General features: G+C 70.5%; 52 protein-coding genes, 1 tRNA gene and 4 pseudogenes. 26 read left to right on the top strand and 31 right to left on the bottom strand.

Annotated elements, in window-relative coordinates; all coding sequences use genetic code 11:
• The first annotated feature begins 143 nt into the window (after nt 1-143).
• The 5 genes from ACZ6ZT_RS25300 to ACZ6ZT_RS25280 all read left to right on the top strand — a co-directional run bounded on the left by ACZ6ZT_RS25300 (nt 144) and on the right by ACZ6ZT_RS25280 (nt 7,306).
• On the top strand, nt 144-1,694 hold the full coding sequence (locus tag ACZ6ZT_RS25300; protein ID WP_469722188.1) for a trypsin-like serine protease: 1,551 nt from the start codon (nt 144-146) through the stop codon (nt 1,692-1,694).
• Nucleotides 1,695-1,942: 248 nt separating this feature from the next.
• A complete protein-coding gene (locus ACZ6ZT_RS25295; RefSeq protein WP_469722187.1) occupies nt 1,943-5,335 on the top strand; it encodes an ALF repeat-containing protein in 3,393 nt (1,130 codons plus the stop codon).
• Between the two features lie 179 nt (nt 5,336-5,514).
• Entirely contained in the window at nt 5,515-5,820 is a 306-nt protein-coding gene (locus ACZ6ZT_RS25290; protein ID WP_469722186.1) for a hypothetical protein, read from the top strand.
• Nucleotides 5,821-6,200: 380 nt separating this feature from the next.
• Nucleotides 6,201-6,674, top strand: a complete 474-nt coding sequence (locus ACZ6ZT_RS25285; RefSeq protein WP_469722184.1) for a helix-turn-helix domain-containing protein — start codon at nt 6,201-6,203, stop codon at nt 6,672-6,674.
• A 47-nt stretch (nt 6,675-6,721) separates the two neighbouring features.
• Nucleotides 6,722-7,306, top strand: a complete 585-nt coding sequence (locus ACZ6ZT_RS25280) for a hypothetical protein (protein WP_469722183.1) — start codon at nt 6,722-6,724, stop codon at nt 7,304-7,306.
• A 60-nt stretch (nt 7,307-7,366) separates the two neighbouring features.
• Here ACZ6ZT_RS25280 and ACZ6ZT_RS25275 read toward each other — a convergent pair whose 3' ends face one another.
• Nucleotides 7,367-7,987: a hypothetical protein gene (locus ACZ6ZT_RS25275; protein WP_469722182.1), complete on the bottom strand. Its 621-nt coding sequence runs from the start codon at nt 7,985-7,987 to the stop codon at nt 7,367-7,369.
• Between the two features lie 96 nt (nt 7,988-8,083).
• Entirely contained in the window at nt 8,084-8,221 is a 138-nt protein-coding gene (locus ACZ6ZT_RS25270; RefSeq protein WP_469722181.1) for a hypothetical protein, read from the bottom strand.
• 345 nt (nt 8,222-8,566) lie between these two features.
• On the opposite strand from ACZ6ZT_RS25270, the gene ACZ6ZT_RS25265 reads away from it, so the two are divergent.
• Complete coding sequence (locus tag ACZ6ZT_RS25265) at nt 8,567-9,673, top strand: hypothetical protein (protein ID WP_469722180.1); 1,107 nt, start codon at nt 8,567-8,569, stop codon at nt 9,671-9,673.
• Between the two features lie 16 nt (nt 9,674-9,689).
• On the opposite strand, the gene ACZ6ZT_RS25260 is transcribed toward ACZ6ZT_RS25265, so the two are convergent.
• The 6 genes from ACZ6ZT_RS25260 to ACZ6ZT_RS25235 form a co-directional block, all read right to left on the bottom strand.
• Nucleotides 9,690-10,826 carry a DUF6262 family protein gene (locus tag ACZ6ZT_RS25260; protein ID WP_469722179.1) on the bottom strand — a complete coding sequence of 379 codons (1,137 nt, stop codon included), beginning with the start codon at nt 10,824-10,826 and terminating at the stop codon, nt 9,690-9,692.
• On the bottom strand, nt 10,769-11,098 hold the full coding sequence (locus tag ACZ6ZT_RS25255) for a tyrosine-type recombinase/integrase (RefSeq protein WP_469722178.1): 330 nt from the start codon (nt 11,096-11,098) through the stop codon (nt 10,769-10,771). The genes ACZ6ZT_RS25260 and ACZ6ZT_RS25255 overlap by 58 nt, the downstream gene beginning before the upstream one ends.
• The gene (nadC, locus tag ACZ6ZT_RS25250) at nt 11,086-11,973 is read right to left on the bottom strand and encodes a carboxylating nicotinate-nucleotide diphosphorylase (protein WP_469722176.1); all 888 of its coding nucleotides are present in this window, start codon (nt 11,971-11,973) and stop codon (nt 11,086-11,088) included. Before nadC ends, ACZ6ZT_RS25255 begins: the two co-directional genes overlap by 13 nt.
• A 66-nt stretch (nt 11,974-12,039) precedes the next feature.
• Nucleotides 12,040-12,183 carry a hypothetical protein gene (locus ACZ6ZT_RS25245; RefSeq protein ID WP_469722175.1) on the bottom strand — a complete coding sequence of 48 codons (144 nt, stop codon included), beginning with the start codon at nt 12,181-12,183 and terminating at the stop codon, nt 12,040-12,042.
• A 60-nt stretch (nt 12,184-12,243) separates the two neighbouring features.
• Nucleotides 12,244-12,537: a DUF1330 domain-containing protein gene (locus ACZ6ZT_RS25240; protein WP_469722174.1), complete on the bottom strand. Its 294-nt coding sequence runs from the start codon at nt 12,535-12,537 to the stop codon at nt 12,244-12,246.
• 38 nt (nt 12,538-12,575) lie between these two features.
• Nucleotides 12,576-13,139: a carboxymuconolactone decarboxylase family protein gene (locus tag ACZ6ZT_RS25235; RefSeq protein WP_469722173.1), complete on the bottom strand. Its 564-nt coding sequence runs from the start codon at nt 13,137-13,139 to the stop codon at nt 12,576-12,578.
• Between ACZ6ZT_RS25235 and ACZ6ZT_RS25230 the strand changes: the two genes are divergently transcribed.
• From ACZ6ZT_RS25230 to ACZ6ZT_RS25220, 3 genes are all read left to right on the top strand, one after another.
• Nucleotides 13,050-13,517: a winged helix-turn-helix transcriptional regulator gene (locus tag ACZ6ZT_RS25230; RefSeq protein ID WP_469722172.1), complete on the top strand. Its 468-nt coding sequence runs from the start codon at nt 13,050-13,052 to the stop codon at nt 13,515-13,517. The genes ACZ6ZT_RS25235 and ACZ6ZT_RS25230 overlap by 90 nt on opposite strands.
• A 110-nt stretch (nt 13,518-13,627) precedes the next feature.
• Nucleotides 13,628-13,783, top strand: coding sequence for a hypothetical protein (locus ACZ6ZT_RS25225; protein ID WP_469722171.1), 156 nt, complete (start codon nt 13,628-13,630; stop codon nt 13,781-13,783).
• 105 nt (nt 13,784-13,888) lie between these two features.
• Complete coding sequence (locus tag ACZ6ZT_RS25220; RefSeq protein WP_469722170.1) at nt 13,889-14,872, top strand: transcriptional regulator; 984 nt, start codon at nt 13,889-13,891, stop codon at nt 14,870-14,872.
• 278 nt (nt 14,873-15,150) lie between these two features.
• Here ACZ6ZT_RS25220 and ACZ6ZT_RS25215 read toward each other — a convergent pair whose 3' ends face one another.
• On the bottom strand, nt 15,151-15,678 hold the full coding sequence (locus ACZ6ZT_RS25215; protein ID WP_469722168.1) for a hypothetical protein: 528 nt from the start codon (nt 15,676-15,678) through the stop codon (nt 15,151-15,153).
• A 141-nt stretch (nt 15,679-15,819) separates the two neighbouring features.
• On the bottom strand, nt 15,820-19,176 hold the full coding sequence (locus ACZ6ZT_RS25210) for an ALF repeat-containing protein (RefSeq protein WP_469722204.1): 3,357 nt from the start codon (nt 19,174-19,176) through the stop codon (nt 15,820-15,822).
• A gap of 596 nt (nt 19,177-19,772) precedes the next feature.
• On the opposite strand from ACZ6ZT_RS25210, the gene ACZ6ZT_RS25205 reads away from it, so the two are divergent.
• The 4 genes and pseudogenes from ACZ6ZT_RS25205 to ACZ6ZT_RS25190 form a co-directional block, all read left to right on the top strand.
• A complete protein-coding gene (locus ACZ6ZT_RS25205) occupies nt 19,773-20,294 on the top strand; it encodes a hypothetical protein (RefSeq protein WP_469722167.1) in 522 nt (173 codons plus the stop codon).
• Nucleotides 20,295-20,556: 262 nt separating this feature from the next.
• A complete protein-coding gene (locus ACZ6ZT_RS25200; protein WP_469722166.1) occupies nt 20,557-22,194 on the top strand; it encodes a trypsin-like serine protease in 1,638 nt (545 codons plus the stop codon).
• A 211-nt stretch (nt 22,195-22,405) separates the two neighbouring features.
• On the top strand, nt 22,406-24,415 hold the full coding sequence (locus ACZ6ZT_RS25195) for an RICIN domain-containing protein (RefSeq protein ID WP_469722165.1): 2,010 nt from the start codon (nt 22,406-22,408) through the stop codon (nt 24,413-24,415).
• A gap of 69 nt (nt 24,416-24,484) precedes the next feature.
• A pseudogene (locus tag ACZ6ZT_RS25190) lies at nt 24,485-24,760 on the top strand (response regulator transcription factor); the annotation flags it as partial.
• A 593-nt stretch (nt 24,761-25,353) separates the two neighbouring features.
• Here the strand turns inward: ACZ6ZT_RS25190 and ACZ6ZT_RS25185 are convergent.
• The 3 genes from ACZ6ZT_RS25185 to ACZ6ZT_RS25175 all read right to left on the bottom strand — a co-directional run bounded on the left by ACZ6ZT_RS25185 (nt 25,354) and on the right by ACZ6ZT_RS25175 (nt 27,575).
• Nucleotides 25,354-25,707: a hypothetical protein gene (locus tag ACZ6ZT_RS25185; RefSeq protein ID WP_469722164.1), complete on the bottom strand. Its 354-nt coding sequence runs from the start codon at nt 25,705-25,707 to the stop codon at nt 25,354-25,356.
• Nucleotides 25,708-25,773: 66 nt separating this feature from the next.
• Entirely contained in the window at nt 25,774-25,902 is a 129-nt protein-coding gene (locus ACZ6ZT_RS25180) for a hypothetical protein (RefSeq protein ID WP_469722163.1), read from the bottom strand.
• Nucleotides 25,903-26,702: 800 nt separating this feature from the next.
• Nucleotides 26,703-27,575, bottom strand: a complete 873-nt coding sequence (locus tag ACZ6ZT_RS25175; RefSeq protein WP_469722162.1) for a phosphotransferase family protein — start codon at nt 27,573-27,575, stop codon at nt 26,703-26,705.
• A gap of 463 nt (nt 27,576-28,038) precedes the next feature.
• On the opposite strand from ACZ6ZT_RS25175, the gene ACZ6ZT_RS25170 reads away from it, so the two are divergent.
• Nucleotides 28,039-28,115, top strand: a tRNA-Met gene (locus ACZ6ZT_RS25170).
• Nucleotides 28,116-28,401: 286 nt separating this feature from the next.
• Here the strand turns inward: ACZ6ZT_RS25170 and ACZ6ZT_RS25165 are convergent.
• The 3 genes from ACZ6ZT_RS25165 to ACZ6ZT_RS25155 all read right to left on the bottom strand — a co-directional run bounded on the left by ACZ6ZT_RS25165 (nt 28,402) and on the right by ACZ6ZT_RS25155 (nt 29,578).
• Entirely contained in the window at nt 28,402-28,833 is a 432-nt protein-coding gene (locus ACZ6ZT_RS25165; protein WP_469722161.1) for a hypothetical protein, read from the bottom strand.
• A gap of 190 nt (nt 28,834-29,023) precedes the next feature.
• Nucleotides 29,024-29,212 carry a hypothetical protein gene (locus ACZ6ZT_RS25160; RefSeq protein ID WP_469722160.1) on the bottom strand — a complete coding sequence of 63 codons (189 nt, stop codon included), beginning with the start codon at nt 29,210-29,212 and terminating at the stop codon, nt 29,024-29,026.
• 9 nt (nt 29,213-29,221) lie between these two features.
• Nucleotides 29,222-29,578: a hypothetical protein gene (locus ACZ6ZT_RS25155; RefSeq protein ID WP_469722159.1), complete on the bottom strand. Its 357-nt coding sequence runs from the start codon at nt 29,576-29,578 to the stop codon at nt 29,222-29,224.
• A 378-nt stretch (nt 29,579-29,956) separates the two neighbouring features.
• On the opposite strand from ACZ6ZT_RS25155, the gene ACZ6ZT_RS25150 reads away from it, so the two are divergent.
• A complete protein-coding gene (locus ACZ6ZT_RS25150; protein ID WP_469722157.1) occupies nt 29,957-30,385 on the top strand; it encodes a DUF5958 family protein in 429 nt (142 codons plus the stop codon).
• Between the two features lie 1,153 nt (nt 30,386-31,538).
• Complete coding sequence (locus ACZ6ZT_RS25145; protein ID WP_469722156.1) at nt 31,539-32,063, top strand: peptidylprolyl isomerase; 525 nt, start codon at nt 31,539-31,541, stop codon at nt 32,061-32,063.
• Nucleotides 32,064-32,693: 630 nt separating this feature from the next.
• On the opposite strand, the gene ACZ6ZT_RS25140 is transcribed toward ACZ6ZT_RS25145, so the two are convergent.
• Nucleotides 32,694-32,855 (bottom strand): hypothetical protein, encoded by a 162-nt coding sequence (locus tag ACZ6ZT_RS25140; protein WP_037792689.1) that lies wholly within the window; start codon nt 32,853-32,855, stop codon nt 32,694-32,696.
• Between the two features lie 422 nt (nt 32,856-33,277).
• Between ACZ6ZT_RS25140 and ACZ6ZT_RS25135 the strand changes: the two are divergent.
• Nucleotides 33,278-34,291: pseudogene (locus tag ACZ6ZT_RS25135) on the top strand (transposase); the annotation flags it as partial.
• A 294-nt stretch (nt 34,292-34,585) separates the two neighbouring features.
• Here ACZ6ZT_RS25135 and ACZ6ZT_RS25130 read toward each other — a convergent pair.
• From ACZ6ZT_RS25130 to ACZ6ZT_RS25110, 5 genes are all read right to left on the bottom strand, one after another.
• Complete coding sequence (locus ACZ6ZT_RS25130; RefSeq protein WP_469722154.1) at nt 34,586-36,076, bottom strand: hypothetical protein; 1,491 nt, start codon at nt 36,074-36,076, stop codon at nt 34,586-34,588.
• Nucleotides 36,073-36,687 carry a hypothetical protein gene (locus ACZ6ZT_RS25125; RefSeq protein WP_469722153.1) on the bottom strand — a complete coding sequence of 205 codons (615 nt, stop codon included), beginning with the start codon at nt 36,685-36,687 and terminating at the stop codon, nt 36,073-36,075. The genes ACZ6ZT_RS25130 and ACZ6ZT_RS25125 overlap by 4 nt, the downstream gene beginning before the upstream one ends.
• 1,063 nt (nt 36,688-37,750) lie before the next feature.
• Nucleotides 37,751-38,962, bottom strand: coding sequence for an MFS transporter (locus ACZ6ZT_RS25120; protein WP_469722152.1), 1,212 nt, complete (start codon nt 38,960-38,962; stop codon nt 37,751-37,753).
• The gene (locus ACZ6ZT_RS25115; protein WP_469722151.1) at nt 38,937-40,061 is read right to left on the bottom strand and encodes a zinc-dependent alcohol dehydrogenase; all 1,125 of its coding nucleotides are present in this window, start codon (nt 40,059-40,061) and stop codon (nt 38,937-38,939) included. The genes ACZ6ZT_RS25120 and ACZ6ZT_RS25115 overlap by 26 nt, the downstream gene beginning before the upstream one ends.
• 797 nt (nt 40,062-40,858) lie before the next feature.
• Nucleotides 40,859-41,290 carry a hypothetical protein gene (locus ACZ6ZT_RS25110; protein WP_469722150.1) on the bottom strand — a complete coding sequence of 144 codons (432 nt, stop codon included), beginning with the start codon at nt 41,288-41,290 and terminating at the stop codon, nt 40,859-40,861.
• On the opposite strand from ACZ6ZT_RS25110, the pseudogene ACZ6ZT_RS25105 reads away from it, so the two are divergent.
• Nucleotides 41,229-41,409, top strand: a pseudogene (locus ACZ6ZT_RS25105) (fasciclin domain-containing protein); the annotation flags it as partial. The gene ACZ6ZT_RS25110 and the pseudogene ACZ6ZT_RS25105 overlap by 62 nt on opposite strands.
• A 7-nt stretch (nt 41,410-41,416) precedes the next feature.
• On the opposite strand, the gene ACZ6ZT_RS25100 reads toward ACZ6ZT_RS25105, so the two are convergent.
• The 4 genes from ACZ6ZT_RS25100 to ACZ6ZT_RS25085 form a co-directional block, all read right to left on the bottom strand.
• Nucleotides 41,417-42,151: a polysaccharide deacetylase family protein gene (locus ACZ6ZT_RS25100; RefSeq protein ID WP_469722149.1), complete on the bottom strand. Its 735-nt coding sequence runs from the start codon at nt 42,149-42,151 to the stop codon at nt 41,417-41,419.
• Nucleotides 42,148-43,488 (bottom strand): glycosyltransferase, encoded by a 1,341-nt coding sequence (locus ACZ6ZT_RS25095; RefSeq protein WP_469722147.1) that lies wholly within the window; start codon nt 43,486-43,488, stop codon nt 42,148-42,150. The genes ACZ6ZT_RS25100 and ACZ6ZT_RS25095 overlap by 4 nt, the downstream gene beginning before the upstream one ends.
• Nucleotides 43,489-43,798: 310 nt before the next feature.
• The gene (locus ACZ6ZT_RS25090; protein WP_469722146.1) at nt 43,799-44,599 is read right to left on the bottom strand and encodes a COG4705 family protein; all 801 of its coding nucleotides are present in this window, start codon (nt 44,597-44,599) and stop codon (nt 43,799-43,801) included.
• 59 nt (nt 44,600-44,658) lie between these two features.
• Nucleotides 44,659-45,231: a hypothetical protein gene (locus tag ACZ6ZT_RS25085; protein ID WP_469722145.1), complete on the bottom strand. Its 573-nt coding sequence runs from the start codon at nt 45,229-45,231 to the stop codon at nt 44,659-44,661.
• A 154-nt stretch (nt 45,232-45,385) separates the two neighbouring features.
• Between ACZ6ZT_RS25085 and ACZ6ZT_RS25080 the strand changes: the two genes are divergently transcribed.
• The 7 genes from ACZ6ZT_RS25080 to ACZ6ZT_RS25050 all read left to right on the top strand — a co-directional run bounded on the left by ACZ6ZT_RS25080 (nt 45,386) and on the right by ACZ6ZT_RS25050 (nt 50,987).
• Nucleotides 45,386-46,063 (top strand): response regulator transcription factor, encoded by a 678-nt coding sequence (locus ACZ6ZT_RS25080; protein WP_469722143.1) that lies wholly within the window; start codon nt 45,386-45,388, stop codon nt 46,061-46,063.
• On the top strand, nt 46,056-47,531 hold the full coding sequence (locus tag ACZ6ZT_RS25075) for a sensor histidine kinase (RefSeq protein ID WP_469722142.1): 1,476 nt from the start codon (nt 46,056-46,058) through the stop codon (nt 47,529-47,531). Before ACZ6ZT_RS25080 ends, ACZ6ZT_RS25075 begins: the two co-directional genes overlap by 8 nt.
• A 127-nt stretch (nt 47,532-47,658) precedes the next feature.
• Nucleotides 47,659-48,330 carry a DedA family protein gene (locus ACZ6ZT_RS25070; protein WP_469722141.1) on the top strand — a complete coding sequence of 224 codons (672 nt, stop codon included), beginning with the start codon at nt 47,659-47,661 and terminating at the stop codon, nt 48,328-48,330.
• Nucleotides 48,327-48,932, top strand: coding sequence for a phosphatase PAP2 family protein (locus ACZ6ZT_RS25065; RefSeq protein ID WP_469722140.1), 606 nt, complete (start codon nt 48,327-48,329; stop codon nt 48,930-48,932). Before ACZ6ZT_RS25070 ends, ACZ6ZT_RS25065 begins: the two co-directional genes overlap by 4 nt.
• On the top strand, nt 48,929-49,585 hold the full coding sequence (locus tag ACZ6ZT_RS25060; protein WP_469722139.1) for a phosphatase PAP2 family protein: 657 nt from the start codon (nt 48,929-48,931) through the stop codon (nt 49,583-49,585). The genes ACZ6ZT_RS25065 and ACZ6ZT_RS25060 overlap by 4 nt, the downstream gene beginning before the upstream one ends.
• Nucleotides 49,586-49,674: 89 nt before the next feature.
• Complete coding sequence (locus tag ACZ6ZT_RS25055; protein ID WP_469722138.1) at nt 49,675-50,049, top strand: BlaI/MecI/CopY family transcriptional regulator; 375 nt, start codon at nt 49,675-49,677, stop codon at nt 50,047-50,049.
• Nucleotides 50,046-50,987, top strand: coding sequence for a M48 family metalloprotease (locus ACZ6ZT_RS25050; RefSeq protein ID WP_469722137.1), 942 nt, complete (start codon nt 50,046-50,048; stop codon nt 50,985-50,987). Before ACZ6ZT_RS25055 ends, ACZ6ZT_RS25050 begins: the two co-directional genes overlap by 4 nt.
• Nucleotides 50,988-51,225: 238 nt before the next feature.
• Here ACZ6ZT_RS25050 and ACZ6ZT_RS25045 read toward each other — a convergent pair whose 3' ends face one another.
• From ACZ6ZT_RS25045 to ACZ6ZT_RS25030, 4 genes and pseudogenes are all read right to left on the bottom strand, one after another.
• Complete coding sequence (locus ACZ6ZT_RS25045; RefSeq protein ID WP_469722136.1) at nt 51,226-51,735, bottom strand: hypothetical protein; 510 nt, start codon at nt 51,733-51,735, stop codon at nt 51,226-51,228.
• Between the two features lie 16 nt (nt 51,736-51,751).
• On the bottom strand, nt 51,752-52,255 hold the full coding sequence (locus ACZ6ZT_RS25040; protein ID WP_469722135.1) for a helix-turn-helix domain-containing protein: 504 nt from the start codon (nt 52,253-52,255) through the stop codon (nt 51,752-51,754).
• 55 nt (nt 52,256-52,310) lie between these two features.
• Nucleotides 52,311-52,597: pseudogene (locus ACZ6ZT_RS25035) on the bottom strand (IS5/IS1182 family transposase); the annotation flags it as partial.
• A 55-nt stretch (nt 52,598-52,652) separates the two neighbouring features.
• The gene (locus tag ACZ6ZT_RS25030; RefSeq protein ID WP_469722134.1) at nt 52,653-53,663 is read right to left on the bottom strand and encodes a MerR family transcriptional regulator; all 1,011 of its coding nucleotides are present in this window, start codon (nt 53,661-53,663) and stop codon (nt 52,653-52,655) included.
• A 239-nt stretch (nt 53,664-53,902) separates the two neighbouring features.
• On the opposite strand from ACZ6ZT_RS25030, the gene ACZ6ZT_RS25025 reads away from it, so the two are divergent.
• Nucleotides 53,903-55,468 carry a carboxylesterase/lipase family protein gene (locus tag ACZ6ZT_RS25025; RefSeq protein WP_469722133.1) on the top strand — a complete coding sequence of 522 codons (1,566 nt, stop codon included), beginning with the start codon at nt 53,903-53,905 and terminating at the stop codon, nt 55,466-55,468.
• A gap of 325 nt (nt 55,469-55,793) precedes the next feature.
• On the opposite strand, the gene ACZ6ZT_RS25020 is transcribed toward ACZ6ZT_RS25025, so the two are convergent.
• Nucleotides 55,794-56,168 carry a hypothetical protein gene (locus ACZ6ZT_RS25020; RefSeq protein WP_469722131.1) on the bottom strand — a complete coding sequence of 125 codons (375 nt, stop codon included), beginning with the start codon at nt 56,166-56,168 and terminating at the stop codon, nt 55,794-55,796.
• Nucleotides 56,169-56,181: the final 13 nt, after the last annotated feature.

The following is a 56,181-nucleotide window of genomic DNA, read 5'->3' as shown; positions in this document are numbered from 1 at the left end:
GAGGCGGACGTACCCGCCATCCGACTCCAATGCGGAATGCGGAGCCCCTCGGCCGAACCCGCGCGGCCATCAGCGCTACCTAGACCAGCAGGCGCTCCCCTCGGCGCACGCTGCATCCTCCTCGCATCATTCAAAGGATCTTCATGTCCGTCAGAAGCACACGAACCGCATGGATCTCGGCGGCCGCAGCCGCCGCCGCGGCTGCAGGAATCGTCGCCGCCCCCTCGGCGGGAGCTGCCATAGGCACTGAAACGCCCGGCAACCATGCCTTCACGGCGAAAATCAACCTCGGTGAGCAGCAGGCATGCTCCGGGGCGTTGGTGGATCCCCAGTGGATCATCACCGCCGCCAGCTGCTTCGCCGTTGACGGCAAGCCCGCTCAGATCGGCAAGCCCGCCATCGCGACCACCGTCACGGTCGGGCGCACGGACCTGACCACAGCCAGCGGCGCCGTCGTCGACGCGTCCTATGTCATCCCCCACCCGGACCGTGACATCGCCATGGTCAGGCTCGCCAAGCCCGTCACCGGCGTCGTCCCCGTCAAGGTCGCCACCACCGCCCCGGCGGCGTCGGACAAGCTGACCGCGGCGGGATTCGGCCGGACCAGGACCGAGTGGGTGCCGAACAAGCTGCACTCCGCCGCCTTCACCGTCGCCTCCGTCGGCGACAAGTCGGTCGACCTCGATGGGTCGTCCGACGCGGTGATCTGCCAGGGCGACGCCGGCGGCCCCGCCCTGCGCGACAACAATGGCACCCCCGAACTCGTCGCGATCAACTCGCGCTCCTGGCAGGGCGGCTGCCTGGGCACCGACCCGAGCGAGACCCGCAACGGCGCCGTCAGCGCACGCCTCGACAACGTCAACGACTGGGTCCAGCAAACCCGCCTGGCAGCCATCGTTCCCGATGTCACTTCGGTGATGGCATCCGGTGACTTCAACCGCGACGGCTTCACCGACATCGCCGCCACCCTCAAGGACGGCAACCTCCACGCCTTCTACGGCCGCAAGGACGGCTCCTTCCAGTACGGGCGCCCTCTGTGGGCCACCGACGGAACCTGGGGCGCTGCCATCAGCAAGATGATCGGCGGTGACTTCAACGGCGACGGCATCACCGACATCGCCGCCGTCTGGAAGAACGGTTCCCTGCGCCTGTACACCGGCACCGCCGACGGCCCCCTCAACAACAACCGGCCCATGTGGATCGATGAGACGACCAACTGGAACCAGATGCTCCAGCTCACCCGTTTCAAGTCCGACTCCTCCGGCCGCGACGGACTGCTCGCGGTGTGGGACAGCGGGCCCAGGGGTTCCCTGTACGCCTACACCACCGGCCCCGACGGCAAGCTCACCGGTCAGAAGCGCACCATGTGGCGCGACGCCACCTGGGGCACCGTGCAAAAGCTCGCCACCGGTGACTTCAACGGCGACGGCCGCGACGACGTGATCGCCATCGCCTACGACGGATCCCTCTTCGGTTACAGCGGCAACGCCAAGGGCGGCCTCGACGACCGCGTTTCCATGTGGCCCGACACCAGCTGGAACGGAATGCCCGTCGTCCTGGCCGGCGACTTCGACGGCGACGGCAAGACCGACATGGGCGGTCTCTGGAACAACCAGCAGCGCTTCAACTTCTACAAGGGCAACGGCCAGGGCGCCATCGCCCCCGGCAAGAACGCCTGGCCCACCAACCCGTAACCCGGGACACCGCCGCGGGCCCCTCCACACAATCCGGAGGGGCCCGCGCACCGTGTCGTCACCGGCGATGCAATCGGCTTGTCACACACCCTGACTGGCGCGCTGTGCCTGGCCAGTGCGGCTTGCCGGGTGGGCGGCTGCCGTCGAAATGCCGTTATCGCCCCAAAGATTCGTATGTGCCGAGCGCACTCTCCCGCCTCGGCCAAGGCACGCGCCCGCCCGTCGGGCGCCGACAGCGAAGGACCGTCTTGGACACCACGTACTGGAGCCGGCGTCGAGTTCTCGGTGCCGTCGCCGCCACCACGGTTGCCGTCACCGCATCGAGCCTCGTCCTCAACCCGATCGCCGCACTGGCCGCCACCGTTCCACCGCCGGACGGCGGTGACGGTGACCCCTTCCGGCTTCCCGACACCGACCGCGCCAAGGTCGTCAAGGCATGGCTGCTGGGCGGCAGGGCCGTCCGTGCCGCTGCCGCCGCCGCGCTGGCCGGCACCGACGCCGACGTCCAGAGCTTCCTGGCCACGAAGCTGGCCTCGGAGACGGCCGAGGACAACCGCGTCGCGATCGCCCGCTCCCTCGCCGGCGGCGGCAAGGGCACCCGTCGCGAGTCCACATCCGCGATCGATGGCGGTGACTCCGCCATAGCCGCCTATCTCGCCGGCGGCTTCAAGGGCGCCGTCATGGAAGACCTCCGCGTGGCCACCTCCACGGTCATGGCCGTGGGCGGCAAGGCCGTCAACCGTGTCGGCAACGCCGCCCTGAACGACGGTTCGCAGGCGGCACTGGAGACGTTCCTCCTGGACGGCCAGTACTCGGCCCGCCTGGAGGACATGCAGGTCGAGGTCTCCAAACTCTCCTTCCAGGCGGGCCCGGAGGTGCAGAAGTACGCCACCCGGGCGCTCTCGGGCAGCGGGAGGGACGTCGAGTGGTTCCTGGAGATCGGCCAGCACATCGCGCGGGCCCGTGACCAGGAGTCCATGAAGATCGAGGAACTGGTCGCGGTCGTCCAGCGCGAAGGCAAGAGGGCCGACGCGATGACCAAGCAGGCCGAGGAAGCCTCGGCCCGCGCCGTCGAGGCCGCCGCCAAGGCCAAGGAAGCGGCCGAAAAGGCCGCCGTGGAGGCCCGGGACGCGCAGCAGGACGTGATCAAGTCCGGCAAGGCGGCGCGCAAGGCCGCCGACGCGGCCACAGGGGCCGCCGACGCGGCCCGAGTCGCCACCGTCGCCTCCCACGCCGCCATCCAGGCGTCACGCCGGGCCGCGTACGCCGCCACCGCCGCCGGCCAGGCGGCCGCCAACGCCGGATCGGCGGCCGCCAGGGCGTACAACGCGGCCATTGCGGCCTCCAAGGACGCGTCCCAGACCCAGGCCGCCAAGGACGCCGCCGTGGCCGCCCGCAACGCCGCTTCCCAAGCGCGCAGCGCCGCTGCGGCCGCCGACAGCGCGGCCACCGCCTCCGCCCAGGCCGCTGGCGCCGGGAGCGCTGCCGCGTCCGCCGCCCGCAACGCCGCTGCGGCGGCCAACGCGTCGGCCGAAGCCGCCGGAGCCGCCGGCGCGGCGCAAGCCGAGGCGGCCGAGGCCAAGCGCCAGGCGCAGATCGCCAACGCCAACGCGACCATCGCCACCAACGCGGCGGGCACCGCCCAGGCACTGGCCAACTCGTCCGCGGCCGCGGCCCGTGCCGCACGCGACGCGGCCAGCAGCGCCGCGGGCCACGCGGACAACGCCGCCGCGGCGGCGGAGTGGGCGGCGCGGTACGCCGGCCAGGCCGTGGAGTACGCGAAGAAGTCCACCGAATTCGCCAACGAGGCCACCAAGGCCGCGAACACGGCCACCGACGCGGTCGCCAAGGCCGTCGCGGTGGAGAAGGCCGCCCGCGAAGCCGAATGGCAGCGCCTGGACCAGGACACCCAGCGGGCGATCCAGGAGGTGCGGCTGCTCGCCCAGATCGAGCAGGACGAGCGAGCCGCCTACGCTGAGAAGCGCACCCAGGCAGAACAGGCCGCCCAGGCCACCAAGGACCTCATCGCCCAAGCCGAGGCCGCCCTCAAGGCCGGTGACACCACCCTCGCGACCGGGCTGGGCCGCAAGGCCGCCGTCGCCGTGATGAGCGGCTCCCACGGCACCTGGTCTCACGAGGCCGCGCGGTTCGCCCTGGCCGGCGCCGATTCCGACATTCATATCTGGATCGACACCGACCGACTGGTCGCCCAGCGCCAGGACGACCGCGAAACCAGCCTCTACCTCGCACGCACCCTGCCCCCGGACGTCGGGTCCGCGGCCGTCAAGGCCCTGGAGAGCGATGACCCCGACGCGGCCGGCAAATTTCTCGACGGCGGCCTGATCCAAGCGACCGTGACGGAAGCCCGCGTGGCGGTGTCCCGGGCCTTGGCCGCCAATCCGGGCAGGGCCGTCACCAAGGCCGCCAACGACGCGCTGGACGCCGGCACCACGGATGCCCTGTACCAGTTCCTCACCGTCACCGGCGAGGCGGCCCAGCGCGAGGACGACGCCGTGGCCACCGCCGCCCTGCTCGCCTCGGACAAGGCCGGCCCCTACACCAGGGCCCACGCCCAGGCGGCGCTGGAGGGCCCGACGTGGATGCGCCGGAACTTCATCGGCTCGGTGCAGTACAAGACGGCGCAACTCGACGCCGACTCCGCGAGCCACATCGCCGCCATGCAGGGAGCCATCGCGGCGGCGTCGAAGATCGCGCAGAAGGCGCAGGAGGACGCCGCCCGCGCCCAGCAGGCGGCGGCGCTCGCCCGCAACGCGGCTGCGGAGGCCGTGGACTGGGCGAACAAGGCTCAGGGCTGGGCCGCCCAGGCCGCGACGTCCGCGCAGCAGGCGAGGGCGAACGCCGACGCGGCCGATAAGTCGGCCAAGGACGCGCAGGCCGCGGCCGACCGGGCGAGCCAGGCGGCGGCCACGGCCCGTACCGCCGCGCGTTCGGCGAACTACTCGGCCAACCGCGCCTTCGAATCGGCGCGCAGCGCGGCCGCATCGGCCAACGCCGCCCAGGCATCGGCGGCCTCCGCCCACGCTTCGGCCACCCAGGCCGGCCAGGACGCGCAGACGGCGGCCCAGGCGGCGAGCCAGGCCCACCAGATCGCCGCCGACAAGCGGGCGCAGGAAGTGGCCGCGGCGGCCCGGCAGGCAGCGGCATACGCCCAGGCGGCGAAGGATGCCGGCAAGTCACTAGCCGACGCGGCCGACAACGACACCATCCGGGGCGGGGACACCCCCTGGTACAAGGACGTCAAGTGGTATGCCAACGCGATGAGCTGGCAGAGCACCGGCCTGGGATACGCCAGCGCATTGGCGGGCCTGGGCGGTCTGCTCTTCCCGCCCGCCGCGCCCATCCTGGAGCCCCTGGCCCTTGGCCTGGGCATCGCCTCCATGGCGTCGGCCGGGATCAGCTCGATCTTCACGGGCATCGGCTACGGCTGGAACAGCAGCGAGTTCTGGAAGTCCGCCGGCGGCACCGCCCTGGGAGCCCTCACCTTCGGCCAGTCCCAGTGGATCGGCTCCCTGTCCAAGGCCGGCGAAAAGGTGGTGGCTCCCATCGCCACGAAGATCACACAGTTCGGCCATGACCTCATCTCGCCGGTCACCTCCACCCTGTCCTCGCTCTTCGACTGACGGGCCGGACGGTGACGGCAGTCTGAGCACGCGGTCGGGCCGGGGGCATACGCTGGCAGCCTCTGGCCCGACCCGGAAGGGAAACCGACATCCTCGCCCGTCTCCCCCTCGGCTGGCTGGTGGCCACGGCCGTCTTCGCCGCCTGCATCCTTTGTGTCGGTGTCCACCGCTGCCTCGGGATGCGCAGACCGACCGCCGTCGCGGCCGGTCTTTCCGTCGTCTTCCTGCTGGTGATGACAGGGATGGGCGCCGTGGGCGCCGTGCCCTGGAACGCCCGGCAGATGATGGTCATGTACTCCTTCACCTGGGTCGGCTTCACCATCGGAGCGATCCCGTCGGGCAGGTTCCTCCGCGAGCACCTCCGCTCCGGCGGACAGCAGCTGGCACCGCAGGACGGCGGCCGCGTGCTGCCGGTTCGTCATGTGGTCTTCATGTGCTCGGCCGTCTCCGCGATGCTTCTCCTGGCTTACGGACTCGTCACCTGATCGACCGACCGGGGTACAAGCCAGCCAGACAGTCGGCCGGTGGACACCATCCGGTGGACAGATCCGCCTGTGACATCGGGGTGACCTGCACCCGGTGGAGGGGTTCGGAGCGGGCACCGTTGTGCTCTTGGCGGGCGCGGTCTGCCGGCGGTGGGCGGGGACGGCGGCTTCGGCCGGGGTCGGCCGTCCGGGTGCTGTGTCGGGGGGTGTGGCGGTGGAGCGGGAGCGGGCGGCCAACAGCCTGAGGGCTTCCGCCTCGGCGCTGTGGTGGTCGCTCGTGCGGTCCATGGGGCCACCCCTTCGCGCGTCATGCCGGCGCCTACACCTTCGGCGTCGGGAAGGCCTGCGGGCAGGGGCAAGTCCGGGGGCAAACTGGGGTCATGACCACTGGGGAGTTGATCCGGGAGCTGCGGACGGCGCACGGTTGGTCCCAGGCACGCCTGGCGGACGAGATCAACACCGTCAACGGGACGTCGTTGACGCGGGAGTACGTGGCGCGGTGGGAGCGCGGCAAAGTGGCGCCGAGGGGCTTCTATCTCGCGGCGCTGTCGCGGGTGCTGGATGTGCCCTTAGCCGTTCTGGAGGACCCGATGCTGCGACGTACCTTCCTGACCGACGCGGCCGGTACCGCCATAGCGCCCGTGGTCGCCTCCGACTTGTTGGCGCGGGGGTTCGCCGCCCGCCTGGCCGGCAGCCCCGACGTCGAGGAGTGGGAGGCAAAGCTCGACCGCGTACGGGAGCGACTACATGTCCATGGGCAGCGCCGACATCCAGCGCCGCGTCGCGGGGGGAACTGGTGGTCATCCAGCAACAGCTCGACCAGCCACGCCTGTGGGCGGCCGCCAGCCGGCTGATACCCCTGTAAGCCAAGACGTTCCCCGGCTCCGACGGGGCGGCCGCCGTGCGCTGCTACCGCATGGCCGCCGCCGACGAATCCGGCGACACCGACAGCCGCGTGGGGGTACGCGGACGGGCCGCCATCGCCCTCGGGTACGAAGGCGCCTCCCTCGGAGTCGCGGACGTCCTCGCGGACCAGGCCCTCACCCTCAGCGGCGAGTCGCGGCCCTCACTCGGCCTGCTCAACGCCGTCTACGGCAAAGCCCACGCCGCCGCCCTCCGCGGCGACCACCACACCGCCCGCACCCTCGACACCCAGGGACAGCGGCTCTTCGACAAGGTGGAGTCGTACGAGCAGACCTCCGACTACGCCGTCCCCTGGTGGCGGCTCAACGTCTTCCGCTCCCTGCTCCTGGCCCGCCTCGGCGACGAACGCTCCGCGACCGACGCCCAGGACCAGGCGCTGGCCGCGCTCCCCACCAGCCTGCCGCGCTTCGCCACCCACCTCGAACTCCACCGCGGCCTCATGCTCGCCCGGTCCGGCGACAAGACGGGCGGCATCGCCCACGCCACCACCGCGATGAACGCCCTGCCCCCGGAAAAGCACAGCCTCACCCTGCGCATGCTCGTAGGCGAGATCACGGTCTGAGCGGGACCCCGCCGCCCACTTTCGCGGCGGCGGAACCCCACCCGGGCCGGGCCGTCGCCACTACGGATCAGACGGCCACCCCCGCACGACTGCGCACCAGGTCCTCGCAGCGGATCTGGCCGCCGGGGTGCCACTCCAACACCGGTGCGGCAGCCGTCCCGTGCTCCGCGCACCGCACCAGGCCCCCGCAGTCATGCCGCACGCACCCGCACTCCACACCAGGGCAGTGTGGGGCACGCCGTGGCGGATGACGCCGTCACCGGCATGGTGGGCGCCGCCCCGTAGTCCGGCCGGCCAGGACAGGGCGACGTACGCCCACCCGCGCCCGGGCTGGTCCCGCTCCACCAGGCGCACGTCGCCCACCACGGCGAGCGGCTCCGGCCCGGGCACGGGCATGAGCAGCTTCTTCACGGTCAGCCCCGACGCCGCCGCGCTCCGCTCCGCCAGCACGGTGGCGTCGTCTTCCGCGATCCAGCCGGACAGACGGTCCGTTCCCTCGGGTTCGTCGGCCAGGACCAGGTGCGGGTCGGCCACACGGAGCGTCGGCAGGCGCCCACCCGACCCGTACACCGACAGGCCCGCCATCGGCACCACGGCGGGCATGGTCAGCTTGCCGTGCGCCAGCAGCCAGGCCACCACCGCCTGCCGGTCGAACAGCGGCCTGGTGTCCGTACCGCCCACCGGTCGGGGAAGCCGGGCAGGCGACGGCGCCAGACCACCAGCGCGGCCCGTGCCACACCTGCTATCCGCGCGGCCGTCCCCAGGAACACCCTGTCCTCACCCGGCCGCCGGCCGCACCCGCTCCAACAAGGCGACGTCGAACGCCGAGTAGAGCGGGACGTCGACCACGCCCCCGGCGGACCGCCCGTAGTCGACGGTGGCCGTCCCGACCGGGGACACCCACCCCAGCCGCACGACGTGATCCCAGTCGATTTTACCGACTGCTCGATCGACCGGGACGTCCGCTACCTGCGCTGATGCGTCACGTATGTGTCAGCGATGGGAGAGTTGAGCGACACCAGTTCCGATCGCGTAGTTGCGGGGCCCGTGCGCCGAGGGTCTCGAAGGCCGCCGGCGGACCCAACGCCAGCGCCCGGAACTGCACCTCGTCGGCGCCGGTGGTGAGCGTGGCGTGTGCACGATCGACGTGGGTGAGAGCAGTGGGGCGTTGGCAGTCCTGGCCCCGCGATGGACGCGAAAACGCGTTGGCTGACTGCCGCCGAGGTGCGAAGATACGGCTGTTTCCCATGCGGAGGGCCGTTGTTCGTTTTCGTTTGTGCAAGGTGCGATGCCGAGCTGACCGTCCCGTTGTCCCAGGTCTCCCTTCCGGCCCACGCCCGTCAGAGCTACGGGAACGGGGTCCAGCTTCCGGTGCTCATGGAGTCGGGGACGTTCGCCGTGGACCCGGACCCCTGGGGACGACCGTGGCGGATGTGGGACGAGATCGATCCGGGCGAGGCGGAGGCACGCGGCATCTACGCGCCGGTCTACGCCCTGTCCGACAGCGCGCCCGACGCGGCCGTCATCGCGCCCGGTGATATCCGCGGAACCCGGCTGATCCCCGAGAAGCGCGGCGGTGCCTGCTGTGGCCTCGACGGGGCCGACGGCCCCAACTTGGCCTGCGTGGCATGCGGCCTGCCTGTGGCGACCAGGATCGACGACTGCTCGCTCTGGCAGGCAGTGCGGCTCAGCTCAGACGCCGTGTACCGCGTCCCCCTAGACGGCGTGGACGCTGCGCCGCGCTCCTGGGAGGAACTGACCGAGAACGGGGAGAGCACGCCCCCGTTCGAGCCAATTGCCACGTGGGGCGGACGGCTCGGGTCGAGCCACTACTGGTCATGGAGTCCGCAATGGGAGGCGGCAGCTGGCCAGGCGCTCGCCCACCTACTGGTCGCCTCCGAAGGGCAACCGGTGAAGGTCCCAGGCGGCCTGACCGGGGACGTTTTCCAACGCACGCTCGACGCCCTGCTGCCCGCGGGCCCGCCGAAGCGGCGCGCCGTCCTGGCTGGACCGGGACGGCCCGCTCCCGACGCAGGCGTCGACATCCTCCTGGTGCCAATCCATCCGCAGACGGGTCAGACCTGGACCCCGCCCGGCCCGGTTCCATCGGCATACCCGGTGCCGCTGCCACTGGGGGTGTGGCTGTGGTTGGTATCCCCGCAGCCGAACTTGCCGGTTCCTGCGTCGGGCGGCATACCCCATGACGTCCTCCGCGACGACCCGCTTCCGCCGCGACCCAATTACCTGTTCCGGGCCGACAGGGGAACGTTCCAGCACGCCCTGGTCCGGCTACCAGCCGTTCGCAGCCCGTGGCTGCGCGAGATCCTTGCGAACCTCACGCAGTACACGTCCACCGGCCCTTTCTAGCGCCATCGTCCGCCGGTCAGTGGGGCCTCTGGTCGGGCAGGAGAGCTTCGAGGAGCTCGGCTTCGAGGTCGGCGATTCGCTTGTCGGCGAACCGTAGGTTGGAGCGGGCGCCCTCGAGGCGTTCCTGCAGGGTGCGGTGCTCACGGGTGAGATGGTGGACGCGGTGCTTGAGGGTGGTGTTCTCGGTGACGAGTACCTGCACGGACTCGCCGGGGACCACCTGGTCGAAGTCCCGTAGCTGTCCCATGGATTCGCCGATCTGCTGCCGCTGGGTGAGCACCTCCTTCTGGACGCCGGTGAGTTCAGCCTCGGCGTTGAGGGCGCGTTCGCGCCAGGTGGCTTCGATGTGGTCGTGCTGTTGCTGGGTCTGGCGGTCGTGGCGGCTTCGGCTGTCGGTGGCCGCCTGCTGGACGAGCGCGCGGGCGTCGGTGTTCTCGTAGAGGAACGTGGCAGAGACGTCTGCCCGCTGGGCGACGGCCCGGACGGTCAGGCGGCTGCGTTCGCGTCGGAGCTGGCCGATCGCGGTCTTGACCTGTTCGAGCTTCTGCTCGGTCTGTCGACGGCGTGCGGCGATGACCGCGGCAGTGGATTCCGGTCTCATGCGGCCTCGTCCTCTGTTTCGTGCCGGGCGAGTTCCTGGGCTCGGAAGGCGGTACTCCAGACCCGGCCCGAAGTAGTCCTGCGGCCGGCGCAGGTCGAGCGTGAGGGCCTCGTCCAGCAGGCCGAGGGCCTCCAGGGCCTTCTCCAGGCCGGTGATTGCGCGGGCGGTCGGCTCGAACACCTCGTGCAGGAAATCGGCGGTCGCGCCGTCGGGTGCGCGCTCGGCCAGCGTGCGCCACTGCTCGCGCTTGCGGTGCCAGTAGACGAGATCGGCGCCGGACAGGACGAACTTGTCGCAGTTGTGGCAGTCCATTTTCCAGGGGCAGGTGTCGCCGTTGACGACGGGCTGGAACGTGCAGAACCCGCCCTCGGCTGGCGTGGACCGGCGGGTGAGGTCAATGGCCAGCGCTTCGGCCTCCTCCCGGCTCATCGGCTCGCCGCTGGAGAGCAGGACGCCAGGCTCGACCGAGCCTGGCCCGGAGACCCAGACCGCGTTCAGCGCGTCGTTGAGCCGCGGGTCGGTGTTGGCCAGGTGGGTGTAGTGCTCGGCCATACGCTCGGAGACTGCCCCAGGTAGCGCTTGATGTGGGAGAGGTTCGCCCCGTTGCGCAGGAGGTTGGTGGCCAGGGTGTGCCTGACCTGGTGCGGGACGCAGTGCGCAATGTCGAGCGTGTCGACCCGCAAACGCTGCTGCTGAAAGTGAACGAAGCCACCCGGTAATGCGGCATGCTCCTCGTCGGTGAACGAACCTTCGTCGAGAACAGCGGTCGGGCTGCCGCCCCGGCCCTGCCGCTGACGCGCGTCGATGACCACTATCTCGGGCATGGCACCGGGGCGGTCGTCAGCAGCATCGTCAGGTCCAGCGCGGGCGCGCTGTGCGTCAACGCGCCGACCGAGATGAGGTCGACTCCCGTCTCGGCGATGGCGCGGACGCTGTCCAGACGGACGGTGCCCGAGGCTTCCAGCAGGATCCGAGAGGTGTCGGCACGCTCGGCCCGGATTTTCACGACCATTTCGATGTCGGCCACCGGCATGTTGTCGAGCATGATCCAGCGGGCCCCGGCATCGAGGGCCTCAACGGCCTGCGCCACGGTCTGCACCTCGACATCGGTCTCCACCTTCTGCCCGGTGCGCGCCATCCCGCGCCGGACCGCGTCGATCGCGGTGGTCACGCCGCCTGCCGCGGCGATGTGGTTCTCCTTGAGCAGCACCATCGCCGCGAGGTTGAGCCGGTGGTTGCGGCCGCCGCCGACGGTGACCGCGTACTTGTCCAGGGCGCGCAGGCCCGGCGCCGTCTTGCGGGTGTCCAGGATGCGCGCCTCGGACCCCGCCACAGCCTGGACGTAGCGGTCGGTGAGCGTCGCGATGCCGCACATGCGCTGCAGGAAGTTCAGCGCCGTACGCTCCCCGGTGATCAGGCTGCGCGCCGAGCCGGACAGGCGCACCAGGACATCGTCGCCGGTCAGCCGGGCGCCGTCGGGGACGAGCGCTTCCACTGTGACCTCGGGGTCGACCTGGGCGAAGACCTCGGCGACCACGGGAAGACCGCCGGCGATGCCGCATTGCCGGGCGCGGATCTCGGCCACGGCCGCCATGCCTTCGGGAACGCTCCACGCGGTGCTGATGTCCTGACCCGACTCATCCTCGGCCAGGGCAGCGGCGACGGCGGTTCGCGCCGCCTGTGAGGGGAACTCTGTCATGGTCCGTGGTTTCCAGTTCTGTGGTTACGGGCCGAAAATCCGAGGTGTCCCGCGCGTGGACCGCTGTCAGAACCGGTTGCGCTGGCACCCTCGGCAGCAGTGGGCGGGGCGCTTGGCAGCCCACCGCTGCGACCACTCGGTGACCGAACGCAGGGCCTCGCGGGCGTCGTGGCCGAGCGGGGTGAGGCTGTAGCTGCCGTTGCACAGCACCTCGGCGAGTCGAGCCTCTTGGAGCTGTGAGCCTTCAGTGAAGATCCGACTGGACCTCGGTCAGTCGATGCCTTCGACGATGCGGAAGTCGCGCTCGACGCCGTCGGAGAGGGCGACCAGCGCCTCCTGGTAGGCCGCACTCTCGCGCGCCGCGACGGCCTGCTCGAAGCTGTCGAACTCGATCAGGACGGTGCGCTCGGCAATTCCGGCGTCATACGCCACGACCCGACCACCACGGGTGAGGACCCGACCGCCTCCGGCCCTGACGGCCGGAGGGGCCAGCTTGTTGTAAGCAGCCAGCTTCTCAGGGTCGGAAATGGTGCGGTAGACGCTGACCCAGTAGCCCTTGGGCATGGAACCTCCAGTGTCGGGATGAGTGCATGTGACGTAGATCAGTGTGCCGAGATCGGCTCGGTGCCGGGTTCAAGGGGCAGGCGGAGCGCCCTGACGGCGAACGAGATGGCGTGGTACCAACCGCAGATCAAGACCAGATCGAGTGCGGCATCTTCATCGGCGACAGCGACCAGGTTCGCCCAGGTGTCGTCGGAGAGGTCAAAGGTCGCATGGAGTTCGTCGACCGCTTCGAGCACGGCACGATCGGTGGTGTGCCAGCAGTCGTCCGTCGGCCTTCCCTTCGCGAGGGACGCGAGCTGCGCCGCGTCGAGTCCCACCTTCTCGGCGAAGCCCGCGACGTGCACAGCCCACTCGTAGTCGGCGCCACACAGCGCGGTGGTCCGGTCGATGGCCAGCTCGCGCTGGCGCGGAGTGAGAGCGGAGCGCCGAGAGAAGTAGTAGCTTCCCCAGCCCGCGATGGAGCGGGCGAGCCCGGGCCGGCGGGCCCACACTCGGAACAGCTGGATGGGGGGATGCCCGAGGAGCTCAAGGGCCTCGCTGGCTCCCTCGCCATAGGGCGGCGAGAGCGGCTCGATGCGAGGCTGCTTCGATTTCAGAGGCATAGCGGGACGTTAACATTGACGCTTCGGAAAGGGAAGCAAATGACACGACCAACACCACTCCCAGGCCGCCGGGTCCGCGGCTCGCACACGGGGCGCCCGATCATGGCGCTCCTGGACCTCTTGGGCCGACGCTGGGCGCTGCGAGTCCTGTGGGAGCTACGGGACGACTCATGTCCGACCTTCCGCCAGCTCCAGCAACGATGTGGCGGCGTCTCATCAAGCGTCCTGGCAGACAGGCTTCGCGAGCTCGGACAGGCCGACCTCGTCGAGCACGCCGGCGAGGGGTACCTGCTCACTGAACAGGGCAGGACCCTTCAAGAATCTCTCGCCCCGCTCGATGCTTGGGCCTCCGGTTGGCGGCCCAAGGCGGCGGACTGACGGCCGTGACGGCAGGACGGGCTCAGTCTCTCCAGTGGTCACAGAGTGTCGCGACTCCATGTTCATCGGGACCGGTGCCAGCCTTGCTGCCGAGGCTCCCCACACCGCCTATGCGCGCGCTCTTACTTCTGCGCAAGACCCGCGAGGCCGCTGGGCGCTCCCGCGAGCAGCAGGCCGAGCTGATCGGCGAAGCCCGTGGTGAGGTTTTCGACCTGGAGAACCTGAAGCGGTGGGAGACCGGCCGCCGTCTGCCTACGCCGGTCTGATACCCGGCGCTGAGCGCGGCGTACGGGATCGCGGTGGACGAGCTCCGCCGGGCGGTGGCAGCCTCACGGAAGTGGCGACGCGAGCAGGGAGAGGAGAGCCCGGACGTGAAACGGCGACGGTTCATGGGAGTGACGGGAGCGGCGGCGGGGATGGTCGCCCTGCCCGGCATCGCGCAGGCTCGCGAGGGCATCGACCGCGGCCTCGCTCATGGCGGCAACGCTGGTGACCTCGCCTACCTGCACGCCGCGTTCGAACGCCACCGCGGCGGCTACAACGGCCGTTCGCCCGAGACCGTCCTCACCGAGATGCATGCCGACCTCGACCTCCTCGCGCAGGTCCTCAAGCGTTCGCACCCGGCGAGCGAGCGGGCGGATCTGGCGCGGACGGCCGCCGGTATCACCGGGCTCGTGGCCATCGTCCAGCACGACCGGGGCGACCAGACCGACGCGTTCAGGTGGTTCGCGACCGCCGAACGCGCAGCTCGGGAGGCCGGAGACCGGCGCATGACCGCGTGGGTGCTGGCCCGGCAGGCCATGGTGCCGCTCAACTACGGCGCCCCCGAGGCGGCAGCCAGGATCGCCCGGCAGGCCCGCCGCGAAGCCGGGCGGACCGCGACCGGCGCCGGCGCACTCGCGGCCGCGGTCACCGCGCGGGCCCTGGCGGCCGCCGGGGACAGAGCCGGAGCCCGGGCTGCCGTCGCCAATGTCGACACCCTCGTCGAACGCCTCGACGGGGCCGAGCGCGCCGATACCTGGTTCGGATACCCGGAGCAGAAGCACCGCGTCCACCTGTCGCAGGCGTACACGCTCCTGGGCGACACCCGCGCCGCCCACACCCAGCAGGAACACGCCCTGGAACTGACCGACTCCCCGTCCGTGATGACGCGAGCGCTCATCGCGGTCGACACCGCGGCATGCCTACGTGCGGACGGCGACCAGGCCGAAGCTGCCACCGTGGCCGTCGGCGTGTGGGAACGGCTCCCCGCCGCCTACCGTGAGGGCCTGATCAGGTCCCGGGCCGAAGCCCTGCACCGACAGCTCACCGGCCGCGCCCGAGACCTCCTCGGAGAGGCCCTGCTCGCATCGTGACGGAATCCTGCCCGCACCCGTCAGCCCTCCTCGTGACTCCAGGATGTGGTCTAGTACTGCAACGGTGTTTGCTGTAATGGTTTGTTGGCTTCTGGTGTGTGTGGCCGCGTCGTTTGTAGTGGCTGATGCGGGCTTGGATTGTCGTCGCCGTCGCCGGTGTGACCAGTGCAGGACATGGTCGATGGGTGCCGGGCGGCGGTGGGTGAGGCGGTGGATCACTCCTGCTGCGGTCCCGAAATTGCCCGCACCTGTGCCGTACGTGATACCGGCAGCGCGCTTCAGTCCCGCCAGGCCGTCCCCACGGCTTCGCTGAGGGTTGAGCGCTTCTGCCAGGGAACCAGCAGTATCAGGCGGTCGACCACGTGTCCCAGCCAGTCGGGGTCACCGAGGCGGTGCGCCTGGTCCGCGGCCACGACCTGCGACAGCATTTCCTCCAGGAGCACGGTGTCGAAGAGGCGGTAGGCACGTGTGTGCCGGGTGAAGGTCAGCTTGCGGTCCTCGTAGGGGTGGCGGAGTGTCATGTCGATATGTCCACCACCACGTCCGTTGAAGGGGCCGGGGAGGTTGCCGAGCATGCCGAGCAGTGAGTACTGCCCGTGATTCGGCTGCCCTCGCCCGATGTACACCCTGACCCCGAGCATGATCCTCGACCACGGGATCGACTCGCCGTCCCCGCCGCGGCCCCGTCGGTGCAGTCCCTCGGTACGGAACTCGATGCAGGATCCGCCGGGCCGATGGCCATCGCCCAGGACCCATACACCGTCGACGAGTTCGAGGGGCCCGAGGGCCGTGCGCGGGTTCACCATGCGTTCATTTGAGCACATGGCCCCCGCGGACGGACCGCCGACCGGTACCGACGGCAGCGGAACGACACCCACCGCGGCGCACCACAAGGGTCGGCGGCATGAGTGCCGCCGACCCTTGCGGTGCTTGCGCGTCGTGACCTGCTAGAAGAGGGACAGCAGGCTGGTGACGGGTGAGACGAGGTCGTGCCCGAATTGAGTGATCTTCGTGGCGACCTTTCCGCCGCCGACAGCACCGATCCACTTGGACTGGCCGAAGGTGAGGACACCCAGGGCGGTGCTCGCGAGGGAGGACTTGAACTGGCTGCTCGTCCACCCGTAGCCGATGCCGGTGAACAGCGTACTGAGCCCGGAGAAGGCCATCGAGGTGTATCCGAAGCCGGTGGCCAGGGCCTCGACGAACGGGACCGCGGGCGGGAAGAACAAGCCGATGCCCAGCCCGGCCAGGCCGGTGAAGGCCGAGGCGAAGCCGAACATGATGCTGAGGGCGTTCGAGGCGTCCGCCATCCACCGCGCGTCCTCCTTCCACCAGGGAAGGCCGCCCTTGACGCTGTCGTTCTCGGGTTTGTCGCACGGGTTCAGCCCGGCGTCCTTGGCCGCCTTCGCTTCCTCGGCGGCCTTCTTCGCCGCAGCGGCGACTTCGGCCGCCCGCTTGTCCAGGGCGATCTGGTGGGCCTGGCTCGCAGCGGTCGCAGCGGTCTTCGCGTCCTGGCCGGCCTGGACCGCGGAGGAGTGGGCGGAGGCGGCGGATGCCTGGGCGGCGTTGGCGGAGGCGACCGCGTTGAAAGCGGCGTCCACCGCACGGTTGGCCGAGTAGTTCGCCGAACGCGCGGCGGTCCGGGCGGTGGCAGCCGCCTGCTTCGCCCTGTCGGCCGACGCCTGTGCGGACGCGGCCGACTTCTCGGCGTTGCTCGCGAGGGTGTCCGCCTCCCGCGCGGAGGTGGCGGCGTTCGAGGCCGACTGGGTGGCCTTGTTCGCCCACTCCAGTGCCTCGTTCGCGGCGTTGCGGGCCTTGGCGGCTGCCTCCTGGGCGCGGGCGGCGTCCTCCTGCGCCTTGTGGGCGATCTTCGCGGCCGCGGCGATCGCTCCCTGCATCGCGGTGATGTGGGTGGCCGAGTCGTAGTCGAGCTGCGCGGTCTTGTGCTGCACCGAGGCGATGAAGTTGCGGCGCATCCATGCGGGGCCCTCCATCGCCGCCTGCGCATGGGACTTGGTGTACGGGCCCCCCGTGCTGAGGAGGGTCGCGGTGGCGACGGTGTCGTCCTCACGCTGCGCCGCCTCATACGTGCTGCCGAGGAATTCGGACAGGGCCTGGGGGGTACCGGCGTCGAGTGCGTCATTCGCCGCCTTCGTCACCGCGCGGCCGGGGTTGTTGGCCAGGACGCGGTTGACGGCGACGCGGTTGTCCATCGCGGCGGCCTGGACCACACCGGTGACGAGGAAGTCCGTCGCGGCATCCGGGGCGCTGCTCGCCAGCGCTGCGGTCGCGGCGGAGGCGATGTCCGGGGCGCAAGTCTTGGCGAGGTAGAGACTGGTCTCCCGGTCGTCCTGCCGCTGCGCGATCCGGCGGTCCGTGTCGAGCCAGACGTGCACGTCCGAGTCCGTGCCCGCCAGCGCGAACCGCGCCGCCTCCTGCGACCAGGACCCCTTGGACGCCATCAGGGCGATGGCCGCCTTGCGCCCGAGGGAGGCCGCACCCCCCAGGTCACCCGTCTTGAGGGCCGACTCGGCCTGGGCCACGAAGTCCTTGGTGACCTGCTCGGCCTGCTCGGCCTGGGTACGCCGTTTGGCGTACTCGGCCTTCTCCTGCACTTCTACCTGCGCCAGCAGGCGGGTCTCCTCGATCGCCTGCTTCATGTCCTGGTCCAGCCGCTGCCACTCGGCCTCCCGCGCGCTCTTCTCCACCGCGACCGCCTGGATGACGGCGTCGGTGGCGGTGTTCGCGGCCTTCGTGGCTTCGTTGGCGAACTCGGTGGACTTCTTCGCGTACTCCACCGCCTGGCCGGCGTACTGGACGGCCCAGTCGGCAGCGGCCGCCGACTTCTCGGCGTGGTCGGCCGCGCTGTTCGCGGCATCGCGTGCGGTCCGCGCGGCGGTCGCCGCGGCGTTGGCCAGCACCTGTGCGGTGCCGGCGGCGTTGGTGGCGATCTGGGCGTTCGCGCCGGCGATCTGCGCCTGTCGCTTGGCCTCCGCGGCCTCGGTCTGGGCCGCACCCGCGGCGCTGGCCGCGGCGGCCGAAGCGTTCGCGGCGGCCGAGGCGTTGCGTGCTGCCGAAGCGGCGGCGTCCCCGGCCCCCGCGGCCTGGGACGCCGCGCCGGCGGCGAAGTCGGCGGCCGTGGCGGCACTGCGCGCCTGGGCCGCGGCCGTACGCGCGGCGACGGCCGCGTCCTTGCAGGCGGCTGCCTGAGAAGCGTCCTTGGAAGCGGCGATGGCGGCGCCGTACGCCCGGGCGGCGGCTGAGCCCGCGCTGGCCGCGGCCTGACTGGCGGCAGCGGCCGCGTAGGCGGCCCGGCGCGAGGCCTGAACAGCGGCATTGGAAGCGCTCATGGCGACGCGAGCCGAGTCGGCCGCACCCTTCGCCGCCTCGCCCGCGTTACGGGCCGCCTTACCGGCCTTGGCCACGTCGTTCTGTGCGGCCTGCGCCTCGGCCGCGGCGTTCTCCGCCGCTTCCTTGGCCTTCGACGCCGCCTCCACGGCCCGGGCACCGGCTTCCACGGCCTGCTTCGTCATCGCGTCGGCCTTCTTGCCTTCGCGCTGGACGACCGCCACGAGCTCCTGGATCTTCGAAGCCTCCTGGTCGCGGGCCCGGGCGATGAACTGGCCGGTCTCAAGGAACCATTCGACGTCGCCAGCGGTGCCGGAGAGCGCCCGGGAGGCGTACTTCTGCACCTCCGGACCTGCCTGCACCATCAGCTTTGAGGTCTCGACGCGCATGTCCTCCTCGCGAGCCGTGTACTGCCCGTCGGTGAGGAACGCCTCCAGCGCGGCCTGGGAGCCGTCGTTCATGGCGGCGTTGCCGACGCGGTTCACGGCCTTGCCGCCACCGGCCATCACCGTGGCGGTGGCAACCCGCAGGTCTTCGGCGATGGCTCCCTTGAAGCCACCCGCCAGGTAGGCGGCAATGGCGGAGTCGCCGCCGTTGATCGCGGCCACGGCCTCGCGCCGACTGCCCTTCCCGCCCCGCACCAGGGACGTGATGATCGCGACCCGGTTGTCCATGGCCGTGTCCGAGGGCAGTTTCACCGCCAGGAAGTTCTGTACCTCCGCGTCAGACCCGGTCAGTGCCGCCGCGGCTGACGCACGGACGGCTTTGCCGCCCAGCAGCCACGCCTTGACGACCTTGGCCCGGTCGGTGTCCGGCAGCAGGAAGGGGTCACCGTTGTCGTCCGCCGGCGGCACGGCGGCCCAGGCGGCCGCCGGGTTGAGCACGAGGCTTGAGGTGGCGATGGCAGCCGTGGTGGCCGCGACGGCGCCGAGGATGCGCCGCCTGCTCCAATACATGGTGTCCAAAACGTTCCTTAAGGATCAGTGCCTGGTCGGCAGCGCGCGTGACGGCATCGCCAGACAGCGAGTTGTTTTGGCTGCACCCGTGTCCCTCGGCCCGTAGGGGAATCGAGGGTGACGCGATGGGCGCGCACCATCGACCCTATGCGCCCATGAACGGGTTGAACACCCGTCACCATAAAAGAGAATGCGCTTCGCGGCCCTCACCAAAACCTGGAATGAAACCTTCCGCGGACAAGGTGTGGAAGTCAATATTCCGAAACAGCAAAATGGGCGGGTAAACGTGGCGCACGTCTCACGGGGCAGGTTGCCGGTTTGTCCTGGTTTGTTGTCAATATATCGATGGACGGGCACCGAGGCAGGTGTTTCTATACGGAGGACCTTGAGGGGCTACCCACTTCTCCGCCGCCATCCCCCTTTCCCTTACGGGAGGTTATGGAAAACTGGGCGCGCAGTTACGATCTTGCTGGGAGCGGGGGATTCCAGGGGTGATGCGCTCGCGGCCGAGCGCATCACCCATTGGTCATGCCTTCGCCTCCCGCATTGGCGCACGTTCCCTGTACTTACTCATGGAATCGACGACTAGGAAAACGATGAAGGTAAGCAAGGCAATTCTACGATCCGTTGGCGCGGCCCTGTGCGCGGGCGCCCTGGCATGGGTCACGTTCGCGAGCGGAGTGACGGGTGGGACGACCGTTGCCGCAAGTGGTGCCGGAATGAAGGCGGTTGCCGAAGAAGGTCCCGGTTACGCCGTCGAGGACTTCGGGTACCCGAACGCCGACAAGATCCTCGCGGAACAGCACATCACGCTGAAGCGCGGTGACGGCCATATCCTTCTCGCTGATTGCGCGAGCGCGAACGACCTCCTCGAGGTCTGGTCCCGTACGAACGACAGGATCTGCTTCCGCATCACGGGCGACCAGGGCTATCTGACGCTGGAAATTCCTTCTGTCTTCAGCATCAAGGGAAACTCGTACGCCACCAAGGTGGACATGTCCGTGGGCGCGGAGTCGAAGTCGTTCGACGTGAACAAGGGAACCTGGACTCCGGTCGGCGAGAGTGCGGACGAGCAGGGGCGTGACTTCATGCTCATGGAAATCAGGTCCACCAAGTAGCAAGCGCAGGATCGGTGACGTCCGTTCGCGAAGTCGCCGACTCCGGGTCCCGCGAGGTGAATGCGGTATGGACTACGGGAATCTTCCCCGCTACGAGTTCGAGGATTCCCAGGGATCCGCATCTCCCGCCGTCCGGTGACGAGCGATCGACGGGGGAAGCCCGGGCGAGTCAGCTGCTGCGTAAGGTGCTCACGGCCGAACTGCGGCTCGCGGAAGCACCGTTTATCGATTCCTGCGCACTTGACCAACAGAAGGAAGATGCATGTCTGCACTCCGTCCGCGCTCGGCACGGATGGCCGGTCTCCTGGTGTCCGCCACGGCGGTTTCGGCCGGTCTGGTCCCGGTCGCTCCCGCCCTCGCGATGACAGGCCCCGAGGCCGTCGCCGGCCAGCTCGCGAGCGTCGCCAGGCTGAACATCGGCGACGAAGCCAACTCCCGTGCCTGCACCGCGACCCTGATCGACCAGTGGTGGATCGCCACGGCCGCCAGCTGCTTCGCCACCACGCCCGGTGCGCAGGTCCCCGCCGGAAAGCCGGCCCTGAAGAGCACCGCCACCCTCAGCAGCGGCCAGGCGGTGGACGTCGTCGATCTGCTGCCCCGCACGGACCGCGACCTTGTCCTGGCCCGCCTCGCCGGCCCGGCCACCGGCATCGCCGGCATCAAGCGGGGCGGTGCGGCCCCGGCCGCCGGCGCCGAGATCACCTCGGCCGGGTTCGGCCGTACGAAGACCGAGTGGGTGCCCGACAAGCCGCACACCGGCTCCTTCACCGTCGACTCCGCCGCCGCCACCACGCTGGCCATCACCGGCAAGGGCACCGACGCCCTCTGCAAGGGCGACACCGGCGGGCCGCTCCTGAACGCGGCCGGCGAGCTGATCGGCGTCAACAGCCGCTCATGGCAAGGAGGCTGCCTCGGAACAGCCGGTACGGAGACCCGCACCGGCGCGGTCTCCGTGCGGACGGACGATCTGAACGAGTGGGTGCAGCAGGCCAGGGCCCTGACGCCGGGCTGGAAGACCGAGTCTCTCCTGCAAGCGGGCACCGACCTCTACCAGGGCATCCGGCTGGCCGACGGGTCCTGGACCGGTTTCACCGACGTCCAGTCCAAGGCCGGGAACATCGGCGGCGTGCGCACGGCCGCCGTCGCCGGGATCAATGGCGATACCCACGTGGTGGCGCTGGGCACGGACGGACGCCTGTGGCACACGATCCGCAAGGCCAACGGCAGTTGGGGCGCGTTCGGTGATCTCGGCGGCGAGGCCGGCGTCCTCAGCGGCATCACCCAGGTTTCCACCGTCTCGATCGGCAGCGACCTGCACGTCGTCGTGGTCGCGGGCGGCAAGGTGTTTCACACCGTGCGCAATGCCGCAGGGAACTGGACGGCCTTCGGTGACGTCGCCGCGGCCACGGGCCCCATCGGTGCCGTCACCTCCGTCGCCACCGCTAGTTCCGGGGGCGAGCTCCACGTCGTCGCCGTCAGCGGCGGCAAGGCCTTCCACACCGTCCGCCGGACCACCGGTCACTGGACCGTATGGGGAGACGTCGCGCAGGCCGCCGGTGCCACCGGGCCCGTCAGTTCGGTGAGCATGGCCGGTACGGGCGGGGACACCCACGTCGTCATCGCCACCGACAACGGTACCCGTCAATACCACTCCGTCCGGTACGCCAACGGCACCTGGGCGCCCTTCGGTGACCTCAAGTCCAGCCTCGGCACCCTCACGGTGAAGTCCCTCGGCGCCGGCACGGTCGACGGGGAACTCCAGGTCGCCGTCACCACCAGCGACAACCGGATCCTGCACATCGTCCGTCACACCGACCGCACTTGGTCCGCGGGCACATGGGTCAGCACCAAGGGCGCTACCGGGGCTCTCGGCTCCATCTCGCTCGCCGGCACCCTCTGACACACACCCGGTTCCGGCCTCCGCGGCGCCGCAGGGTGCCGCGGAGACCCGCATCCGCTCGCGCGGTGTGCCCCCGGTGAAGCGGGGCGGCCGGGCCGCGTCGGCAGGCGGCCACGGGTCCGGGCGACGAAAAGGTACGCGCACCACGCACCGGAGGCCCGCACGTCATGGCCGACCGGGTTCCGCTCCTTCTCCTACCAAAAGGATCATCATGTCCGTACATGGTTCACGCACCGCGTGGGCTGCCACCCTGGTCGCTACGACGGTAGGAGTCGGGCTCCTCACCACCGGTCACGCCACGGCACTCGCCGGCCCCGACGCCCCCGCTGCCGGCTACGGCTTCGCCGCGAAGCTCACCATCGGTGACAAGGCCGCCTGCTCCGGCGCGCTGGTCGACGCCCAATGGGTGATCACCGCCGCCTCGTGCTTCCGTGACGGCACTACGCCGCTCCCGGCCGGCAAGCCGGCCGTGAAGACGACCGTGACCGTGGGCCGCACCGATCTCACGCAGTCCACGGGCGCCGTGGTCGAGGCGGTCGAGCTGGTGCCGCACGCGGACCGGGACCTGGTGATGGTGAAGCTCGCCTGGCGACTCGTCGGAGTGGATCCGGTCAAGGTCGCCACCACGGCCCCGGTGGCCGGGGAGCAGCTCACGTCGCTGGGGTTCGGCCGGACCAAGACGGAATGGGTACCGGACAGGGCGCACACGGGTGCCTTCACGGTGGCTTCCCTGAACGCGGGCACCGTCGGCTTGGACGCGTCCGACGGCACCGCGGTGGTGTGCAAGGGCGACACCGGCGGTCCGGCCCTGCGGCAGAAGGGCGGCGCCCTCGAACTGGCGGCCGTCAACTCCCGTTCGTGGCAGGGCGGATGTCTCGGCACGGATGCGACCGAGACCCGTACCGGTGCGATCGACGTACGCCTGGACGACGTGGCGGGCTGGATCGATCAGGTCCGCAGGACGACGCCGGAGGTGCGGCTCGCGTCGCTGGTGCCCAGGGTCACCGGCGTGCTGACGACCGGCGATTTCAACCGGGACGGGCGCACTGATGTCGCTGCCGTGACCGACGACGGAAACCTGCACACCTTCGCGGGCCGGCCCGACGGCACCTTCGAGTACGGCCGTTCCCTGTGGACGGGCGACGGCAGTTGGGGTGGCGCTAGGAAGATCATCGGCGGTGACTTCAACGGCGACGGCATCACCGACATCGCCGCCGTCTGGAGCGGCGGCGCGCTGCGCCTGTACACGGGACGGCCCGACGGCAGTCTCGCCGCGGGCAAGGCGATGTGGCCGGACGGCACCAACTGGGACGCCATGCGCCAGCTGGAACGGTACCGGGCACCGGGCTCCGGCCGCGACGGGCTCCTCGCCGTCTGGGGTACCGGTGACGCCAAGGGGTCCCTGTACGCCTACCCCACCACCGCCGAGGGCGTGCTGAACGGCGGCGAGAGCCGCAAGATGTGGGCGGACACCTCCTGGCTGAACATCCAGAAGATCACCGCCGGTGACTTCAACGGCGACGGCCGCGACGACGTCGTCGCCATCGCCTCCGACGGCGCCCTGCGCCGCTACAACGGCAACATCTCCGGCGGCCTCGACGCCGGCGTCTCCATCTGGCCCGACACGTCGTGGAACAACATGCCGATCCTGCTGTCCGGCGACTTCAACGGTGACGGCAAGGCCGACCTCGGCGGCCTGTGGAACAACCAGCAGCGCTTCAACTTCTACAAGGGCAACGGCCAGGGCGTCCTGGCGAGCGGCACCAATGCCTGGCCCTCTCCCGTTCCCGTGCCCGCCAGCGGCCGGATCCGCAACGTGAACAGCGGCAAGTGCCTGGAAATCGCCAACTCCAGTAAGGACAACGGGGCCCTCGCCCAGCAGTGGACCTGCGGCTCGCAGGGCGGCGCGCAGTGGGAGTACCGGCCGACGGCCACCGCGGGCGTCTACCAGATCGTCAACGTGAACAGCGGCAAGTGCCTGGAGATCACCAACTCCAGCAAGGACAACGGTGCCCGTGCGCAGCAGTACACCTGCTACGACATCCCCACCATGCAGTGGACGATCACGCAGGCGGGCAACACCGTCAGCCTGAACATCAGCAACGTCAACAGCGGCAAGACCCTGGAGATCAGCAACTCCAGCAAGGACAACGGCGCACCCGCCCAGCAGTGGGGACACGCCGCCGACCCCGCCTACCCGGGTCAGAGCTGGTACCTGTAACCGGAAAATTCCCCCGGCACACCGAAGCCGGTCGGCCGTCGTCGCACCGAGAATGAACCGAGGATACGAAAGTCGCTCCTCGATCCGGTCGCTACCGCCCGCGTAATGGAGCGGCAGCGCGGCAACGGCGCCCAGGGCGACGGCCGCGTGGCCATCCTGAGCGAGCACGAGCGCAAGATTCTTGATCTGATCGGCGAAGGACTGACCAACCGCGCCATCGGTGAACGCCTGAATCTCGCGGAGAAGGCGGTCAAAAACTACGTCTCCAGCCTGCTCTCCAAAATCGGTATGGAACGTCGCTCCCAGGCTGCCGCCTATGCCGCCGGCGGGCAGGCTCGGCCACGCGGACCATCGGCAGGCGCCCACCCAACCCGTACACGAACAGGCTCGCCATCGGTACCACGGCGGGCACGGTCAGCTTGCCGTGCGCCAGCAGCCAGGCCGCCACCGCCCGCCGGTCGAACAGCGGCCTCGCGTCCGTGCCTCCGGCCGGGTTGGGGAAGCCGGGCAGGCGACGGCGCCATACCACGACCGCGGCCCGGCCCACCCCGCCATCCGGGCGGCCGTCCCCAGAAACACCCGGTCCTCACCCGGTGCGGCCGAGGTGAGGGCGGCGAGGGGGGAGCGGCGGCCCGGGGGTGTGCGCCGCACCTGCCGCCAGTCCACCTCCGGCCGCACCCGCTCCAGCAGGGCGACGTCGAGCGCCGAGTAGAGCGGGACGTCGACCATGCCCCCGGCGGCGCGCCCGTAGTCGACGGTGGCTACCGACCGGCGAGCTCATCGGGACGCGCTTAACCTGGGGCGATGCGTCGCGGTCGTGTCAGGGATGGCCCGCTTCCTTCTCGGATGTCGGGCCGCAGGTAGGCACCGTGGCCTCGCGGCCGCCGGGCGTCACGGCATGCCCCTACCGTGACGCCCGGCTGCGCACTGCGGACGGGCTACGTCATCAACTCGATGTGCGGATGCTCGGGCTCCGCCGGACAGACGAACAGGTGCTGCCGGTAGCCGCTGCCTATCTGGACACCGGTCGCGTTGTAGCCGCGGTGGCCGGGGTATGGTCCAGCACCTGGGTGGGGGTGCGGAGACCAGCTGTTCCCGGCATCGTCCCCTTCCTCGAACGTCGCGACGGTCATCAGGACCTCCATGCCGGTGCCGCACTCGGAGCAGGACTGCGAGCTGGGGTCGGTAGAGTTCCAAGCGGGCCAGCCGCCAACCTTCCAGCCAGGTGCGTTGGACAGCACACAGTCGTAGTACGTGTCCGGGTCCATGTCTTCCTCTGCTGCCTGCGGCACACTCCACTGCTTGAGCTGCCCCCGCAGTTCTTCGCTCAGCTCCAGATGGTCGGGGTACTCGGTGATCTACTCCGGTTCGAGCACGCACGGTTCCGGTAGATAGCCGTCGAACTGCACTGCGGGCGGCTCGGGGGGCGTGTCGAGGATGTCGGTGACGGCGGCTGCCGAACGCCAGAAGAGCCGGGTCTTGGGCATGATCGGATGATCGAAGGGGCACCATAGAACCTGCAGCAGGTCCTTGCCCTCCGGCGGGCTCAGATCGGGCACATCCCTTACGTACAGCTGCGCGACAGGCAGCATCGCTATGGGACCGTCGTATGCCCTGGACCGCCAGCCTCACCGGATACGTACGAGGGGGGCGGATCCGCTCGAGAGTCTCCCGTTCCTCCGGAGTCGGCTCCCGGCCGTGCGAGGCGGCGAAGATCCGTCGTTCCAGCCGCAGATCCGCCGGGGACTGGGCTGGGTTGATGCCATCCACCACATGCGGTTCCTCACAGTGCGGCCACGGCTCCTCAGCCGGCCACAGCAGCGGCCCGCCGATCGAGCTGTCGTGCCACGTCGGCTTCCCAGGGCGGGGGTGCAGGCGGGTCGCCGTGCGGGCCAGCGGAACCAGTTGGAGAAAAACCGCAGCAACGTCGATCGGCCGTGGCGGAGTGACAGGAGTGACATTCATGGCCGCAACCTTGCCAATCGCCTCTGACAACGGCCCTTGTGGCCGCCCCACGAAGAGTTCCGGTACGGGCGTCACCCGGGAGAGCGCTACCGCCGGTCTGTTGCCGGCAGATGGCCCGCGAGCAGGTCCACGATCGCCACATGGATGTCTGTCGACGCCCGCGGTTCGTCGCCATATACCACGGCGCATGCGGGTCCTGGTCTCTGACGAACCGCTGCGCTGCCGGTCGAGAGTCCTGCGGGTACGGGCTTGGCGAGCCGGCCATGCGAAAGGGCCGGTGGTTGGTCCACCGGCCCCTTAGTGATGCCAGGTCAGTCCGGTGTCACCCGACCCGCAGCAGCTCGCGCACGTCCTGCCAGTCACGGTCGATTGCCGCCACCCGTTCGTCTCGCCATGGGGAGAGGGGCACCGCACGGTGATTGCGGAGTTCCCGTACGAGCAGCATGGCCCGGTTCAGGGTGAAGGCGGCTCGGACGGACGGGGGGCCGGCGGCCACCAGTTCCTCGATCTGTGGACGGGCTTCCGGAGTGGCGGCCAGGACGATCCATAGAACCGCCAGGTCGTGTCCCGGGAGGTAGTGTCCCGCGTGCTCCCAGTCGATCACGGTGACCTGTCCGTCGGGTGTGACTACGAAGTTGGTCGGCAGGGGGTCTCCGTGGCCCGGCACGAGAACGGGGCCGGCCCGGTGGAACAGGTCGGCCAGGGTTTGGTGTTCCTGCGGGGTGATCAGGCCCTGCTGGTGGTCCCGGTCCAGACGTGCGGGGTAGTCGAGGGTGCGTGTGAACACCCTTGCGGGAGGACTCCATCGACCGAGCTCGGTCATGGCCGTCAGCATGACCGTGACGTGTGCCGGGTCCAGTGCTCGTGGTGGGAACCGGTCGCGGCCCGGGACCGGGCAATGGCCGCGGACGTGTTCGACGACCAGCATGTGATGCCGGTCGTCGGCGGCGATGAGGGCCGGTACCCGCACTGGCGGGGGCGTCGCGGCGAAGGTCCGGTAGGCGTCGATCTCCGTGCCGAACTTCTCGGCCCACAGTGGTTCCGGGGTGGTCAGCAGTTTCGCGACAGCCGGTCCGTCATCGCAGTACCCCGCGATGAGCAGGGACTTCTCGGTTCGGGAGAGGAATGCCTTGGGGCGGAAGTCCGGCCGTAGGTGGATGACCGGTGCGGCGGCGGCGGTGAGTTCGTCGGGCACGGGGCTCCTTTCTGTTCTCTGCGCGGAGCAGCCGCGTGTTCTGGGCTGGTTCCGCGTGCGCAGCGGGGCAGGTTTCCCGGTGCGTTCATGAGAACGCACCGGCCGTGCCGTTTGGTGCCCGTACCTCCTGCTGGACCGGGCAGGAGGCCGAGGCCCTGAGCCGGCCGCCCCTTCGGTATTGACGACAGGTCAGGGGGCGCGGACAACCGTGATGGCCGTGGAGGCCACGGTCCGGGCCCGTCGCCGGGCGGGCCAGCTCGCCGCGATCGATGGAACCCGCGTACGCGGCGGGTGGACGGTGGACTGGCAGCGTCACTACGCCTACTTCGGCGCTTTTGTACCCCCCCCCCGGCACGCCAGAATCCCTGAACCGCTTGGCTCCGGTGATGCCGGCAGGAGCGGCGCAGCCCAGGATGGATCCGTTCCGGAGTAGCGGGCCCATGGCGTAGGGTGGTCTTACCGACGCGGGGTGGAGCAGCTCGGTAGCTCGCTGGGCTCATAACCCAGAGGTCGCAGGTTCAAATCCTGTCCCCGCTACCAACGAACAGCCCCCTTCAACTTGATGGTCGAGGGGGCTGTTCGCATTCAAGGGCCGCCGGTGGCTACGCGGCCGGGACGCCGGTGGTCAGCGGGCGGCCTACGGCGCGCTTGCAGGCGTAGCGGCTGGACACCGAGGCCCCGGCTACGGGCCCGGCCTTCACCTTTACTGCCGCCGCACGCCACTGCGGTCGCTGGCCAGCCACGATTTCCGCCCTCGAATGAGGAATCCGCCGGGACGACGACCTCGCCCACGCTTACCGAGACTGGCTCCGAGTCGCCTGAGAGTTCATGGAACGTCCGGCATGTCAGGCCACGGACGACCGTCAAGGGAAGCCCCCGACGGCCGGCCCGCACGCACGAAGTCGCCGTACTCGTCCTGGACGACGTTCTCGTTGACCCACCGACCCCGCTCAGCTCCAGTGCGATCCTCGGCAGCGATCAGCGCGGCCAGCGGGCCCTCGGCCACGCCCAGGAGCCGGCCGAACTCACCGGCCTCGTCATCAGGATCGAACGGCGGGAACCCGCCCAGGTCCAGGAAGCTCCCACTGCCGGCGTCCTCGACCGTGTGGAGATAGACCTCATAGGACGACTTCGACGGACGAACCTCTACATAACGCACGCCAGGGCGCTCGGCCGAGCCGCACGGCCCAAGGAACTGCTCGACCGAACGACCCCGCCGCAAGGACCCAAGGATGAACAACTCTGCCAAGTACCGCACCCGGCCACCATACGACGCACAGCCGACCTCAAGAGCTTGACGACCAATAGGAGCATCAACCGAGCCGGCCTGCGTCCGCCGACCTGTCGCTCGGCGGCCGCCATCATCATCTCGTACGTCCGCTGTGCGCGGGCCACGTGCCGGCCTGTGAGGTGTCAACAGGGGTGTCGCGGTCCCGGCCGGGGCTGGTTCAGCCGCCCGTCGGGCTCCCGGCGCCGTCATGGCGCACGGTGCCGAGCGGAATGCAGTTGCCCGGGAGCCCGTCGCGCACTCCTTCGCACAGCTGGGCCCGGGACAGGTCGGCCTTCTCCGGTACCAGTTGCCAGGCACGAATCCAGTACGGGGTGTCCGCCTTCAAGTCGCCGAACTGCTTGTACACGCCGGCGCTTTAGTCGCGGGCGTGCATCTGCTCCGCGGTGAAGTACTGGCCCCCGTCGTCCATGCCGCCGCAGCTGATCTTGGGCTCGGTCTTCTGGGCCGCCTCGCAGCCGTCGTACCGGACCACCCAGTAGGCCTGCGGGTGCGGCGCCTTCAGTGGGCGCCCCGGTGCACCGGTGACCTTCAGCAGGAGCTGGATGTGCGTCAGGCCGCGCGGGGCCGGGGACTGGGGTGCGTCGGGGCTGAGCAGACTGTCCACGATCTGCACCGAATGCGGATACGGCCCCGACTTCACCGACAGCACCGGCCCCCGGGCCGCGAACCAGTCGGCTGCCGGCGCGGACGGCCGGCCCGCTGTGGGGGACACGGCAGGCGTGGCCCCGGCATCAGAGGCCGGCCTGCCCTCTTGCGCTGAGCCTCCGCAGGCGGCCAGGAAACCCCCGCAGGCCACAGCCAAACCACCCCGCACCCAGCGGACAAGCCGTATACGCCCAGCGTTCTCCATCAGCCACCCCCCACAACGAGGGCGCCCTCCCGGCCATCCCTCCCGATCTTGAAACCAAACACTAGCGAAGGCCACCCTCACCCAGGCCCTCAACCCGACCCACGGACGAACAGCCGCCGCGGGCCCGCCCGGCTCCACCCACCCCGCCCTCGGAATGAGCGGCCTCCACCTGAGAACCGCGACATTGCGGTCTACCCAGACCGCCCTTGCACAGAACCGACAACATGGAATGATCACGAGATGACCGCGACAAGCAGGGCGGACAGCCGCTCCCAGACTGAGCTGGTCGTCAACGAGATCGCCCAGGAGGCCCGTACCCTGGACGACGGGGTGGCCTGGTTCTCCGAGCTCTCCCTGGCAGCCCGGCGGGAGGTACTGCAGCAGGTCGGCGGCTACGCAATGCAGGCACACATCACAGCCGCGGACGGCCGCGCCGGCGTGGCCCGCTCCGGAGTGAAACCCACCGCCACCCCCTCAGTGATGATCTGCATGGACCCACCCCGTCATGGTTTCTCAGGCCTTCCGGCCGACGAACACGTCAAAGCGTTCCGCGTCCTCGTCTCCGTGTTCGCCGTCGCCGATACCCGCCGCCGACAGACGTACTGCAAGAACGCCTGCGGACACCCATGGCACAACCTGCGCTCACCAAGTAAATCCGCACAGCTGTAACGACCACCCCCAGTTCCACCCATACGACCGACCGGGAGTCAGCAACCGTCGTACGGAACACGGTCATCCGCTGACAGCCAACCGCTGCCACCACACACTCGTTCACTCCCGCGACCACTTCGAGATCGAGCTCATCGCCTCAGAACTGATGTGGCCGCCAGCCAGTCGGTCCGGTCCGGTCACACGGCGGCCCTGTCAAGGACCGTGAGCATGTCGGCGGCGGGTAAGGCCGGATGGGTGGCAGCAGCGGCGCTCGTGGCGGCGTCGGCAAGCAGTTGCCGGAGGCGAGGCAGCGGCATTCTCGGGTCTGCGGCCGCTTGGCTCCGGGTCTGCGGATCGCGGCTCAGGGCGTCCAGTCGGGGCTCGTCGAGATCCGGGTCAGGAAGGCCAGGCGGCGGCGGACGGGATCGGGGTCCTGGTAGAGGCGGGCGGCGAGGTGCGCCTTGGGGAAGTTCGGGTGCCGGACGAGGAGGCTCGCTGCACGGTGGGTGCTGTTGCCGGGTCTGTGCGGTCCACCTGGCCTACTCCGACTTCACATAGCCAGTATCTGAACTCCCCTGCCGGTGTTCCAGCTCGTCGACGGGCACGCCCAACGCAGCTTGTCTGCTCTCTCGCGGAGCCAGCAGGCGCGGATACCGGCTTACTGCTCGTCGTAGCCCCGCTAGCATCGGCTCCGGGCCGGTGAACCCCCGCGCAGCGGTCGGCGGTTCGGCAGACGTGCCGGCGCCCGACGAGCTGTGACGTTCCCCATCGACGACGACGGTGCGATGGATTTGTTCGGCCTCGTGCAACACCGGTGTCCTCACCCCCGCCCAGCCATCGCGTGCGCTGGAGGGTAAAGGGTTCGGGGTCGGCCGCGCCGGCCTTCTGTCGTTGACCATTCCCGCCGAGCCCACCACGCCCTAAACTGCGACCGCTCCAGAACCTGGCGATCATCAGGAAGGCGCACACGATGAACCGAGCACTGATCAGCGCATTCGCGGCCGTGACGTTAGTCGTGTCCGGGGGAAGTGCCGCCACCGCTTCCGACGGCGCTCCGCCACGCACCACGCATGGCCCTTGCCACTACACACAGACCCCGGACGAGCCGCCCGCGCGCCCTGTTCCACTGCCGCCCGACCCCCGGCGCACCCCCAGCCGGGGCACGGTTGACATGGCTGTTCCGACCAGCCAGGGCCCGCTCCCGCTGCGTTTGGACCAGGCCAAAGCGCCGTGCACGGTCCAGAGTTTCCTGCACCTGGCACGGCATGGGTTCTACGACCGGACGGTGTGCCACCGTCTGACGGCGTATCCGACGCTGAAGGTCCTGCAGTGCGGCGACCCAACCGGTACCGGCGAGGGAGGGCCCGGTTACAAGTACAAGGATGAGCTGCCGGTGGATCTGCCACCCGCACCGACCGATCCAACCGGCGCGCGCCGCCTGTACGGGCGCGGCCTGCTGGCAATGGCCAACGCCGGTCCGGACACGAACGGCTCACAGTTCTTCGTCGTTTACGGCGACTCCGCACTGCGACCGAACTACACGGTGTTCGGCACGGTCGGCCCCACGGGCCTGGCAACACTGGACAAGACCGCCGCCGGAGGAATCGAGCCGACCCCGGAGAACCCTGCCCCGGTCGACGGCACACCCGTGCTGCGAACCGAGCTGCTCCGCGTCCGGCCGTCCTTCCCGCACTGACTCCCCGCGACGGCCGAAGCCGCGGCCGCGCAGCCTGCCGACTTCGTCCCCGCCGCTACGGTGGCCGCTGTCGGGGGTGTTCCGCTCTGTCCAGCCAGCGTCATCCCCGCTTTGCGCAGCCGGTCGAGGCGGGCGGGCGGCATGCCAGCACCAGGCGCCGGTGTGCAGCAGGCGCAGCATCAGGTTGAGCGTGGAGAAGTCGGTGAAAGTCACCTCCCTGACGTCCAGGATGTCCGGCGGGCGTCCGGGTCGGCGACGGCCATCACGGTGGCCTCGGCGAGGGAGGCACAGGGTGTCCTGGGCGAACTCGCCGACGTACCGGAACCAGGAGAGGCCGGCCATCCGGGCATCACCCGGTTCCGATACCCGTCGGTCTGTGCGGGACCGGGTCGGCCGCCGATCGTTGGAGGTGAGCAGTTTCCCCTGCTGCGTCACGACGACCGGCCCGGCTGACTCCCCCGTACCCCCGGCACGCCCCTTCATCCGAATTGTTCCCACCACTGAACACCACCGACAGGGAAGCACGGGCAGCTCCGGCGTCCGCGGCCGGGTACGGGAATGGGCGTTGTCCACCCCCCACGTGTGGGGGGGTGGACCAACGCCCATTCCTGCCGTCTGGTGCCGGTGGTGCTACCAGCGGTACCAGCGGCCACTGCCGCCCTTGGGACGGGCGACGAAACCGATCAGCCACAAGACCAGCACCGCGATGGCGACCCACCAGAGGATCTTCACCGCGAAACCGGCACCGAAAAGAATCAGAGCGAGCAGAAGAACAAGAAGCAGGGGAACCATAGTTATCAACCTCCGAAGCACCGCATGCCCCACCCACGCCTGCGCATGCGCCTGACATTTACGGGTTTCTTATCCCGCGCAGGCGGGCAGACGCATACGCCCCGGTCATGAGCTACCCGCACGGCCCCGGAGAGACAACCCGGCACGACCCCGCCCAGCCGATCCCGGTTACGGGCCGCGAGCCCCTCAGCCGGCCCGGCCGTATGTCGGCATTGATTCCCCATCCCGCGGCGTGCCGGTCTGCGGACGGGCGCCACTCGAAAGAGCTGCCCTCAGCTTGTTCTTCATGGTCTGACCTCGAACGATGCCCCGAACGGGATCGCTCGTCCGGGAGTTCGCCGGACGAGGGAACGGCCTTCGTATGATCATGTGCTCCGACCAAAGATGCACCTGAACTCGACGAAGGCCGTGGGGGAATGCGTCTGCTGCACCACGATGTCCGACGGGAGGCGTTCGCTGAAGCGTCACACTCCCGGGAGGACTTCTTCGCGTGTCTGACCGCGCGGCGTGACGAAATTTGTTCGAGCTTGCGGACGCGCTGCTGTGCGGGGACGGGCCAGTGACCGCGCGCCGGTGGAACTGATGCTGCTGGCCGAGCACCGCCGTGGGCACGGCGCGCTGTACGAGGCTCTCAACCACGGCCGCATCGAGATGGGCGTGCGGCAACGGACGCTGGCCGCGCTGCCCCAGCCGAGGGCAGCCGATGACCGGCTCGTCTTGGCCGTGGACGTGACCAACTGGCTGCGGCCAGATGCCGAGTGCAGTGCGGACAGGCTGTTCTGCCACACTTTCGGCCGCGGCCGGGACCAGCACCTGCTGATCCCGGGCTGGCCGTACTCGTTCGTGGCCGCTCTCGAATCGGGCCGCACCTCCTGGTGCCAGCTGCTGGACGCCGTGCGGCTCGGCCCCGAGGACGACGTCGCCGAGCCCACCGCCAGGCAGGTCCGCCAGGTGGACGAGGACCTTGTGGCCGGCAGGCGGTGGCGCGAGGGCGATCCGGACATCCTGGTCGTCTTCGATGCCGGCTACGACGCCCCGCGCATGGCCCACCTTCTCGACGGACTGCCCGTCGAGGTCTTGGGACGCATGCGCTCGGCCGGGTCATGCGGCGGCCGACGCCCTCGCTCAAGGAGTACGCCGAGGCCTATCCCCGGGGTGGGCGGTACCCGAAGCACGGCAAGGAGTTCCGCTTCGCCAAACCCGAGACCTGGGGCAAGCCCAACACGGCGACCGTCCAGGTCACCGACCGCTACGGCACCGCACAAGCGATGGCCTGGGACCGCCTCCGCCCTCGCCTCACCACTCGCTCCGCGTGGATCGACCATGACGGCGAACTACCGATCATCGAAGGAACGCTGATCCGTCTACAGGTCGACCGCCTGCCCGGCGGCGGAGACCCGCTGCCAATATGGCTGTGGTCCTCCGCCACCGGCATGACCTGGTCATGGCAGCGATCACCACCCACGGCGGGCCGGGGCACAGCCGCAGTCACGCGGGCGCACACCGGGGTCGGTGAACGGCCATCGGGCGCCGGGTCGAAGGGATCACGGGCCTGTACGCCATCCCGTACGACACCGAGACCGAGGTCGGCGTCACGAAGGACTTCCCGCTGGGGCGATGGGCGCACCAGCAGAGAAGGCGCCGCGGGCCGGGGGGCTGGATCGGTTGAGATGCCCTGGTCGGCGGCACGGCGCATTCGCCGCAGCGGTTCCGGATCGCAGCCGGCCCCGCTATTCCGCAGCCGGGTCGTAGTGGGAGTGCGGGCCGTTCCGCGGCTCGTGGAGGTTCTCCTGCTGCGAGGCGCTCAGCTTGGCCGTGCCCGGGCCGAGGAGGAACGGCTTCCCGTGGTCGGACAGGGTGAACTCGGCACGCCCGCCCGTCGGCAGGGTGACGGTCACCTCCACCGTGAATCCGAACGTGGCCTGTTCGGGGCCGACGACGGCGGAGATCCCGAATGCACCCGGGCCACCGGCCGCCGATGCCCTGGAAAAAGTGAACAACTCGTCCACGGCGAGCGGCATTGACTTGCCGACGCCCCGCTCAGGAGTCCAGTCCGGGTCGTACTTCAGCGAGCCGCTGGGGAACGGACCGAGCGCGTGCAGCGTGTCGGGGTACACGCTCCGGTCGATGTCCGGCCTGTCGTACGCCTTGTGCGCGTCCACGCCGGCTGGCGCGCACGAGTAGCGGTAGCGTTGCCCGGCGTCCCCCCGGACCGATTCGAGCCGCACCCGCGCGTCCAGCACGGCCCCCTCCGTGTCGGCTGGGCCGCTGATCTCGAGTTTGAGCTGGTGGCTCCCCGCCGGGACGCCTCCGCCCCGCAGCACGGACGCGTACATGCGGCGGCAGCCCACGCCGCCCAGGGCCGCTTCGCCGCCGACCGCGGACGCCGGGTCCTGGGGCTTGTCAGACTCCGCTTCCCAGCTCTCGGGCTCCGGCAGCAGCCCGACGGCCACGGAGACTCCGGACCGGGTCGGCCGCGGGTCGCCGAAAGCCCGGGACAGCGGGCGCGGGGCTTCGAGCGCCTCGTCGGCGGGGGTGGCGAGGGGGGTCGTCGTCGGCGGTGCGAGGGTGAAGGGGCGGCCGCCGTCGTCCACCCGTACGGTGACCCGCTTGCCGCCCTCCTCCACGTCCAGTTCGAGCCACCAGGCGCACGTGCAGGAAGCCGTGGTGACGGCGACCATCCCAGTGGCCGAACCACCGGCCCGGACGATGAGCGCGGCGCTCTGCCGGGTGGCTCCGGCGTCCAGTGAGAGCCGGACCGGACGCACCGGCTTGCCATCGCCCGTGTTCAGGACGCTCTGCCGTTCGTCTCCGTCGTTGGAGGCACAGCCGACATCGTCCCCGCGCGGGATGGTCAGCCGCGGCCCCTTGACCACCCGGATCCCGCGCACCACAGCGGCGTGGGAGGGCGACGCGCCGACGGCATAGGCGACCGTAGCCTGCCCGCGGGGCACAGCGCGAGATTCGGCGGCCCACCGGAAGAGCGGGGCGCAGCCCAGGGCGTCACGCATCAACCCGGCCGGCGGCTGCTGGCCCGGGTTGGGCAGGGTCGCGGCCCAGGGGCCCCCTCTCTCCCCGAGCAGGGTCGTGCCGGTCGCGTGAACACCGAAGGCCGGCGGTACGGGGTACCGCACGTGCAGCACCATGACGGTGAGGGCCGAGCTCAGCGCGAGGATGAGGACGGCGGTGGTCACGGTGGCCGCGGAGCGGGCCCCCGTCACCCGACGGTCCCGGGGGCCCCGGCGGGAGCAGCCACCCACCCACGGGCCGCGGCGTCGCAGCGGAACCCGGTGAACGAACCCCAGGTTCCCTGAGCGAGGACAAACGGACGTCCATCCTGGTCCACGATGAGGTGTTGCGGCCCGGCGCTTGCCTGCTGCGTGTAGGTGACGTCGAGCACGAACTCGTAGGTGAGGGCCGGTCCCGCCACGTCGTCCGCCCTGACCTCGATGTCGAAGTAGGCCGGATCGCCCTGGGCCGCCACCTGGACCGTGCTACCCGGGTACTGCCTGGTCGGGCCATCTTCGGTGTCCCGCTCGACGGCCGGCCGTTCGGGGTGGGACAGGTCGAGGAGCACCCGGCTGATCTCGGCGCCTCCCTGGGGTCCTCCGCATTGGTAGAGCGGCCCCTCGGGGGCGGGGTGCTTGCCCTCGATCCGGGCGCGGACGGAGGTAATGGTGGCGGGAGTCCGGGTGAAGTTCGCGAGAACCATCCGGACCCGCATCATGCCCGCGTTGACACCGCCGTCGGTGACCATCTCGGCGAGCGAGCCCTCGGGGTCGTTGTGGGACAGGGGGCTCTTTTCATACGTCGAACCCGGCGCGGAGCGCACCAAATGGTGGTCGCTCAGCAGGTCCCACCAGATCTCGGAGCTGGCGCGCTGATCTTGGGTGCACCGGGCGGTGGTTCGCTCACCGACCAGATGTCGAGGTACGCGGACACGACCGCGGCGACGACGGCACTGAGCACCACCCCGGCGGCGGCCAGCAGCACCGTACCCAGCCGACTCCGGAACAGGGTAGCGATCGACCCCCGCTCCGGGGCGGGCAAGGTCTCCGGTCCCGCCCCGATTCGGGCTCCGATTCGGGCTCCGATTCGGGCTCCACCGACTCCGCGTCCCCGGCCGGCGCTACCTCATCGGTGGCTGGCTCCGGCTCGGATTCCGGCTCGGGCTCCGAGTCGGCCTGCGGCTCGGCGGGATCGGACCGCGTACTGCGGCCGCCGGAGACAGTCGTCGACGTGCGACCCGTGCAGCCTCATGCAGGGCTCATCACTGCAGGACATCGTGGGCCGACCCGACTCGCCGGTCAGCCAGCCGGACCGGCCAGGACGGTCCGGCTCACGCTGCGCACGCATGGACTGGGCGCAGTCCCGAACCTCCCGTCACTAGTCCTCACGAGAGAACTCGCGGAGCGGTATGGCGCGCCCGCTTCCAGCTCGCCCTGGTCGGTGGCTGGTTGTGAATCCCGTCAGCGTCTTTGGGCCATCGATGATGGTCACGGAAAACGACACCCATCCTGACAGCGCCACGGCCACCGACGACACGCAATCATGCCGTATGACCAGGAGCTCGGCCGCGCCCGTTCCTCCGGCATCCCGAGCCGCCGGTAGGTCCGCGTAGCGCGACCAGGGAATCACCCGCTGCCTGCTGTACCGCCCAGGAGCCGGACGGGCTTCTCGGCGTCCTCGAATTGTGCCGCCCGTGCTTCGAGATCGTGGGGATGTGTTTCAAGGCGATTGCCCGGCGCCAGTGGGCTTCGAAGTCCGGCAGGGGGTGCGGGGCGTGTGCCCCCGAGCGAGCCGCCCCGCGCCTCGGATGCACCCTTGTCGCTTGTTGCGTGGTGTCGAGGGCGGGGCGGCCGTATCGCGTGGTCAGTCATGTGCCGAGGTACTGGTCACCCCGAGGCGCCCCGGCTCGGCACCATCGTGGTGAGAGCTCTTCCAGCCAGTGGGATGATCAGGACGGAACACAGGGCGACGAGGAGAAAGGCCCAGCGCAGCGAGGTCACCTGCGCCAGACCTCCGATGGCCGGCGGCCCTACGAGGAAACCGAAGTACCCGATGGTCGACACCGCAGCGATCGCTGTATCGGGCGCTGTGTCCTTGCCACCGGTGGCCCCGGCGGCGCTCACGACTTGTGGGTAGACCACGGACAGGCCCAGTCCCATAAGCCCGAAACCCACGACCGTGGTGAGCGGGTGGACGATGAGCACGACCGAGGTGATTCCGATTGTGCCGATGCATCCGCCGTAAATCACCAGGCGACGTGGGCCCAGAGCCGCGGCAAGGCGATCGCCGGCGAGCCGGCCTGTTGCCATCGCCCCGGCGAAGGCGGCGTATCCCATGCCCGCGAGCGCGGCCGCGGACAGGTCGCTCTTGAGGTAGACCGCGCTCCAGTCGCTGACCGCCCCCTCCCCGAACAGGACACAGAAGGCGACTACTCCCCCCATCAGAGCGGCTTTGGTGGGCCGGACGAGCACAGGGGCGGCATTCTCCCGGTCGGGAGGTGAGGACAGGAGCCGGCTGCCCGCAACGAACGTCAGGCAGAGCAGGAGGGCCGCGGTGGTCAAGAGGTGCGCCCGGGGGCCGATGCCGGCCGATGCCACGGCCCCACCACCCAGAGAACCGACGAGACCTCCGATGCTGAACACGCCGTGGAAGGACGACATGACGGGCCGCTCCAGGGTGCGTTCGACGAGGGAGCCCTGTACGTTCATGGCCACTCCGAGCGCCCCGTTTCCCACGCCCACAACGATCAGGGCGACGGCCAGCGTCCACCAGCTGGTCGCGTAAGGCGGCAGGGCAATGGACACGGCGAGGACCGCGCCGGAGACCCGCAGGACCCAGGCGCCGTCCATCCGCGTTCCCAGCCAGCCCGCGAGCGGCATACCGACCAGAGATCCGACGGTGACCGCCAGCAGCGCCGCACCCAAGGAGCCCTTGCTGATGCCCAGCTCGTGCTGGACATCGGGAATCCGTACCACCCAGGAACCGAAACCGAGCCCCAACACGAAGAAGAACGCGCTCACCGCCACCCGGGCCAGGCCCGGCGGCGGTTCCTCGCGGACCGGAGTGCCCGTCTCATGCGACGTGGTCGGCCGTGGCATGGGTACCCTCCCTGGTCTGGCTCGGCGGGAACGCGATGGATGTCTTGAGGGACGCCGCAGTCCCGTATTGCTCGAACACGGCACGGACACCCTCTTCGTCATGGAAGCCGACTGTCCCGGTGACCAGAGGTTTCACATCGACGACACCGCCTTGGAGGTAACCCAGGGCCGTTCGCAGCACGTGCGCCGTGCGCCGCATGGGAAACATCCGGACGTCGAACGGCGCGGCCTGGACCTTGAGACCCTTGGCCAGGATGAGCCAGGTCTTCAGGGTCTGTGGGCGCGCGGTGGCTCCGTAGACGACATAGTCGCCGGCGGGACGCAGCAGCCTCATCGCCATCTCACGCACGTCGTACCCGTGAGCGTCGAGTTCCACATGCGGCAGGGCATCGAAGACGTAGTCCGCGAAGTGATCCTGGTGCCGGGCGACGAACGCCTCCAGGGCGTCGGCCTGGCGGGCCGGGTTGAACGTTTCGGTGGCCCCGAGCCGCAGAGCGGCCTCCAGTCGGTCCTGGTTGTGGTCGACGGCCACGACGTGGCCCGCCCCCATACAACGCGTCAGGATCTGTAAGGCGAGCAGGGCACTGGGGCCGCAGCCCAGCAGGACCACGGTGTCGCCGGGACGCGGCGGATTGATCAGCAGCGACCGCAGGACGGACGTCAACGGCTCCGCCAAGGTGGCCAGCGCACCGGGTACATCGGGTGGCACGACCGCCACAGCTGCCTGGGCGGCATCGTAGAAGTTGCGTTCGGTGTGCCAGGTACTCTCGCGCTCGGGCCCGTCAGACGGGAACAGCGGCCGCAAAGCCCTGAACTCGGCCAGTCCGCCGAAGTCCGTCTGGCCCCAGTACGTCAGCCGCTCCCCTACGGTGACGGACCCACGTAATCGCGCTCCGACCTCGACGACCTGCCCGACGTACTCGTGTCCCGGCACCACCGGCCAGGACTCCGGTATCAGATGCCCCCGGTAATAGGAGATATCGGTAGAGCAGACCGAGACCGCTTCCGTCCGCAAGACCACCTCATCGGACTCGCAGGCCGGATCGGCTAATCGCTCCCGGGTGATGACGCCCGGAGCGGACATCACATATGCGAACATGCCACGCCTCCCCGTAATGAACTCTTGCGTGCCGAAGCCATGTACCCGCCGCTCGACCTCTCATGTGCGGTTCGAAGCAGTACAAAACGGAATCGGCACAAAGCGTCCGTAGTCCTTGCCGTTGTAGTGACGGTCGTCGTCGACGAGCACACATATGGTCATCCGACGTCCACGAGCTCGCCGGCGGCAGGCGCCTGGACACACATTCGGCAAGGGCAACCGTTCGCGGCGCAGCCGCCGAAATGGCTGATGGAACACGGGTCGGGACCCGGCCGGTCCGCCGCCTGGTCCACACCGGGCAGTGCTGGGACACACCCGTGCTCGCTGCAAGCCCGACACCGCCGACACCGCCCGCCGGGAAGCGCACCCTGGGCGTATGCCGGGTGAACAGCCGCGGGTGCCCCTTATCCGCCCGACGAACAGCTCGCCCTCGGCGGCGTCCTCGAATTCGTGCGGTGGGCCCGGCTTGGACCCTGACGACGTTCGACTGGACGATGCGCTGCTGAGCGAGTAGCGCGGTGACGAGCCAGCCGTTGGGGCCCCGGACACCGACGGAGCGTGAACGCAGCAGCGCGGGCCGCCACCCCGCGAGGGCGCCGGCCCGCACTCCGAGCTGGGGAAAGTCCGGCTGCGCGTCTAACCGAGCTAGTCACGCCACCTGAGCACACCTCGTGGTCGCAGTGCAGACCGGCCAAGTACGGCGGCCGCACCACACGGGCGGCCGGTTTCCGGGCGCAGTGAGGTGGGAGCGACCGCCCTGGCCGGGATGACGCACACAGTCGGCGCGTTTCCGCCCGTCAGGCGTTCCGGTACGCCACCGCCTGCGCGGCGGCGCGGAGTTCGGACCGCCACTGAGCGGGCGGGTCCGCCGTGGTGAGAGCGGCGTGGGCGAGGGCGACGAGGTGGGTGATGCGTGCCTCGATGTCGGCGTGGACGGCGCTGCCGGAGAGACGATCGCGCAGCAGGGTGGTCTCGCGGCGTTCGACCAGGGCGAGGATGTCGGGGTCCGACCTCATGGCGTTCGCGATCAGCCGGGTCATCGACGCCATGGCCATCGTCCGGCCCTGGCCGAGGCCATCGGGGTCGTGCTCCTCCAAACCGGTGCGATCGCCGTACACCTGACCGGCGAGGACCGCCGCGTCGTACTGGGCCTCCACACCGGCCTCCCGGCTCACGCCCGAGCAGCTGGAGAACGGCGGCTTCGAGACCCTGGAGAAGGGCGTGGTCACCACGAAGGGTTCGGGTGAGACGTACAAGGTCAACGACGCCTCCCGCGTGGTCTGCGGCGGCGTCAAGACCGCCAACTACCCACGTGTACATCGTGGACACCGTCCTGATGCCCACGTAGCCGCCGTCTATTTCGGGACTGTGCCGTGCTCCCGCAGTGGCCCGACGGACCATGCGCGCTGCTCGCAGGCGTCGAGTATGCGTGGCAGGGCGCCCAGGGTGTTGCGCCAGGAGCCAGGTGCGGAGGTGCAATCGGAGTCGTGAAGCAGGATGGTCCCGCCGCCCTCCAGGTCGTTGGTGACGGTGCGGTAGATGCTCTGCGGGGTGGCGCGTGCTCGCCAGTCCTCGCCCCAGCAGGTCCACAGCACCGGTGTGAGGTTCAGCCTGCGGGCCGCCACATGAGCGGCGGTGGTCATCACGCCGTACGGCGGGCGGAACAGGTGTGGCCGTTTCCCGGTGATCGCGGCGACGCTGTCGCGGGCCCGGGCGAGGTCGTCGTAGGTGGCACGTGGTCCACGCATCACGAGCGGACGGTGAAGCCAGCCGTGTACGGCGATCTCGTGTCCGGCGGCCCGCATCTCGCGGACCAGCCCCGGCTCGCGGACCGCGGCGGCGCCGAGCAGGAAGAACGTCGCCGTGACACCCCGTGCGGCCAGCAGACGCAGGAAGTACGGGGTGGAGACGGGGTCGGGGCCGTCATCGAAAGTGAGGGCGACGTGGTCGGTGCGTCCTCGCCCGGCGAGCCGGGGCATCGTGCGGTTGCGCAGGGGGCCGAGGGTGGAAATGGCCGGTGCCGCCTGGCACAGCGCCAAGGCGGGAAGAACGGCGAGCACGGCACCTCGGGTCAGCCGGAGGCCGGTCACCGGAAGTCCTCCCGCACGGCCGGGACGACGGCTGGTTGAGCGGTCCTCCGGGCGTCCGGGTCGATGTGGTGCTCCAGGCTTCGAAGCAGCGCGGGGGCGTCATGGCCGGTGGCCACCGCCGTGCCGACCGCGCCGGTCCAGAGGGCGGTGGCGGCGGTGAACATCGCCGCGAGCCGGACGGCGGGGCGCCGGGCCGGTGCACCCGGCGTGCCGCGGGAATCCGGTATCGGCCGCGGAGCGGAGACAGCCGGACGCCCCGTGGGAAGGGCGGCGATCGCCGCGGCCGGCCCGAGCGCGGGATCGGCCGGGACCAAGGAGAGGGCCGCGTTCCGCTGCCGGAGCGCCGGCCCGGCGTCCATCAGGTCGTCGAGGGCGGCGGGCAAACCCGCCGCGTCGCGGATCCAGGGTGCGACGCCGGCCTCGTCCAAGGCCGCGGCGTTGGCTGTGCCGTGGCCCGGTATGCACCGGTAACTGACTACGGGAAGGCCGCTGGCGAAGGCCTCCAGCGAGGTCAGCCCGCCGGCGTTCTGCACCATCACGTCACAGGCCCACATCAGGTTCGGCATGTCATCCGTCCACCCGTGAACGTGCTCGATCCCGTCAGCGGCGAGTTGTCGTGCCAGGGCTTGGTTGCGGCCGCACACCACGACGGGGACCGCGCCGCCGCGGGCCCTGATCTCGGCCGCGACCCGACGCACCGGCCCCACTCCCCAGGAGCCCGCTACCAGCAGCGCGTACCGGATGCCCGGCAGGAGACCGAACCGCTCGCGCGCCGCCGTCCGTTCGCCGGCACGCGGCGGACGGAAGCGCGGATCGGTGACCGGCCCGCAGACCCGGACCCGCGCCGCGCCCAGGGCGCGCGCCTGCCCGGCCGGCACCTCGTGCACGGCCAGGTGCAGGTCGATACCGCGTGCCACCCAGAGCGGGTGTACGGAGAAGTCCGTCATGTAGGTCACGGCCGGGACCTTGAGCCGGCCGGCGAGCCGCAGCCGGCCGAGCACGTGACTGGCTCCCGGGTACGTGGAGACGACGGCCGCGGTGTCGGCCGGCAGCGCCCGCAGTACGCGGCCCTGCGCGGTGCGCAGCAGAGCCCGCGCGGCCGGGCCGGCTCCCCCGGCGTGCTCCGTGCCGGTGTACAACCGCTGGTAGGCCCACGGGGCATGCTCCAGCAGACGGTGGTAGAGGCCGCTGGCGGCTCGTCCTGCCCGGGCGGGAAACAGGTCGAGCAGGTCCCACCGGTCGACCGTGTGACCGTCGGCCTGGAGGCGACGGGTGAGTTCGGCGGCGGCTCCGTCGTGTCCGGCGCCTATCGAGGCGGAGACGATGCTGATACGCAACCGGTCGGTTCCGGGGCCTTGGTGGACGAACGTGGGCCTCGCCGCGCGCCGGTCCGTCGGCTGACCGAGATGTGGCACGGGGTTCTCCTCCTCGTGAAGTTCCCGGGCCGTTGTCCCGGGATGTCGTGACCGGTACGGCGTGCGCGTCACCGGCGGCGGCGCGGGCACCGGACCGCGGTCATCCGGCACCGGCCTCGTCCGGGTGCCCTTCACCGCCAGGGGCGCCGGGTGCCGGCCGCGAGGGTGCGCGATGCCCCCGTCGCCGTACCCGGTGGCAGACGCGGTCGAGTACGGCGACAGGGGCCGGGCGTCAGGACAGCGGCCGGGTCGCGCGGCGGTCGGCGGCGGTCTGCCACATGACCACGGCGACGATGATCATCGCGAGGGCCAGGCTGACGGGACCGGTGCCCAGCCCGAGCCCGCCGCGCTCGGCGCCGACGCCGGCCCAGTCCGCGAAGGAGGCGCCGAGCGGCCGAGTGAGGACGTACGCCCACCAGAACCCGAGCACGGGCGGGAGGGCGAGCAGCCTGTGGGCGAGTGCCGGCAGGGCGATCAGGACGGCGAACAGCAGCCCGGAGGTCAGATATCCCCAGCCCAGGGTCGCCGCGGTGAGGTCGCCGACGGCTGTTCCGAGGGCGAAGGTGGCCATGACCACGGTCCAGTAGAAGACCTCGCGGCGTCCGCCGGCCACCGTCTCCACGGCGAGGGTGCCCTCGGTCCGCCTCCAGACCAGGAAGACCAGGGCGAGGGCCAGGGCGAACACCCCGGCGGACACGGCGTAGGGCACGCCGAGGGCGACGTGCGCGATGTCGGCGGCCATGGTCCCGAAGACGCTGACCATGACCACGGCGGACCAGTAGACGGCCGGCACGCAGCGGCGCGCGCGGGCCTGCGCGGCCAGGGCGGCGACCAGCAGCAGACCGGCCGCGGCGACCGCGGGGACGGGGCCGAGGGTTCGGGCGAGGTAATCGGAGGTGGTCTCGCCCATCCCGGTGGTGAGGATCTTGATGATCCAGAACCCCGCGGACACCTCGGGGACCTTGCTCGCCGCGGAGCGAACGGCCTGGGCCCGGGCGCGGTGGTGCGCCCGAGGGGTTGTCGTGGCGCCCAAGTCGGCGGCACTCCTTTCTGCGTGGCGCGGCCGGGGCCGCGCCACTCGGTCGGTCCGGTTCAGCCGCCCAGGACGGTGTTGCCGGTGAGCGTGCTGCTGGTGCCGTCCACGATCACCGCGTGCCGTACGCCGTCGGGCCCGAGGACGACGATCCGCCAGGCGCGGCCACCGCCCTGCTCGGTGACCGGTGCCAGCGACTCGACCTTGCCGTCGGTGACCGCCGCGGCGGCCTTGTTCACCGCGTCCGTCGCGGACAGCGAGGGCATCGGAGCCGGGGCCCCGGCGGCCGAGGGGTCACGGAGGCCGTCGTCGGTGCGCGGGCCGCGCTCACCGTCTCCGCGCCGGCCGTTGTGCCCGTGGCGGTTCTCGGATTCCTTACGCGACTCGTCGCCGCGCTCGTGGTCTCCGGCAGACGCCACCTTGTCCTCGCCGCGGCCCTCTTCCTCGTGATGGTGGATGGCCGCCGCGGCCGCACCGCCGCCGATCACCACCACGGCGGCGGCACCGGCCGCGACCCATCGCGCTCTGCGGCCACGCGGCCGGAGCCGGCCCACCGTCTTCTTCGCCTTCGCCCCGGGGCCGCCCTCTCCCGCCTGCTCCAGCGGCTCGCCGGCGTTCACGGGCTCGCCCATGGATTCACGCACTGTGACCACCCTTCTCTCATGGCACGGCCTGGGCCCTGTGCCCGGACGTCGGAGCACAGCATGGTCGGGGCACGCTGAAGGCATGCTGAAGACCTGAAGGCCCCTTCAGCTCGACGGTTTCGCGGCGTGCCACTCTGGGGCCATGCGTGTACTGGTGGTGGAGGACGAGCGCCGGATGGCCCTGGCGCTGCAGCATGGGCTGATCGCCGAAGGGTTCAGTGTGGATGTCGCTCACGACGGCCTGACGGGGTTCGCCAAGGCGACGGACCGCACCTACGACGTGGTGGTGCTCGACATCATGCTGCCCGGCCTGAACGGCTACCGTGTGTGCTCGCGTCTGAGGGCCTGCGGCAGCAACGTCGGCATCCTGATGCTCACTGCCAAGGACGGCGAGTGGGACGAGGCCGAGGCGCTGGACACCGGTGCCGACGACTACCTGTCCAAGCCGTTCTCGTTCGTGGTGCTCGTCGCCCGTCTGCGGGCGCTGGCCCGTCGGATCGGCAGCCGGGCCCCGCAGCGCACCGTGCTGGGCGACCTGGTGGTCGACTCCGCCGCCCGCACGTGCAGCCGCGGCGGCGTGCCCGTCCCGCTCACCCCACGTGAGTTCGCCGTCCTGGACCACCTCGCCCGACGAGCCGGCGAGGCCGTCTCGAAACGGGAAATCCTGGACGAGGTCTGGGACAGCAACACGGACGGCGACCCGAACACCGTCGAGGTTCACGTGAGCGCCCTGCGACGCAAGATCGACGCCCCGTTCGGGCGGGCGGCGGTGCAGACCGTCCGAGGTGCGGGATACCGGCTGGCGGCCGACGGTGGCTGAGCCGCGGTCGATCGCGCCCGCTCCGGGGCTGCGCGCGTTCGTCCGCTCCGCGCGCCGCCGGGCCGGTGCTCTCGTACGCCGGCCGGCCCGTCATCCCAGGGTCGCCGCGCTGATCCACCGGCTGGCACCCCGCTCGGTCCGTACCCGCACCACCCTCGCCGCGTGTGTGAGCGTCGCCGTCGTCATGCTCGCCGCGTCGGCCGTCGTCCAGCTGCTGTTGCGCGTCAACCTGGAACACACCGTGGAAGCCGGGGCCCGCGAGGAGGCCCAGGCCGTTTCACACCTCGCCGCCACCGGCCAGCTCACGGCGCAGCTGCCGCTCGGCCCCGGAACCGATTTCGTCCAGGTCGTCGACGCCCGGGGCAAGGTGATCGCGCAGAGCCAGAACCTCACCGGCCGCCCTCCCGTAGCCCCCACCGGCGCCCACGAGGGCTCCCGGACGCACAATCTCGACGCTCTCGGCGAGCAGCACGACCAGCGCGTCACCACCGTCGCGGCCGCCACGCCCGCCGGCCCGGTGACCATTCACGTCGGCGCCTCGCTACGCACCGCCGACACAGCCGAGGACATCACCACCGCGGCCCTCGCGGGCCTGAGCATCCTGCTGCTCCTGACCGTCGGCGCCCTGGCATGGCGTACGACCGGGAGGGCGCTGCGGCCCGTCGAGGCCATCCGCGCCGAAGTCGCCTCGATCAGCGACCGTGGCCTGGACCGCAGGGTCCCCGCCCCGCGCAGCGACGACGAGATCGCGCGCCTCGCCGAGACCATGAACGCCATGCTGGAACGGCTGGAGGCCGCGGGGATCAGGCAGCGCCGGTTCATCGCCGATGCCTCCCACGAATTGCGCAGCCCTCTCGCGGTCCTGCGGACCCAGCTGGAGATCGCTCACACCCACCCCGACCCGAAGGTGCGCGACACCCTGGTGGAAGGCGCCCTCCAGGACACCGAACGCCTTCAGGCGCTCTCCGCCGACCTGCTCCTCCTCGCCCGCCTCGACGCCGGCGGGCAGAGCCGTCCCGGCGAACCCGTCGACCTCACCGAACTCGTCCGGGCCACTCTGGCAGCACGTTCGGGGGACCCCCACGAGGTCGCTCCGCACACGTCCGATGACATCGTCGTCCGCGGCAACGCGTTGTGGCTCGGCCGCCTGCTGACCAACCTCCTGGACAACGCCCAGCGCCACGCCCACCACCGCGTCACCGTCCGGCTGGCGGCAGATCCGGCGACCGGCGACACCGTCCTGGACGTCGCGAACGACGGCCCACCGATCGCCGCCGCCGACCGGCAGAAGATATTCGAACGCTTCACCCGCCTTGACGACGCCCGCAGTCGCGACGACGGCGGCACCGGTCTCGGCCTGTCCATCGCCCGGGACATCGCGGTTCTGCACGGTGGCACGATCACCGTCCAGGACACGCCGGACGGCATCACCTTCCACACCCGCCTCGTCTCGTCGCCGAACGGCTGACGGCCGGCCTCTGACACCGCGCATACGCCGAGATCGTCTACAGTTCAGTAGACCGTCTACGGAACTGTAGTCGCCGGGTGGTGTGCCCCGGCTGTCCTGCGTCCGTCTTCTCTGAGAGGCCTCCCGTATGGCCGCTTCCGTACACATGGCAGCCGACCTCGCGGTCAATGTGCTCGACGCCCAGTCACTCCTGGCCACCTTCGGGGTGGTCGGCATCGCGGTGGTGATGTTCGCGGAGACCGGGCTGCTGGTCGGGTTCTTCCTGCCCGGGGACTCGCTCCTGTTCACCGCCGGCCTGCTCTGCGCCGGAGGCGCGGACCAGGCCACGACGCTCTCCCTGCCCCTGGTGCTGGCCGCCGCGGTCGCCGGCGCGCTGGCCGGCGCGCAGGTGGGATACCTCATCGGACGGCGTGCCGGCGGGGCACTGCTGGCACGGAGCGGGAACAAGCGCCTGCGCGAGGGGGCCGAGCGGGCCGAGGTGCTGCTGGAGCGTTACGGACACGCCAAGGCCATCGTTCTGGCGCGGTTCGTGCCGGTCGTGCGTACCGTCCTCAACCCGCTCGCCGGGGCCCTCGACGTCCCGGCGCGGGTGTTCACCCTCTGGCAGGTCGTGGGTGGTCTGGCCTGGACGGTCGGCCTGGTGCTGGCCGGCTACGGGCTCGGCTCCTCGATCCCCAACGTCGACCGGTACCTCCTGCCGATCGTCGCCCTCATCGTCATCGTCTCCCTGCTGCCGCTGGGAATCGAACTGCTCCGCTCCCGGCGGGCCGCAAAGCACCAGAACGGATCTGCTGGATGAACCTCGCGTACGACGGCTCGCGTGTCGACGGCTCCGCCTACACCGACGTGGCCGATCTCGCTCACCGGGCGCCGGGCTGGCTGGACGGCGCGATCTCCGCCTGGTCGACGTACGGGCTGGCCGTGTTCGCCCTGCTGATGCTCGCCGGGTGGTGGGCGGCCCGTCGCGCCGGTACGGCCGCGGCGGTCACCGCGCTCACGGTTCCGCTGGTCACCGTCATCGCCTTCGGCGTGGATCTGGCGCTGAAGAGCGTGGTGCGGGAGGACCGGCCCTGCCAGACCCTGCGGCTGGCGACGCTGGAGGCGTGCCCCGCCCCCGGCGACTGGTCCTTCCCCAGCAACCACGCCGCCCTGGCGGCGGCGGCCGCCGTGGCCCTGTTCTTCGTGTCGCGCCGGCTCGGCGCCGTCGCCCTGGTCGCGGCGGTCCTGATGGCCGGTTCGCGGGTCTGGGTGGGCGCGCACTATCCGCACGACGTGCTCGCCGGGCTCCTCGTGGGGGCGGTGGTGGCCGCCGCGCTGACGTGGTTCGTGCGCCGCAACCAGGAGGTCTGGGCGCAGCGTCTGAAGAGCGGCCCGCTGCGCCCGCTCCTGGCAGCCGCATGACCCGGGCGGGGCGCGCCGTCCGGGCGGGGTACGTGGCCTTGGCCGCGGGGGTGCTGTTGGCGCTGCCGGCCCTGTGGGTCGTACGGGCCCCGCGGCAGCTGCTCCCCGGCGACGCGGCCTTGCTTCACTGGTCCGTCGAGCACCGCCCGCCCGCCGCCGTGGCCCTCGCACGGCTCCTGACCGACACCGGCACCGGGTTCATCCCGTACGTCCTGCTCCTGCTGGCGGGTCTGTACGCGGGCCGGACCACCAGGCAACGCGCCTTCACGGCGGCCGCCCTGCTGCTGTGCCTGGGGGCGGGACAGGTGCTGCGCCGCGTGGTCATGACGCTGATCGCGCGACCGCGCCCCCCGGCGGCCGACTGGGCCACGCACGCCTCGGGCTGGGCCTTCCCGTCGGGCCACGCGAGCACCGCCGCGATGACCGCCGGCCTGCTGGTCGCGGCACTGTTCCTGCGGGGCCCGAAGGTCTCCCGCGCCGCGGTCGCGCTGATCGGGACGTGGGGCGCGGCCGTCGGCCTCACCCGCGTCTACCTGGGGGTGCACTGGTTCAGCGACGTGATCGGGGGCTGGCTGTTCGCCACGACCTGGCTGTCCGTCCTGGCCTGCGCGTACCTGTGGCGCACGGCCGGCCGGCCGACGGCCCGGCGCTGAAGTGCGCCGACGCGTTCTCGTCGTCGACGACGTCTACACTGAAGTAGTCCATTCTGCTTCGACGCAGACAGCTTGAGCGGAGGCCTTCCATGACCGACGGGGAGAACGAGCGCAGGCCCGCCGGTGAGCTGGAGGCCAGTGTGCTGGCCGCGTTGTGGGCGGCGGGCGGGCCGCTGTCCGCCGCCGGAGTGCGGACGGCGATCTCCCAGGATCTGGCGCGCACCACGGTGGCGACCCTGCTGAGCCGGCTGTGCGAAAAGGGGATGGTGGAGCGGCGGCCCGGCGGGCGGGGGTTCGTCTACGTCGCCGTGCAGGACACGCATGGGCTGACCGCCCGGCGCATGCACCGCGCCCTCGACCAGGGCGGTGAGGACCGCAGCATCGTGCTGGCCCGGTTCGTCGAAGGGCTCAGCTCCCACGACGAGGCCGAGCTGCGGCGACTGCTGGAGGGGGGCCGGCCGTGATCACGCTCCTGCTGATTCCGCTCCTGCTGCCGTGGGCGCTGCCGCCCCTGGCGCGGCGGACCGCCGAGCACGTACGTCCGGACATCGCCCTGTGGACCGTCACCGGCGCCGCCGCCGTGCTGGCCCTGGGGGTGCTGGCCTGCCTGGGCCTCCTGCTGCTGCCGCTCGCCCTGAGCCTCCCGGTGCTGGCGGGACTCGCGCATCTGCTCCACCCCCTCCAGGCGGGCCCGGCCCTCCTCGTATCCGGGGTGTCCGTGCTCGCGGTCGGCGCGCTCGCCGTGGCCGCGATCGCCGCGGTGCGGGGTGCCGCGAGGGAGGTGCTGAAGCTGCGCGCGGTCCATGATCACGTGGCGGGGCTCCCGGACGCCGACGGCCTGTGCGTCGTCGACGAGGACCGGCCGGACGCCTTCGCACTGCCCGGCGGCCCGCGGGGGGCGAACCGGATCGTGGTGACCTCGGGCATGCTCAGGGCCCTCGACGGGCGCGAACGCGAGGTGCTCCTGGGGCACGAGCGTGCCCACCTGGCGTGCCGGCACCACGTGTTCCTGGCCGTCGCCGGGCTGGCCGGCCGGTGCCACCCGGCCCTGGCCGCGGCCCTCCCCCACGTTTCCTTCGCCGCCGAACGCGCGGCGGACGAGGCGGCCGCCCGGGTCTGCGGAGACCGGCGGCTGACCGCGCGGGCGATCGGCCGCGCCGCCCTGGCGGCCGCCTCCCACCGCGCCGGGCCCGAACGCTCGGTACTGGCAGCCGGGTCGACCACCGGCCCGGTGCCCGCACGGGTCAAGGCCCTGCTCGGCGGGGCGCCGGCGCGACGCTTCGCCCCCGCCTTGCTGGCCATGGCCCTCTTGTGCGGTTCGGCGGGCGCCTCGTCCCTGGCCGGAGCGGTCTGGCTGCACCGCGGGGTCGAGATCGCCCAGGGCGAGCAGCCTTCCGACTGACGTACCGGCTCCGCGACATCTGCCTGCACGCCGTCGGCGCCGGCCATGATCCCAGGGACAGGTATCGCCGTCTTCGCGGCCCGGGGCTCCCTCGCATCGTTCCCGAGTCCCGCGCCGGCCGACCATGATCGTTCTCAGCGCCAACGGCTGTACCCATGTTCCCCGAGGCCATAGAGGCCCGTGGGTTCAAGGAAACCGAAGTCTGTTCAGCGGGAACTCGCGGGTCAGTCCGTGTGCATCAGCAGGGCGAATCCGCAGGTCCGGCGGGAACCGTGGGGTGGGCTGCGAGGCGGTGGGCTTCGGCGGTGACCTCGGCATCGACCTGGTCCACGGTTCTGCCGCCGTATTCGAGGATGTCGTAGTCGTCGTCGAGTTCAGCGAGGCGCTCGGTCAGAGGCAGCTCATGTCCATGGTGCTGGTGAATCCGGAAGGTGAACTCCCGAGGCGTGAGCTCTCCGGCGAGCATGCGGCGTGCGAGGGCTCGGACGGCGGCTTCCTGACCGGCCTCGCTGCCGACCGGATAGAAAGCGAGGCCGAGTTCGTCGAGTGCTGCGGGAAGCAGGTCGTGGACGTCGTAGTCCGCCTCGGCGCGCGTGCACGCGGCGAGCATTCGAAGGCCGGGGGTGTCGAGGTCGGCGACGAGCGCATCGCAGGCGGCATTCACCACGTCGCTCGCGCGGATCTCCCCCATGCTCCAGAGAGCGGCATGGTCCTGTAGAGCGATTGCTGCTGCTTCGGTAGACGTCACTCGTCCATGATTCCCTTCACGGTGCGTCCGGGTCGAGCAGATTGCATCGAAGGTGCTGTTCAGCGGCCTGTTCCAGCAGGGCCCGTGCGGAGTCCGCGTAGCGCATGGCCGTCTTCTCGTGAAGCCCGAACACCTCGGCGAGGGTGCGGAGCCGGACGCCGGGCGCGATGGTGCAGCCACGAGTGGCGAGCAAGGGCCGCACCTCCCCGATGGCTCGGGTGATCGTGGAGCGGTCGACGCCGAACCAGCAGGCCAGCACGTCGTGCGTGACTGCTTGGCGAAGGTGGACAAGCGTGGCCAGGAGCCGGCCGATAAAGACCAGCCGGTGCTTTGCGCCGGCCCCGACGGCCCGCTTCCGCGGCCTGGACTCCAGTCCTGCCTGGTGCCGCTCATGCCATAGCGGACCTACCTCGGCTGCAAGTTCGGCGATCACCTCGGCCGACAGCCCCGTGATCCTCCGGTCGCTGATGATCGCTGCACGAGCCCCGTTCCCCACCACACGACCATGATCAGGGATCACGATCCAGCCTCGCACCGCCAACCATGCACGAGCTCGTTAGGTTCTGTCTCGTTGGTCAGCGTTGGGTCCCGATGAGGATGCTGGCGAGGTGGAGTGGGGCCTGGTAGGCGATGGCGAGCTTGTCGGTTCGTGTGGCCGGGCCGCGCCACTGCTTGAGCCGGTTGATGCAGCGCTCGACGGTGTTCCTCTGCTTGTAGGCCTCGCGGTCGCGGCCGGCTGCGGGATGAACGCCCGGATTCTCAGGCTCCGTAGGTGGCTGCGGATGGCACAGGAGGAGTAGGCCCGGTCGGCCAGCACCGCGAGAGGACGGGTCCGTGGTCTTCCGGGGCCGCTTCCGGGCACTTCGTCCCCGCAGCACCCAGAACCGTTCCGTATCCGCAGTTCAGAGGCTTCTCTGCTAGCCTCCCGGCCGTGCTTGAGATGAGCATTCCGGCCGGGATCTCCCGGCGGGGTCGTGGCGCGGGCCCGCCGTCGGCGGGCTGATGGGGGGCACGGTCCCGCTCGCTCCGATGGAGATCGACAGCCCCTGGGTCAGCCATTTGTGCGCCACTGTCATGTTCGGCACGCGCCCGCCGGTGGCCGTGCCGACCAAGGCCCAATAGCGTTCCAGACGGGGGTCGAAGCCGGACGACCTCGACGCCAACTCGTACAGAAACGCACGGAAAGCGGGGGTGTCCGACTCGCGCCGAGCTCGAGCATGGGCGGAAACGAACGCGTTCACCGCGCCCCCCGGGCCAGGCGGCAGGCCTCGGGCCAACGCGGCGGCGGTCAGGGCGGCCGCTTCCTCGATCTCCCCGTAGAAGGCCGGTCCGTCCCTCATCTCTTCGTCGTGGTCCTGGGTCCAGCGGGTGAAGCTGGGTGTGGCGACGAGGAGATGAAGCTCGGCATAGGCGAGGGCCGAAGCGGGATCGGGGTCCTGTGGGGGGCCTGGGGACAGCATGGCGATCATGATGTCGAGCCGGCGTTTGGGCATGGCCGCGGACAGTTCGCGATGCCAGTGGTCGGTGAGGCTGCGATGTGCCTCGGGGAGCCGCTGCACGCGAGAGAGGATCTCCAGGCGCCGGAGCCGTTCCTCACTCGTGCAGTCGTCGAGCGACATGAGCGTGGCCTGGCGCCACCGCAGTTCGGTCAGTCGCTCCTGGACCGATTCGAGCTCGGTCGAGACCAGTTCGCCGAGGGAGCACTCCCCGGTGACCACCTGCGTGATGGTCGCGATCGGAGTGTCCAGCGCTCGTAGGCGTCTGATGAGGCGGATGCGGTCCCAGGCATCGGGACCGTAGCGCCGATGGCCACCGGTGCTACGGCCGGCGACCGGCAGCAGACCGCTGTCGGAGTAGTAGCGGAGGGTCTTCACCGGGACGCCCGTGCCGGCGGCGAGTTCGCCGATGCTCCATGTGTCGTGCGTCACAGCCTGTTGAATCTCCTGCGCGGGGGAGGTCCTAGCGTACTCAGTACCCAACCGACCGCATCGAGTCGGCCGCCTCCGGCCAGGAACGGTGGATACGTATGTCCCCGACCACGACAGCACCGCGTCCACGCCGACGTGACGCGCTCCGTGCGGCGCTCTTCCCCTTGCTGTGCACGCTGGCCCTGCTCACGGGCGCCGCCGTACCGGCGACCGCCGCCCCAGCAGGTTCTCCGCCCTCTGTGGGTCGCACCGGTACGGTCATACGTACCGACCACGGCGCGGTACGCGGCATGTCACACGGCTCGTACACCACCTTCCTCGGCATCCCCTACGCGGCACCGCCGACCGGACCGCTGCGCTGGCAGGCCCCGGTGCCCCCTGCCGCCTGGCGGGGCGTCCGGGACGCGACGGCGGCCGCTCAGCGCTGTGTGCAGATGCCGGCACCAGGAACAGGCGCGGTCCTCGGGTCGGAGGACTGCCTCTACCTCAATGTCACGATGCCGACCGCGAAGCCCGCCCGGCAGAAACGGCCCGTGATGGTGTGGGTGCACGGCGGTGCGTTCCTGGGCGGTTCCGGCAGCGACTACGACACCGAACAACTGGCGGTCCGGGGCGACGCGGTCGTCGTCACGGTCAACTACCGCTTGGGAATCTTCGGCTACTTCGGCCACCCCGATTTGGGCTCCGCCCCACCGTTCGGCCTGGCTGACCAGCAGGCTGCCCTGCGCTGGGTGCGCGCCAATGCCGAGCGCTTCGGCGGAGATCCCGCCAATGTCACGCTGTTCGGCGAATCCGCGGGCGCCCTCAGCATCTGTGCACACCTCACCTCGCCGACGGCCGTCGGCCTCTTCCGGCGGGCCATCCTCCAGAGTGGTTCCTGTTTCATGTCCTTCCCGCGCGGCGCTCTCGCCCCCGGAACGCCGGCGTACGAGCCGTTCGCCTCCCAGGTCGATGTGCAGGCGGCCGGTACGGACGCCGCCCGGCAGTTGGGCTGCGCCACGGGGGCCGGAGACGAGGTACTGGCGTGCTTGCGCGGGCAGAGCACGGACCGCCTGGCCACCGCGCCGCTGATGCAGTCCTTCAACCGGCCCGCCTTCGGCAATGCGCTGCTACCTGAGGCACCGGACGCGGCGCTGGCCTCGGGACGCTTCCACCGCGTGCCGGTCATGCAGGGCACCAACCACGACGAGATGCGGATGTTCGTCGGCCTGACGCTCGCCGCGTTCCCGATCCGCACCGAGGAGGACTACCGCGCCCGCCTGGTGGACGCCTTCGGGCCCTCGGCTTCGGCCGTCGAGGCGCAGTATCCGGCAGCACACCACCCCACGCCCGCGCTGGCCTGGGCCACCGTGCTGACCGATCGATCCCTCGCCTGCACCACACTGGCGGCAGACCGTGCCTTGGCCGCTCACGCCCCCGGACTCCCCGTCTACGGTTATGAGTTCAACGACCCGAACGCTCCTGTCCTCGCCGGCCTGCCTGCGAACCCGGACTTCCCCTACGGGTCGGCACACGGCTTCGAGATGCCGTTCCTGTTCGCCGCGTTCCCGACCGAGAAACCGCTGAGCGACACCCAACGCGGCTTGTCCGACCAGATGGTCGGATACTGGACGAACTTCGCGCGCACCGGAGACCCGAACGCTTCCGGCGCCCCGCGCTGGGCCGCCCTTCGCCCTTCGTCTCCCCACGCGCGGTCGGTGCAGTCGCTGACTCCCGGACCCGGTGGAGTGCGTCCCGTCGATGCGGATGCCGCCCACCACTGCTCGTTCTGGGCAGGCCTTCCTGCGCCGGTGAGCGGCCTCTGACCGGTCCGGGTGCACGGCCCCCGGCGGCGTTCGCGTGCCGCCGGGGGCCGGGCAGCCGTGGGGTCCGTGACAGAGGGTGGGCCACAGGGACGAATACCCGGTCAGACCGGTGCCGCTGCTGCCCATCGCTACGTCAGGGGAAGTGACCAGGCCTAAGGCGATCACTGCGGACCAGATGGGACGCGCCGGGGGTGGGCTGACCGGGGTGGGCTGTCTTCCGTGAGACAACACTCGAAATCTGATCTTGTGCCATCAAAGTTTGAGCGGTGCCCGCGCCGCCGCAGCGGTGTCTCTGCGCACTCGACGGTGCCCACGGCAACGCCAGTCAGGAGATCAGACCCCCGGCCTGGGGGTCAAAGCAGACGAGACCGAGAGTTCGCGCGAGACCTGCGGCAAACGTCCCGGCCTCCTGGTACTTGCTGAAGACCATTCCGAAGTAGAACAGCGGGCCGCTGGCATTGTTGATCAAGGGGCCGTCGGACCAGGGGCTGGCGTCCTCGTCCTCTTCGTCGTCATCAAGGCTCAGGTCTGGCCAGCGCGCCACCAAGGCCTCGACGTACTCCCCGATCAAGGGGGTCGGCGCAGCCTTCTGGCCTCCCACGTGCCTCATGTGCTTGCGGTAGAGATCCTCGAAGGTTTCCGCTGCCGTTGCGTCGTCGGCAGGGCGGAGGCCTTCCCAAACAGCCAAGTCGTAGCTCATGGCCGCATCGTGC

It is taken from the genome of Streptomyces sp. NPDC102258, from assembly GCF_055584685.1.
This window is presented reverse-complemented; position numbering and strand designations above follow the sequence as displayed.

What these genes read in the sequence shown, in the direction of transcription:
- ACZ6ZT_RS25300 (WP_469722188.1), top strand. Translation starts at nt 144, where the DNA reads ATGTCCGTCAGAAGCACACGAACCGCATGGATCTCGGCGGCCGCAGCC.
- ACZ6ZT_RS25290 (WP_469722186.1), top strand. Translation starts at nt 5,515, where the DNA reads ATGCGCAGACCGACCGCCGTCGCGGCCGGTCTTTCCGTCGTCTTCCTG.
- ACZ6ZT_RS25285 (WP_469722184.1), top strand. Translation starts at nt 6,201, where the DNA reads ATGACCACTGGGGAGTTGATCCGGGAGCTGCGGACGGCGCACGGTTGG.
- ACZ6ZT_RS25260 (WP_469722179.1), bottom strand. Translation starts at nt 10,826, where the DNA reads ATGGCCGAGCACTACACCCACCTGGCCAACACCGACCCGCGGCTCAAC.
- ACZ6ZT_RS25255 (WP_469722178.1), bottom strand. Translation starts at nt 11,098, where the DNA reads ATGCCCGAGATAGTGGTCATCGACGCGCGTCAGCGGCAGGGCCGGGGC.
- nadC (WP_469722176.1), bottom strand. Translation starts at nt 11,973, where the DNA reads ATGACAGAGTTCCCCTCACAGGCGGCGCGAACCGCCGTCGCCGCTGCC.
- ACZ6ZT_RS25240 (WP_469722174.1), bottom strand. Translation starts at nt 12,537, where the DNA reads ATGCCCAAGGGCTACTGGGTCAGCGTCTACCGCACCATTTCCGACCCT.
- ACZ6ZT_RS25230 (WP_469722172.1), top strand. Translation starts at nt 13,050, where the DNA reads ATGCCCGAGGAGCTCAAGGGCCTCGCTGGCTCCCTCGCCATAGGGCGG.
- ACZ6ZT_RS25235 (WP_469722173.1), bottom strand. Translation starts at nt 13,139, where the DNA reads ATGCCTCTGAAATCGAAGCAGCCTCGCATCGAGCCGCTCTCGCCGCCC.
- ACZ6ZT_RS25225 (WP_469722171.1), top strand. Translation starts at nt 13,628, where the DNA reads ATGCGCGCGCTCTTACTTCTGCGCAAGACCCGCGAGGCCGCTGGGCGC.
- ACZ6ZT_RS25215 (WP_469722168.1), bottom strand. Translation starts at nt 15,678, where the DNA reads ATGGTGAACCCGCGCACGGCCCTCGGGCCCCTCGAACTCGTCGACGGT.
- ACZ6ZT_RS25210 (WP_469722204.1), bottom strand. Translation starts at nt 19,176, where the DNA reads ATGTATTGGAGCAGGCGGCGCATCCTCGGCGCCGTCGCGGCCACCACG.
- ACZ6ZT_RS25205 (WP_469722167.1), top strand. Translation starts at nt 19,773, where the DNA reads ATGAAGGTAAGCAAGGCAATTCTACGATCCGTTGGCGCGGCCCTGTGC.
- ACZ6ZT_RS25200 (WP_469722166.1), top strand. Translation starts at nt 20,557, where the DNA reads ATGTCTGCACTCCGTCCGCGCTCGGCACGGATGGCCGGTCTCCTGGTG.
- ACZ6ZT_RS25195 (WP_469722165.1), top strand. Translation starts at nt 22,406, where the DNA reads ATGTCCGTACATGGTTCACGCACCGCGTGGGCTGCCACCCTGGTCGCT.
- ACZ6ZT_RS25180 (WP_469722163.1), bottom strand. Translation starts at nt 25,902, where the DNA reads ATGCCCAAGACCCGGCTCTTCTGGCGTTCGGCAGCCGCCGTCACCGAC.
- ACZ6ZT_RS25150 (WP_469722157.1), top strand. Translation starts at nt 29,957, where the DNA reads ATGACCGCGACAAGCAGGGCGGACAGCCGCTCCCAGACTGAGCTGGTC.
- ACZ6ZT_RS25145 (WP_469722156.1), top strand. Translation starts at nt 31,539, where the DNA reads ATGGCTGTTCCGACCAGCCAGGGCCCGCTCCCGCTGCGTTTGGACCAG.
- ACZ6ZT_RS25140 (WP_037792689.1), bottom strand. Translation starts at nt 32,855, where the DNA reads ATGGTTCCCCTGCTTCTTGTTCTTCTGCTCGCTCTGATTCTTTTCGGT.
- ACZ6ZT_RS25120 (WP_469722152.1), bottom strand. Translation starts at nt 38,962, where the DNA reads ATGCCACGGCCGACCACGTCGCATGAGACGGGCACTCCGGTCCGCGAG.
- ACZ6ZT_RS25115 (WP_469722151.1), bottom strand. Translation starts at nt 40,061, where the DNA reads ATGTTCGCATATGTGATGTCCGCTCCGGGCGTCATCACCCGGGAGCGA.
- ACZ6ZT_RS25085 (WP_469722145.1), bottom strand. Translation starts at nt 45,231, where the DNA reads ATGGGCGAGCCCGTGAACGCCGGCGAGCCGCTGGAGCAGGCGGGAGAG.
- ACZ6ZT_RS25080 (WP_469722143.1), top strand. Translation starts at nt 45,386, where the DNA reads ATGCGTGTACTGGTGGTGGAGGACGAGCGCCGGATGGCCCTGGCGCTG.
- ACZ6ZT_RS25070 (WP_469722141.1), top strand. Translation starts at nt 47,659, where the DNA reads ATGGCCGCTTCCGTACACATGGCAGCCGACCTCGCGGTCAATGTGCTC.
- ACZ6ZT_RS25065 (WP_469722140.1), top strand. Translation starts at nt 48,327, where the DNA reads ATGAACCTCGCGTACGACGGCTCGCGTGTCGACGGCTCCGCCTACACC.
- ACZ6ZT_RS25060 (WP_469722139.1), top strand. Translation starts at nt 48,929, where the DNA reads ATGACCCGGGCGGGGCGCGCCGTCCGGGCGGGGTACGTGGCCTTGGCC.
- ACZ6ZT_RS25055 (WP_469722138.1), top strand. Translation starts at nt 49,675, where the DNA reads ATGACCGACGGGGAGAACGAGCGCAGGCCCGCCGGTGAGCTGGAGGCC.
- ACZ6ZT_RS25020 (WP_469722131.1), bottom strand. Translation starts at nt 56,168, where the DNA reads ATGAGCTACGACTTGGCTGTTTGGGAAGGCCTCCGCCCTGCCGACGAC.